The following is a 57,671-nucleotide window of genomic DNA, read 5'->3' as shown; positions in this document are numbered from 1 at the left end:
CGCCGTCGAAACGGTCACCGAGGACGCCCATACGGCGCTCAAGTTCCAGCGCCTTGGGTGGAAATCGGCCTTTCTCGATATTCCGCTGGCGGCTGGCCTCGCCACCGAGCGCCTGGTGGTGCACGTTATCCAGCGTACTCGCTGGGCGCGCGGGATGACGCAGATTTTTCGCGTTGATAACCCGCTGTTTGGCCGCGGGCTGACCTTCCAGCAGCGCTTGTGCTATCTCAGCGCCATGCTCTACTACCAGTTCGCGCTTCCGAGGGTGGTGTTTGTCACCGCCCCGCTGGCTTACCTGCTGTTTAACCTCAATATTATTTACTCATCAGCGAGCCTGATCGTCTCTTATGCGCTGCCGCACCTGTTTCTCGCCATCTACGTCGGTTCGCGAATGAACGGCCGCTACCGCTACAGCTTCTGGGGGGAAATCTACGATATTGTGCTGGCTTTCCACCTGGTGCTGCCGACCCTGGTGACGATGATTTTCCCCAAGCGCGGCAAATTCAACGTCACCGATAAGGGCGGCCTGCTGGACGTCGGCTACTTCGATTTCACCGTGGTGCGCCCGCATCTGGTGGTGGCCTGCCTGCTGGCGCTGGGGGTGATCGTCGGCATCGTCCGGGCGATTGGTCATGACTACTTTGGATCGGACCCCAACGTTATCGCCCTCAACGTCGGATGGGGGATCTACAGTCTGATCTTCCTGCTGGCGGCGATTGCCGTAGCGCGCGAAACGCGGCAGGTGCGGAAAACCATTCGTATCGATGTCGATATTCCGGTGGTGATCCATTACGCCAGCGGCATCGTTTCCCGCAGCCATACCGAGGATCTGTCGATGGGCGGCTGCCGCGTGGTGGCGCCGGATACGCGCCATCTGGAGGATGATATCGAAGAGATTGAGCTGATCCTGCAGTCCGGGGCTATTTCGATCCCGGCGCAGCTGGTCACCTCTGACGAGCGCTTCCTGCGCCTCAAGTTTGATGAAGATATTCCGCTTTCGCGCCGCCGTGAACTGGTGCGCGTGGTGCTGGCCCGCGCGGATGCCTGGATTAATCCGCCGCGCCCGCAGGATAACCCGTTCCGCTCCTTCTTCACCATTTTACGCTGCGTGTTCGAACTGTTCTGGCTGACGTGGAAAACCCGTCGCAGCCAGCGCAATCGGGCAACAGTGGCGAAAACGGCGCAGGAGGATGGCACGTTATGAAGCGATTAACGACGCTGGCACTGCTGGCAGGGATGCTCTCTGCGCCTGCGCTGCACAGTGAAGAACCGGGCGCCGCCGCCCCGCTGAGCTTCCCGCAGCTCAACGGCGCGGCGGACAGCGAGCCAGGCGACGAACCCCCGGCTGCCTCGCCGGAGGAGGGCGCCTCTCCGGCAGCCCCTGCCACCGCCGGCGATGCGGCGGCGACGGCCCCTGCGCCGGATATGCCGGACTTACCCCCGCCGGTGAGCGGTACGGCCGCGCCGGAGGTCATTCCTGTCGCCCCGGTCTGGGGAGGCGACCTGAATCTGGCGCAGATGGGGATGCCGGACGGCATTATCCTCAGCGGCGGTCAGCGGCAGGGGGGCGTCAGCTTTACCCTGCCTTCCGATCAGGTAGTGATCCATTCGCAGCTCAGCCTTGCCGTTCGCGTATCGCCGGAAATGGCGAGCCGCAACGCCACCCTGCAGCTGATGCTCAACGGTCAACCGCTCGGCACCCTGCCGCTGGGCGCCGATGGCGAGGATGTCTCCCATTATCAGCTGGATATCCCGCCCGCGCTGATGGTCTCCAGCAATAACCTGAGCGTGAAGATCAACGATGGCGATACCCTGCAGTGCCAGCGTGACATTCATGATTCGTCGCGGGTCACGGTGCTGCCCACGTCGCATTTCAGCTGGGAAAGCCAGCAGTTGAACATCAGCGACGACCTGAGCCACTTCCCGCGTCCCTTCTTCGACAGCATGCAGATGACGCCGGCGGACATCGCCGTTTCCTATGGAGCGAAGCCGTCGGCCGACGTCTTCAGCGCCGCGGCGCTGGTCTCCTCCTGGCTGGGTATCCAGGCGGACTATCGCGGCATCGCCTTCAGCGCGCTGCGCGACCGCCTGCCGGAACGCCATGGCATCGTGATTGGCCATCCGGGCGAGCAGGTGGGCGGTATGACGCTGCCGGAAACCGATAAGCCGCTGCTGCGCATCATCGCCAATCCCGCCAATCCGGCCTATAAGCTGCTGTTGATCGTCGGCAAAAACGATACCGCGCTGCGCATGGCTGCCTGGCGGTTAACCCGCGGTAACTTTGCGCCGCAAACCGCGACGCTGGATGTCGAGCCGCAGACCATCCCGGTTGGCAAAGCGTATGATGCCCCGCGCTGGATCCCCACCGATCGTCCGGTCAGGCTCAGCGAACTGCTGCGTAAGGATCAAAGCCCGACCGTCAGCGGCGTCTGGCATGAACCTTTACGTATCGCCTTCCGCGCCGCCCCGGACCTCTATCTGTGGGATGGCGAGACGATCCCGCTGCAGGTTGGCTACCGCTTCCCGTCGGAAAACTGGATCAATGAGGATAAGTCCCTGCTGAGCGTCACGCTCAATGGCACCTTCCTCAACAACCTGCCGATGAACAAGCAGGGGCCGCTGGAGAAAGTCTGGCGCCACCTCGGCGGGGATGCGCGCCAGGAGCGCTTTACCATCCCGCTGGCCCCCTACCTGATCTACGGCGATAACCAGCTGTCGATGTACTTCAATGTGGTGCCGAAGGACGATGTTCCGTGCCAGGTGCTGCTGAATAACAATATCAAGAGCCGCATCACTGACGACTCCTGGATTGATTTGAGCAAGACGCGACACTTCTCGCTGCTGCCAAACCTCTCCTATTTCGTCGGCGCCTCGTTCCCCTTCTCGCGGCTGGCGGACTATTCGCAAACGACGCTCCTGCTGCCGGCGGAACCGTCTGAGACCCAGGTGGCGACCCTGCTGAATCTGGCCGCGCGCTCCGGGAATGCGACCGGCACCGCGCTGGCGAATAACCGCGTCGTTCTCGGGATGCCCACCGGCGGCGGGGATTTGCAGTCGCTGCGCGAACGTGACGTGCTGGCGGTCACCGCTCTCGATCAGCAGGCCTTCAACCAGAGCCTGCTGGCCGATTCACCGTACCGCCCGGTGGATAATGTGCTGAGCGTTCGCGAGCCCGATCTGTGGCAAAAAGCGCAGCGCCGGCTCACCGGCGACTGGACCTCCGCCAGCCTCGACGCCGATCGCTACTTCTCGTCCAGCAGCGCCTGGCGCGGGTTTATCAGCTATCGTTCGCCGTGGAACCCCGCCCGGCTGGTGGTGGTGGCGATGGCCAGCAATGATGATCAGCTGGCGCGACTGAAAAACGATCTGGACTCACCGCGCATCAACGCCGGGATCCGTGGCGATACCGCGGTGATCACCAGCGATAACGGGGTGCGCAGTTTCCAGGTGAGTACGCCGTTCCCCAGCGGTCAGATGCCGTGGTACATGATGGCGGTCTGGTATGCCAGCCAGCACTCCGGTTTCCTCGCCCTGCTGGGGCTGATTGCCACCTCGATAATGGGACTGGCGCTGACCGCGATGTTTAAACGTCACGCCCGTAAGCGTCTGGGTTCGGGGGATAACCAATGAAAAGAAAGATAACGATAACGATGAAAAGCTCCCGGCGGCTCACCACATTCTGCCTCACCGGCGCCCTGGCTCTCGGCGCCTCTGGCGGCGCGCTGGCGGCGGGTAACGACGCGGCGCTGCAGGCGCTGTTCGCCCAGGCCAACTATTGGCATGAGAAATCCCATGACGAGCTGGCGATGGAGTCCCTGCAGAAGGTGCTCTCGGTGGATGCCAACAACACCCAGGCGCTGTATCTGATGGCGCTCTGGTCGCAGCAGGGCGGCGATATGCAGGCGGCGGCGCAGTGGCGCGCGCGGCTGGCGAAAGCGGCGCCGGATAGCCCGGGCCTGCAGGATCTGGACAACGCCAAAAAGATGTCGCAGGTGCCGCAGGGCCAGCTCAGCCTGGCCCGCCAGCAGGCGCGCGGCGGCAATATCCCCGGGGCGCTGGCGACCTGGCGCAGCATGTTCAATGGCAATACGCCGCCTGCCGGGCTGGCGGCGGAATATTACCTGACCATGGCCAGCGACAAATCGCTTTATCCGCAGGCCATCAGCGAACTGCGGCAGTACGTGGCGCAGCATCCGCAGGAGAACGCCCCGCGGGTGGCGCTGGGCTAAGCGTTAACCTGGCGGGAAGAGACCCGTCGGGAAGGGATCGCCCTGCTCGAGCCGATGGCCAGCGGCAATAAAGAGGCGGACAGCGGCTTGCGTCAGGCCTTGCTCTGGCTGGGCCCGCAGGCCGGGGATGAGCAGTATTACGATACCTGGATGCAGCGGCATCCGCAGGATAGCGAAGTTCAGGACTACTTTCGTGAACGGCGCAGCGGTCAGGCCCGCGGCCAGGGCTACGCCAATCTCAACAGCGGCAATACCGCTGCCGCGAAACAGCAGTTTGAAGAGGTATTGCAGACCAACCCGCAGGATGCCGATGCGCTGGCGGGCATGGGCTATATCGCCCAGCGCAGCGGCGACTACCAGGCCGCGTCACAATATCTGAGCCGGGCGGCGGATCTCGGCGGCGACGCTTCGGCGACCCGCCGTCAGCAGGCGGCCGATGCCCTGTTCTACGGCCAGCTGGCGCAGGCCCAGCAGGCCTATAAGCAGGGCAATATCAGCCAGGCGCTGGCGCTCTCCGCGCCGCTGGCGCAGCAGAGCGGGGCGCGGGGCGCCTCGGCGAAGCTGTTTCGCGCCGATGTGCTGCGGCATAACAAAGATTTACCCCAGGCCGAGCAAACGCTGCGCTCACTGTTAAACGACGATCCACAGAATGCGGCAGCGCGGGAAAACCTCTACTACGTGCTGCGCGAGCAGAATAAATCCGCCGAGGCGCAGGCGATGCTGCAGACGCTGCCGCAGAGTCTGCAGCAAAAACTGCAGCCGCGAGTGGTGGCCGGCGTCCCGGGCGACGCCCTGCGCCGTCAGGCCCAGGCGCAGGTCAGCAGCGGTAACCCAGCCGGCGCCATTGCCACCCTGCGCCAGGGCGTCGCCCGCTATCCGGACGATCCCTGGCTGCGTCTCGATCTGGCCCGACTGCTGCAAAAATCGGGTAACGCCAGCGAGGCCTCTTCGCTGATGTCGGCGGCCTATCGCCCCGGCGCCAGCAACAGCGCGCTGTATGCCGCCGCGCTGTTCGCCAGCGAAAACGGCGCCTGGCAGCAGGCGCAGACGCTGCTGTCGCGCATTCCCGGCGGCAGCCAGACCAGCGACATGCGCGATTTACGTCAGCGGGTGAACTACAACCTGCAGCTGGTGACGGCCGAAAACTACCTGGCGCAGGGCAATACCATCGCCGCCAGCAATACCCTGCGGGCGATGGCCTCTACGCCGCCGAAAGCCCCGGCGGACGCCGGCAAGCTGGCGCGGCTGCTGGCCGAGAGCGGCGACCTGACCACCGCGGTATCGCTGGTGCGCAACAATATCAGCGGCGGGGTGTCCGGCAACGCCGGCGATTACGCCGATCAGATCGCCGTCCTGAACCAGGCCGGGCTGACCGGCGAGGCGCAGAACCTGATCAGCAATCCGCAGCTGCAGGCCAGCAGTACGCCGACGCAGCTGGCGAGCATTCGCAATGGCTATGTGATCAACGAGGCCGATCGCCTGCGCGAGCAGGGCAATTACGCCGCGGCGTATGACAAGCTGATCCGCGCCATGCAAAGCGATCCGCAAAACACCGATCTGATGTTCGCCATGGCGCGGCTGTACCAGAGCGGCAAAATGAACAAAGAGGCCGGGGTGGTCTATGACTACCTGATGACGCGCGATACGCCGAACCAGGATGCGCGCGCCGGGGCCATCGACGTGGCGCTGTCGGCGGGGAACAACGATCGCGCTGAACAGCTGGCCGGCGGCTTGCGTCAGGATAACTCCCCGGATCGCCTGCTGCTGCTGGCGAGAGTGGCGGAGGCCCAGGGGCATCATCAGCAGGCGATGACCTACCTGCGCAGCGCCCGCGGCAAACTGCTGGGCATGCAAAGCACCAACAGCAGCGAAACGCCGACCGTCGGCGGGGTGCTGGCGGCGGATAACCCCTTTATCGGCGTGTCGCAAACGTCGGCGCCGACGCGGACGGCCTCCGCCTACGGCCAGTATATGCCGTGGCAGGTCGCCCAGTCGGCCGCCGCGCCCGGCTCCTCGCTGCCGGGGATCCAGCGCACCGATCTGCCGGTGGACACCGCCCAGACGCGGATGCTGCGTCAGGTGGACACCATGATGGAGTCGCTGCAGGAGAAAACCGGCAGCTGGCTGCAGGGGGGAATGGACGTGCGCGGACGCGACGGCGAATCGGGCACCAGCAAGCTGACGGAGCTCAGAACGCCGCTGACCTGGTCCTCCTCGCCGTTTGGCGACTCGCGCTTTGACTTTACCGTCACCCCGGTGTCGTTAAACGCCGGGACCGCCAGCGGCGACGCCTGGCGTCGCTACGGCGCCAACCCGCTGGCTAATGCGGTCTCCAATATGGTGAGTACCGCCACCAGCGAGCAGGCGGCGATCGCCGCGATGACCGAGGCGGAGCGGACGGCCTATTTTGCCAGCAATCCGGGCGCGGAGGCGTTAAGCGGCCTCGGCACCCTGAACGCGGCGGATTTCAATCCGACCACCAGCAGCGGGATGGAAAACCTGGCCAAGCTCGGGAGCTATGATTCGGGGCAGGTGGCCAGCTATCTCTCCTCGTCCAGCCGCAAGCCGAACGTTGACCAGACCAGCGGCTCGACCGATTCGCAGAAGGCCAACGGCGTCGAACTGGCGCTGGCGCTAAGCGGTGACGATTACCGGGTCGATATCGGCAGCACGCCGCTGGGCCAGGATCTTAATACCGTTGTCGGCGGGGTGAAATGGTCGCCCAAGCTGACCAACTATCTGTCGCTGATCCTCACCGGCGAACGCCGCTCGCTGACCGACAGCCTGCTTTCTTATGTCGGTCTGAAGGATGCCTATTCCGGGAAAAACTGGGGGCAGGTGACGAAAAACGGCGGCACCCTGCAGCTGAGCTATGACGACGGCGATGCGGGCTTCTACGTTGGCGGCGGCGGATACAGCTATCTCGGACAGAACGTCGCCAGCAACACCAGCATCAACGCCAATGCCGGGGTCTATCTGCGGCCCTATCATGACGAATACCGCCAGCTGCAGGCCGGGTTGAGCATGAGCTATATGGATTACTCCAAAAACCTCAGCTACTTCACCTATGGCCAGGGGGGCTACTTTAGTCCGCAAAACTACGTCAGCGTGTCGCTACCGGTCAGTCTGACGGAGAAATATGATAACTGGACCATGAAGCTCGGCGGCTCGGTGGGCTACCAGTCTTACAGCCAGGATAAGAGCGCCTATTTCCCGACCAATTCGGAGTGGCAGCAAACCCTGGAGACGGCGGTAAGCAACGGGTTTGCCAAGGAAGCCTACTATTCCGCGACCTCGAAGAGCGGCATCGGCTATACCCTGCGCGCCGGGGCGGATTACAAGGTCAACAAACAGATGACGCTGGGGGGCCAGATTGGCTATGACACCTTCGGGGATTATAACGAAAGCACCGCCGGGCTCTATATTCGCTATATGTTAGGAGATCATTGATGATGACGGAGAACAATAACCCGGTGGTGATGACCTGGTTTCAGCAGCAGCAGACGCCTGCCGGATGGTTCGATCTGTTGATTATTATGGTCGAAGGTATGCTCAATAATGCCGGTGAGCTGGAGAGCCAGCCGTTCCTGCGTCAGATGGGCGCTTCGCTGGCGGAGACCCATCCGCTGCCGGCGTCGGAGACCGTCGGGGAGCTGGAGGCGAATATCAACCGGCTGTTGACCCATTTCCACTGGGGGGTGGTGACCATCGACGTCGGCGAGGATGGCCTGCGCCTGCGCCATCAGGCGTTGCCGGTCAGCCGCGACGACGCGGGGCGCGTGCGCTGGTGCAACGCGTTCTGTGCCATACTCGAGGGGTTATATTCTCGCTGGCTGCAGAGTCAGGGAGGCAGTGCTCACGTGATATTGCAGCGTGAGCGGGTGTTCTCCGTCTCTGACGTTCAGTTTCTTTACTACCATCCATAAAGAGTGAATTTATGCCCCTGCGTGCTTTAGTGGCGGTGATAGTGACAACGGCAGTGATGCTGGTGCCCCGGGCGTGGGCGGATACGGCATGGGAGCGCTATAAGGCCCGTTTTATGATGCCGGACGGTCGTATCATTGATACCGCCAATGGCAATGTGTCGCATACGGAAGGCCAGGGTTTCGCCATGCTCCTGGCGGTGGCGAATAACGATCGCCCGGCGTTCGACAAACTGTGGCAGTGGACGGACAGCACCCTGCGCGACAAGTCTAACGGGCTGTTTTACTGGCGCTATAACCCGGTGGCGCCGGACCCGATCGCCGATAAAAACAACGCCACCGATGGCGATACCCTGATCGCCTGGGCGCTGCTGCGCGCGCAAAAGCAGTGGCAGGACAAGCGCTACGCGACGGCCTCCGATGCCATCACCGCCTCCCTGCTGAAATATACGGTGGTGACTTTCGCCGGTCGCCAGGTGATGCTCCCGGGGGTGAAGGGGTTCAACCGCAACGACCACCTGAACCTTAACCCCTCCTATTTCATCTTCCCGGCCTGGCGCGCCTTTGCGGAGCGGACGCACCTGACCGCCTGGCGGACATTGCAGAGTGACGGGCAGGCGCTGCTGGGGCAGATGGGCTGGGGGAAATCGCACCTGCCCAGCGACTGGGTGGCGCTGCGGGCGGATGGCAAAATGCTGCCGGCCAAAGAGTGGCCGCCGCGGATGAGTTTCGATGCGATCCGTATTCCGCTGTATATCTCGTGGGTCGATCCGCATAGCGCCTTGCTCGCGCCATGGAAAGCCTGGATGCAGAGTTACCCGCGTCTGCAAACCCCGGCGTGGATCAACGTTAGCACCAACGAGGTCGCCCCGTGGAATATGGCCGGCGGCCTGCTGGCGGTGCGTGATTTAACGCTTGGCGAACCGCAGGAAGCGCCGCAGATTGACGACAAGGATGATTATTACTCCGCCAGCCTCAAGCTGCTGGTCTGGCTGGCGAAACAGGATCAGCGCTAGCGCGGTGATGGCTTTGCAGGCCTCTCAGCCCGTATGCCTGCGGGCTGAGAGGGAAGAGCAGGAACGTCTCACGATGTCAGGCCGCCAGCATGGGCGGCCTTGTCGCTTATTGCGGATAAGGCACCCAGCTTCCGCCATTCAGCTGGACATACGGCTTGCCCTGATACTGGATAACGATGGCGTTGGCGTTTTCGGACACCGCCGCGCTCTGCGGCAGGTTGGCGACATACTGCTGCCAGTTGACGCTCTCTTCGCTGAACATTTTGCCGTCGAGGGCGCGCACCACCAGCTCCGACACCGCCAGGTAGCTGCTGGGCTGATCGATGATAATCGGCGCGCCTTCATGCGGCGCCTTCATGCCGAAGAATTTCACCGCCGTCGGGACGTTAGTGATCGACGGGCTCGGGATATCCCGCAGGCCAGACACCTGCATCTTATCGCCCTTCAGCGCGCCGCCGTGTTCCGGCACCACCACCACCATCACCTTCCGCCCCGATTTTTCCAGCTCGGTGAAGAAGTTATCCAGGTCGTCAAACAGCTTTTGCGCGCGCACTTTGTAGTCCGCGGTTTTGCTTTGTCCCGGGAAGTGGTTGCCGTCATGCAGCGGCAGGGTGTTATAGAATGTGGCGCTCCACGGATTGCTGCTGGCCTCTTCGGTCTTCAGCCAGCGGTTGAGGACCGCCAGATCCTCGTACACCGGCGAGCCGTCAAACGCCTGCAGGCTGACCGGCAGACCGCTCTGGTCCATCAGCGGGCTCTGCATGCCGCCCAGTGAACGCAGCTCTTTCAGGAAGTCGCCGAACAGGCCGTTGTGGCCGAGCATCAGCTGCTGGTTGAAGCCGAGTTTCGCCAGGTTTTCAAACAGGTAGCAATCGGCGCCGGACGGCTGATACAGGTTGGTATGCGACAGCTGGCCGCAGCTGGCGCGCAGCAGGCGCACCGCCGCCGGTCCGCTGTAGGAGGTCGCGGAGTTAAAGTTTTTGAAGACGATATCGAAATGCTTCCACAGCGGGTGGTCCATCAGCCCGGCGGCTTCAATATCCGACCAGGAGAGCGAGCAGATATTGATCACCAGCAGGTCAAACGGCTGCGCATCCGCCGGCAGCTGGTCCGGGAACGGCGTCTTGCGCTTCTGCTCGGCGGCATAGAAACCGTTCAGCCAGTTGGTGAGGTTGGCCGAGGTCGGCGGCTCGGTCTGCGGCGGAATATCGCTGCTGGCCGGGCTGGCGGGGCTGGACGCGGCGCCAGCGGCGGCGTTGGTCCCGACGTTGGCCGGCGCGGTGGCGGCGGCGGTGGTGGGCTGACCGGCAGGCCAAATGGTAAAGGCCGGCAGCAACGGGCTGACCGCCTGCCAGACGACCATCGCGGAGACAAACACGGTAACGCGCAGCCACTGGCTGATAAACAGCCATAGCACCAGCAAAACAAAGAAGGCGCCGACCATGCTCCAGTTGATAAAGCGGACAATCAGATCCCAGATATAGCTGGCGCTGAAGCCGGCGATTTGCGAGCCCTGGCTAAGCAGCGTCTCCGGCCCGGGCAGCCAGGTATCATGCCAGAACAGCGCGAAGCCGAGCGGAATGGCGATCCAGTGGCGGATGCGGTGCAGCTTTTCACGCGGGATCGGCACCAGCAGAAAGGCGAGAAACACCAGGTTCAGCATCGGGTGGAAATTGAGATACCCGGCCCACAGCAGGGCAAACTTGACCAGAAAGTATAAGTTCCAGCCGCCAAGGCCGCGCCAGTACTGCCAGAGCGGAAGCGGTGCCGCGGTCGTTTTTTTATTTGTCATTTATTCGCTTTGCCTTGCTTAACCGTTGTTCCCCGGCGTAATACCCCTGCCGGTTTCACGTAACGGGGTTTAAAGAACATCAATCTTAACGTCGTGCGGATCCGGCGCTGATAGTGGCGCGTCAGGTAGCCCAGCGGAAAAAACAGCAGGGCGCAGAGCACCACCAGTTGCAGAATATCGGCGATAGACATCATCAGGCTTGCTCCTCACGGGTGGTTAACCGGTGTGGTTCGGGATAGCGTCGCCAGTGGCGTCCATCGTGGGTGGCGTTGATGGTCTCGTTTTTACCGACCGAGAGGGGCAGCGGCGTGTTCCAGCGCGCCGGCTCGACGCCGCGCATGATCACGATTTCCGAGAGGATCTGTTTGTCTTCAAACCACACCATGCGGTTAGAAAAAATATCGCCGGTCGGCAGCGGGAAAATATGATTTAGCGCGGTGTCGAGGTCATTGATTCGGCAAAATGACAAGAACAGCACCAGCCGGTTATTGCCGATGGTCATAATGTCGCCCATCCGGTTGGGTTTGCATAACGTCAGCGCCTGCTCGACGCGCAGCCCCGGCGCCGGGCGCAGGGCCACCATCACGCCTTTGCTGTCGGCCGGCAGCAGGGTATTGGTCATCACGTTGTGCACCGCTTCGCAAAAGGCGTCCCATTTCTGATAGCCCCGCAGCTTTAACGGCTGGCTCCAGGTGAGCAGGGTGGCAAAATCTTCCGGGATACGCCGGGAGAACTTTTGGTTCTGTACGCTTTCAATCAGCGTCAGGCAGCGGGAAAGCGACGCGCTGTTGGGGATCACCAGGCTGGCGCCGCTGCTGAGCAGCAGCCGCTCATCGGTCGCGCGCAGGCTGGGGGTTTGTTCGCGGACAATAATTTTCAGCGCGGTGCCGCGCTGACGACGCAGGGTATGAATATAGCGCCCCAGCTGTTCAATTTGCGTATTCTGGGTAATGGAGAAGAGGATCGTCGCCGCCTGCGCAGTGCGCCCGGCGTTGAAGACCTCGTCATTGGTATCGAACAGGGTCCAGTATTCCGAGAGCGGCGGGGCGCCTTCGAGGACGCGCACATGGCTGAGGATCGCTTTTTCGTCGCTACGCGGCTGCACGCTGGTTTCAGCATCCTGCGCTAATCGCCAGCCGGCGTCGTCGTGTTGCACCATCAGCTGCTGCTGGGCGCTGATGCCTTTATCGCTTCCCCACCAGGCAATATCAAAAAGATGGCGGTCGCCCTGGTAGCGAATACTTGCCAGACCGGAAAGGGATCGGTACGCGCGTAATAATGGGGTGAGTTGCCGATCGATATCCTGGGCGGGATTGATCGCTAAGAACGCGCAGCGATGATATTGCGCCCAGCGACTGGTTTTTTCCACCCAGGCGCATAACTTTTCATTATTTATATTTTGCCAGGCATTTTCAGCGCATAGCAGAATAAACAAATAATTGCCAGGCTCGAGGGAGCAGACTAAATCACGATGTATTTCTTCCAGCGCCTCCGGGCGATTCGGCAGGGTAAACAGCGCGATATTATTCGGGCCATGAATGCTATCTAATGAAATGATATCATCAGGTTTATCACCCATGACCAGCGCGGCAACTTTGCTGTTTTTCGCCTGCGCGGCCAGCGTCCGATTAACCAGACTGACGGCATCGGCATAACGGTCAACGTTGAGCCACCATACCCCGCCGACCGGCATATGGCACACTTCATCCCATAATGATGAAATACCCAAAGTAAATACACTATCCACGGCATCCCTCGTGCGCCCTGATTCACACTGGATAAGTTTACTAGCGAAACTGACAGAGTAAACCTAACATTGAAATTAAAGGTCATCAGTTTTAGCATGTACACCTGCTTTTTAAGGATGCGCTGTATACGTCCTCTGGTTTAATAATAAATTTCGAACGGACAGAGATATGCCAGCAAAAGATCCTGTCGTACCCACGGACGCCACGCTGGGGTACACCTTTCAAAATGATTTTTTGGCGCTAAGCCGGGCATTTTCCCTGCCGGATATTGATTATCATGATATTTCGAGGCGTGAACAGCTGAACGCAGCGCTGAAGCGCTGGCCGCTGCTGGCAGAGTTTGCAGAGAAAAAATAAGGAAGCCGGAGATGGCTATTCTGGGGTTACAGGGCGTGCGCGGGGGAACTGGCGTCACGTCCATTACGGCTGCACTCGCCTGGGCGCTGCAATTGCTCGGTGAAAGCGTGCTGGCGATCGACGCCAGCCCGGATAATATGCTGCGCTTTTTTTTCAACACCGATATCCATCATCAGGACGGCTGGGCCCGGTCGCTGCTTGACGGCCGTGACTGGCGCGACGCGGGTCTGCGCTATACGCAACATATCGATCTGCTGCCGTTTGGCCAGCTCAGCGCGGGCGAAAGAGAAAACGTCGACCAGCTGTTGCCCACCCTGGGAGCGATGACGGAGGCGGTACAGCAGCTGCAGGGCCAGTACCGCTGGCTGCTGCTGGATCTGCCGGCGGGCTATTCGCCGTTGACCCGCGAGCTGCTGACGCTCTGCGACCGCTCGCTGGTGGTGGTCCATCCCGACGCCAACAGCCATATCCGTTTGCACCAGCAGCCCTTTCCGGCCAACAGCGATATTCTGATTAACGATCTGCGGGTCGGCAGCCAGTTGCAGGAAGATCTCTACCAGCTGTGGCTCGAGAGCCAGCCGCGGATCCTGCCGGTGACCATTCACCGCGACGAGGCGATGGCCGAGTGCCTGGCGGCAAAACAGCCCCTTGGGGAGTATCGCCAGGACTCTCTGGCGGCGGAAGAGGTGCTGACCCTGGCGAACTGGTGCCTGATCCACTATGCCGGCGGGAGGCCGGTATGATCCGCCTCAGCACGCTGCTGTTGGCCCCGCCGGTGGGGGAACGGCTGCGCGCGCGCTATGACGACTACCGGCAGCATGGCGCCTCCTGGCTGTCGGCGTCGCTTGGCTGCCTGTGGGCATCGCTGGTCTGGGCGCTCATGCCGCTGGAGACGCCGCGCTGGCAGGCGATTCTGGCGCACCATGACACCTATTTCCCCCATATTAATCCGCACCGGCCACGGCTCCTGGATCCGCTGCGCTATCTGTTGCAATCCCTGTGGCTGCTGGCGACCCGCGTGCCGGAGCCGGAGAAAAAGGTCAACTGGCGTTCGCTGGCGGCGCTGGAAGGGGTGCACGGTCGCTACGCGCAATGGATGGAGAAACTGCCTGAGCAGGTTAACGCCCGCACCCGCCATCTGGATAAACAGAAAGAGCTGGCGCACCTCAATCCTAAACTGCGCCGGGCAATCCTCGGAGTGGTGACCTGCTGCTCGCTGGTGCTGGCGCTGATGTGTATTACGCAGCCCTTTAACCCGCTGTCGCAATTTATCTTCCTGATGCTGCTGTGGGGCGTGGCGCTGCTGGTGCGGCGCATCCCCGGCCGCTTCTCGGCGCTGATGCTGATCGTGCTGTCGCTGACGGTCTCGTGCCGCTATATCTGGTGGCGCTACACCTCGACGCTGAACTGGAACGACCCGGTAAGCCTGGTGTGCGGGATTATTTTGCTGTTCGCCGAAACCTACGCCTGGGTGGTGCTGGTGCTGGGCTACTTCCAGGTGGTCTGGCCGTTGAACCGCCAACCTGTGCCGCTGCCGGAGGACATGGATCTGTGGCCGACGGTGGATATCTTCGTCCCCACCTACAACGAAGATCTCAACGTGGTGAAAAACACCATCTATGCCTCGCAGGGCATCGACTGGCCGAAGGACAAGCTCAACATCTGGATCCTCGACGACGGCGGACGGGAAGCGTTTCGCCAGTTTGCCAAAGATGTCGGGGTGCACTACATCGCCCGTACCAGCCATGAGCACGCCAAGGCCGGTAACATCAACAATGCGCTGAAATACGCCAAAGGGGAGTTTGTCTCGATCTTTGACTGCGACCACGTGCCGACGCGCTCGTTTCTGCAGATGACCATGGGCTGGTTCCTGAAAGAGAAAGAGCTGGCGATGATGCAGACCCCGCACCATTTCTTCTCGCCAGACCCCTTTGAGCGCAACCTTGGCCGTTTTCGCAAAACGCCGAACGAAGGCACCCTGTTCTACGGCCTGGTGCAGGACGGGAACGATATGTGGGACGCCACCTTCTTCTGCGGCTCCTGCGCCGTGATCCGCCGCGGCCCTCTGGACGAGATTGGCGGCATTGCCGTCGAAACGGTGACCGAAGATGCCCACACCTCGCTGCGCCTGCACCGACGCGGCTACACCTCCGCCTATATGCGTATTCCGCAGGCGGCGGGGCTGGCGACGGAGAGTTTGTCGGCGCACATTGGCCAGCGCATCCGCTGGGCGCGCGGCATGGTGCAGATTTTCCGTCTCGATAACCCGCTGTTTGGCAAGGGGCTGAAGCTGGCGCAGCGCGTCTGCTACGCCAACGCCATGCTCCACTTCCTCTCCGGTATTCCGCGCCTCATCTTCCTCACGGCGCCGCTGGCCTTTTTGCTGCTCCATGCCTATATCATTTATGCGCCGGCGCTGATGATCGCGCTGTTCGTGCTGCCGCATATGATCCACGCCAGCCTGACCAACTCGAAGATTCAGGGCAAATACCGCCATTCGTTCTGGAGTGAAATCTACGAGACGGTGCTCGCCTGGTATATCGCGCCGCCCACCTTTGTGGCGTTGATTAACCCGCATAAAGGCAAATTCAACGTCACCGCGAAGGGTGGGCTGGTGGAAGAGGAGTATGTCGACTGGGTGATCTCCCGGCCCTATATCTACCTCGTGCTGCTCAACCTGGTCGGCGTCGCGGTGGGGATCTGGCGCTTTATGTACGGCCCGGAAAACGAAATTCTCACCGTCTGGGTGAGTATTGTCTGGGTGTTCTACAACCTGATTATTCTTGGCGGCGCGGTGGCGGTCTCGGTCGAAAGCAAGCAGGTCCGCCGGTCGCATCGTGTCGAAATGAGCATGCCGGCGGCCATCGCCCGCGATGACGGCCATCTGTTCTCCTGCACCGTTCACGACTATTCCGACGGCGGGCTGGGGATCAAAATTCACAGCGACGCGCAGGTGCTGGAGGGGCAGAACGCCAGGCTGCTGCTCAAACGGGGACAGCAGGAGTATGTCTTCCCGGTGCGGGTCGCGCGGGTAAACGGCAACGAAGTGGGATTGCAGCTGCTGCCGTTGACCAACCAGCAGCATATCGATTTTGTGCAGTGTACGTTTGCCCGCGCCGATACGTGGGCGCTTTGGCAGGATAGCTTCCCGGAAGATAAGCCGATGGAAAGCCTGCTGGATATCCTCAAGCTGGGATTCCGTGGTTACCGTCACCTGGCGGAGTTTTCGCCGCCGTCGGTGAAGGTCATTTTCCGCGCGCTCACCTCGCTGGTGGCATGGATAGTGTCGTTTGTACCCCGACGCCCTGAACGCGCCGCGCCGACGCTCTCCGCAGACCCGGCAATGGCTCAACAATGATGATAATGCGATGAAAAGAAAACTTTCCTGGATGTGTGCAGTAGCGGTGGGCATGTGCAGCTGGTATCCGCTGGCCTCTTACGCGGCGCCGGCCGCCGTGGTGAACCCGGCTCCTGGCGTTCAGCCGCAGGCGGCCACCCCGCCCGCGCCCGCGCCGGTGACGATTGGCGAGCCGACGGCGACCCTCGCCGAACCGACCGCACCGGCGGTGGTCGCCGAGAATATCCCGCAGCGGGAGGTGAAGCTGACCTTTGCCACCATCGCGCCGCCTCCGGGCAGCATTGTGCTGCGCGGCTCACGGCCTGACGCCTCGGTCGAATTCGGCATGCGCAGCGATGAGCTGGTCGCCAACGCGCTGCTCAATCTGGAATATACCCCGTCGCCCTCGCTGCTGCCCGTGCAGTCGCAGCTGAAAGTCTATCTCAACGATGAGCTGATGGGCGTCCTGCCCGTCACCAAAGAGCAGCTGGGGAAAAAGATCCGCGCGCAGCTGCCGATTGACCCGCTGTATATCACCGACTTCAACCGCATACGGCTGGAGTTTGTCGGCCACTATCGCGATGTCTGCGAAAACCCGGCCAGCAGCACGCTATGGCTGGACGTCGGGCGCGAAAGCTATCTGGATCTCACCTACCAGTCGCTGAAGGTGCATAACGATCTGTCGCACTTCCCGGTGCCGTTCTACGATCCGCGCGACAACCGCCCGCTGACGCTGCCGATGATTTTCCCGGGTTCGCCGGCGGTGGCCCAGCAGCAGGCGGCGGCGATTATCGCCTCATGGTTCGGCAGCAAGGCCGGCTGGCGCGGCCAGCAGTTCCCGGTCTATTTCAACGAACTGCCGGATCGTAACGCCATTGTCTTCGCCACCAACGACAAGCGTCCGGATTTCCTGCGCGATCATCCGCCGGTCAACGCGCCGACCATCGAAATGATCGACAACCCGAACGATCCTTACGTCAAGCTGCTGGTGATTTTCGGCCGCGATGATAAAGACCTGCTGCTGGCGGCGAAGGGGATTGCCCAGGGCAATATTCTGTTCCGCGGCAGCAGCGTCACCGTGGACGGCATCAAAACCCTGCAGCCGCGGCAGCCATACGATGCGCCAAACTGGGTGCGCACCGACCGCTCGGTCACCTTTGCTGAGCTGAAAACCTATGAGCAACAGCTGCAGTCCAGCGGGCTGGTGCCGGATGCCATCACCGTGGCGCTTAACCTGCCGCCGGATCTCTATTTGCTGCGGGCCAACGGCATCGATATGGATCTGAAATATCGCTACACCATGCCGCCGGTGAAGGACAGTTCGCGGATGGATATCAGCCTCAACGACCAGTTCCTGCAGTCGTTCAGCCTTAACAGCTCCCAGGACGTGAACAAACTGATCCTGCGCCTGCCGGTGCTGCAGGGGCTGCTGGACGGCAAATCGGAGGTCACCATCCCCGCGCTGCGTCTTGGGGCGGTGAACCAGCTGCGCTTTGACTTCCAGTACATGAACCCGATGCCCGGCGGCTCCATCGACAACTGTATTACCTTCCAGCCGGTGCAGAACCATGTGGTGATCGGCGACGATTCGACCATCGACTTCTCGAAGTATTATCACTTTATTGCGCTGCCGGACCTGCGCGTCTTCGCCAATGCGGGCTTCCCTTACAGCCGAATGGCTGACCTTGCTGACACCCTGGTGGTGGTGCCGAAGGCGCCGACCCAGGGCCAGGTGGCGACGCTGCTGCAGGCGCTGGGCGGCATCGGTTCGCAGACCGGCCTGGCGGCGATTAATCTGCAAATGACCGACGATGGCAACCAGATCAAGAATAAAGACGCGGATCTGCTGCTGATCGGCGCGATCCCCTCGTCTCTCAAGGACGATACCAAAATCAACCTGCTGGTCGAGGCGACCAAAAGCTGGGTGAAAATGCCGATGCGCCACTATGACCTGGCGAGCATTTATCCCGATGACGAGGCCCGCACGCCCAACACCCGCACCGACATCACCTCTTCCGGACCGATGGCGGCGGTGATTGGCTTCCAGTCGCCCTACAACGATCAGCGTAGCGTGGTGGCCCTGCTGGCCGACAGCCCGCGCGGTAATGAATTGCTGACCAACGCCCTCAACGACAGCGGTAAGCGGGCGGCGATGTTTGGCTCGGTGGCGGTGATCCGTGAATCCGGCGTCAACAGCCTGCGGGTGGGCGATGTTTACTATGTTGGCCATCTGCCCTGGTTCGAGCGCATCTGGTTCGCGCTCTCTAATCACCCGATACTGCTGGCGATCTTCGCCGCGGTCAGTATCGTGCTGCTGGCGTGGGTGCTGTGGCGCATGCTGCGCATTATCAGCCGCCGCCGCCTTAGCCTGGATGATGAATAAACGATGATGAAAGTACTTTGCGGCGCGGTGCTCTCCGCGCTGGTACTGGCGGCGGGCCAGGCGAGCGCCGCTTGCCAGTGGCCCGCCTGGGAGCAGTTTAAGAAAGCGTACGTCAGCCCCGAGGGGCGGGTGATCGACCCCAGCGATGCGCGCAAAATTTCCACTTCCGAAGGACAGAGCTATGGCCTGTTCTTTGCCCTGGCGGCCAACGATCGCGCGGGGTTCGACAAGCTGCTGACCTGGACGCAGAACAACCTGGCGGAGGGCGACCTGCGGCAGCATCTGCCGGGCTGGCTGTGGGGGAAAAAGGACGACGAACAGTGGACGCTGCTGGACAGCAATTCGGCATCCGACTCGGATCTGTGGATAGCCTGGGCGCTGCTGGAGGCGGGCCGCCTGTGGCAGCAGCCGCAGTACACCGAGACCGGGAAAGCGCTGCTGGCGCGGATTGTCGACGAAGAGACGGTGGCGGTGCCGGGCCTTGGCACGATGCTGCTGCCGGGAAAAGTCGGTTTTGCCGACGACAGCGGCTGGCGGTTTAACCCCAGCTATCTTCCGCCGCAGCTGGCCACCTATTTTGTGCGTTTTGGCGCGCCGTGGCCCACCCTGCGCGACACGAACCTGCGTCTGCTGCTGGAGACCGCGCCGAAAGGCTTTACCCCGGACTGGGTGCGCTATGAGAAAGGGAAAGGCTGGCAGCTGAAAACGGAGAAGCCGCTGATCGGCAGCTATGACGCGATTCGCGTCTACCTGTGGGTGGGCATGCTTCATGATGGCGATAAGCAAAAAGCGCGTCTGCTGGCCCGCTTTGCGCCGATGGCGGCGCAGACCACGGAACAGGGGGTACCGCCGGAGAAAGTGAATATCGCCACCGGTAAAACCAGCGGCCAGGGGCCGGTGGGCTTCTCCGCGGTGATGCTGCCGTTTTTACAGAGCGACGAGGCCCGGTCGGTGCAACGACAGCGCGTCGCCGATAACTATCCCGGCGCGGATGCCTACTACAGCGCGGTCCTGACGCTGTTCGGTCAGGGTTGGGATCAACACCGTTTTCGTTTCACTGCGGGTGGCGAATTACAACCTGACTGGAACCAGGAATGCGCAAGCTCTCACTAAGTTTACTCACGCTGTCCCTCGGCGTCGCGCTGCTGCCGTTAGCGCAGGCGGCGACGACGCCCGCCCAGGAACATCTGCTGGAGCAGGTGCGCCTCGGCGAGGCCAGCAATCGTGAAGACCTGGTGCGCCAGTCGCTATACCGTCTGGAGCTGATCGACCCCAACAACCCGGACCTGATTGCCGCGCGGATGCGCTATCTGCTGCGCCAGGGGGATACCGCCGGGGCGCAAAAAGAGCTGGAGCGACTGACGAAGCTGGCGCCGGATTCCCCTGAGCTGAAGGCGTCGCGCAATGAGATGAAAAGCAACACCGGCGAGGGCCGTCAGGCGCTGCAGCAGGCGCGCCTGCTGGGCGTGGCCGGGAAGGTCGATGAAGCCATCGCCGCCTATGAAAAATTGTTCGGCGGCGTGCCGGATGATGTTGATGCCGCTATTGAATACTGGACGCTGGTGGCGCGCCTGCCGGCCCGTCATAGCGAAGGCGTCAGCCAGCTGAAAAAACTGAACGCCAGCGCGCCGGGCAACGTCAGCCTGCTGACGGCGCTGGCGAAGCAGATGTTTGCCGATAACAAACCGCAGGAAGGGTTCGCCTATCTGGCGGAAATGGCCCGCTCAGCCTCAGGACGCGGTATCGCCGCCGATATGTGGTTCAGCGAAGTGAAAAGCATGCCGGTGAGCAAAGCCAGCGTGCAGGCGTTGCAGCAATTCCTGCTGCAGTTTCCTACCGGCTCGGTGGCGGCGAACGCCCGCGTCCTGCTTGACCAGCAGCAGGCGCAGCTGCAGGATCCGACGTTCCGCGCCCGCTCGGAAGGGCTGGCGGCGGTCAAATCCGGAAATACCTCGCAGGCGGTGGCGGATCTGCAGAAAGCCGTTCAGGCCGACAGCCGCGACAGCGATGCGGTGGGCGCCCTCGGCCAGGCCTATTCCCAGCGCGGCGACCGCGCGCGGGCGGTGGCCCAGCTCAATAAAGCGATTGCCATGGATCCCGACAGCCCGAATCGCGGCAAATGGGACAGCCTGCTGCAAACCAACCGCTACTGGCTGCTGATCAAGCAGGGGGATAACGCCCTGAAGGCCGGTCAGCTTTCACAGGCGCAGAATTATTATACCCAGGCGCAGCGGGTCGATCGGACCGACAGCTATGCCGTGCTGGGGCTGGGCGACGTCGCGGCGGCGCGCAAAGCGTCGGCGGCGGCGGAGCGCTATTATCAGCAGGCGTTGCGCCTGGATCGCGGGAATAATCTGGCGGTGCGCGGCCTGGCCAACCTCTATCGCGCTGAATCGCCCGAGAAAGCCAGCGCCTGGATCGCTGGTCTTCCTGCCGCCCAGCGGAGCAGCATCGATGATATCGAACGCAGCCTGACCAACGACCGGCTGGAGAAACAGGCGCAGGCTCTGGAGAGTCAGGGCAACTGGGCGCAGGCGGCGGAAGTTCAGCGTCGGCGCCTGGCGCTCGATCCGGACAGCGTGTGGATCACCTATCGTCTGGCGCGGGATCTGGTCAGCGCCGGCGACCGCCAGGAAGCCGATGCGCTGATGCGGACGATGGTCAACCGCCAGCCGCAGGATGCTGAACGGGTCTACGCCTCGGGGCTTTACCTGTCGGGGAACGACCAGGACGATCTGGCGCTGGCGCAAATCGCCGCCCTGCCGCGCAGCGCATGGACGGATAACATTCGTGAACTGGAGGCGCGTCTGCAAAGCGACCGGGTGCTGCGCCAGGCGAACCAGCTGCGCGACAGCGGCGAGGAAGCTCAGGCGATCGCCCTCATCAAACAGCAGCCGGCCTCGGTGCGCTATGACCTGACGCTGGCCGACTGGGCCCAGCAGCGCGGGGACAACCAGACGGCGATTGCCGACTATCAGCGGGTGCTGCGTCAGGAAGCCGACAACGGCGATGCGCGCCTCGGCCTTGCGGAAGTCTATCTGGCCGAGGGCGATAAACAGGCCGCCCGGGCGCAGGTCATGCAGCTGAAAGGCGCAGAGGCCGAATCCATGAATATGCAGCGGCGGGTCGCCCTGGCGCGAGCCGGCCTTGGCGATACCGCTGACGCCCAACATATTTTTAACCAGATTGTGCCGCAGGCGAAGGCGCAGCCGCCCTCGATGGAGAGCGCGCTGGTGCTGCGCGATGCCGCGCGCTTTGCCACCCGGAACGGGGAGCCGCAGCAGGCGCTGACCCACTACCGGGAGGCGATGGTGGCCTCCGGCATCACCCCCGCGCCGCCGCAGGATAACGATACCTTTACCCGGCTGACGCGCAACGACAGCCGGGATGACTGGCTGAAGCGCGGGATCCGCAGCGATGCCGCCGACCTTTATCGCCAGCAGGATCTGAACGTCACCCTGGAACACGACTTCTGGGGATCCAGCGGCACCGGCGGCTATTCCGACCTCAAGGCGCATACCACCATGCTGCAGGTGGATGCCCCGCTGGCGGATGGCCGGATGTTCTTCCGCACCGACCTGGTCAATATGGATGCCGGCAGCTTTTCCACCCACAGTGACGGGAGCTACTCGCCCAGCTGGGGCACCTGCGGGGAGATCGCCTGTACCAGCGGCAGTAAAAATCAGACCGACAGCGGGGCCAGCGTAGCGGTCGGCTGGAAGAATGACACCTGGAGCGGCGATATCGGCACCACGCCGATGGGCTTCAATGTCGTCGATGTGGTCGGCGGCCTGAGCTACAGCAGCGACGTCGGGCCGGTGGGGTACACGGTCAACGTGCACCGGCGTCCCATCTCCAGCTCGCTGCTCTCCTTTGGCGGGCAGAAAGACAGCAACAGCCATACCGGTACCACCTGGGGCGGCGTTCGCGCCGACGGCGGCGGTGTGAGCCTCAGCTATGACCGGGGCGAAGCGCACGGTATCTGGTCCTCGCTGGGGGCCGACTCGCTGACCGGTAAAAACGTGGCGGATAACTGGCGCGTGCGCTGGATGACCGGCTACTACTATAAGGTGATTAACGAGAATAATCGTCGCGTCACCGTCGGCCTCAACAATATGATCTGGCACTACGACAAAGATCTCAGCGGCTACACCCTCGGCCAGGGTGGCTATTACAGCCCGCAGGAGTATCTCTCGTTCGCTGTGCCGGTGACCTGGCGTCAGCGCACGGAGAACTGGTCCTGGGAACTCGGCGGATCGGTCTCATGGTCCCATTCGCGTACCCAGACGCAAGCCCGCTATCCGCTGCTGAACCTGATCCCGTCCGACTACCGGCAGCGCGCCAGCGAACTGACGGAGGAGGGCGGCAGCAGCCAGGGATTCGGTTACACCGCCAGAGCGCTGGTGGAGCGGCGGGTGACCAGCAACTGGTTCGTTGGCGCCGCGGTCGATATTCAGCAGGCGAAGGACTACACCCCGAGCCATGCGCTGCTTTACGTGCGCTATTCGGCGGCCGGCTGGCAGGGGGATCTGGATATGCCGCCCCAGCCGCTGGTGCCTTACGCCGACTGGTAGCAGAATAGGCTGAATTACGTCACAGAGCACCACTCCACGGCGCGCTTCGCGTATACTCGTGAGGCGTTGCCCACCGTCGGCCGCCGGGGAGGTCTCTCCGGCGTCTGCGCCACCGCGCGGAGCTATCCCGTCACTTCATCCCTCGCGGGCGTGGGCGAAGGATTTAAGTATATAATCAGCCTGAAACGACCGGGATTGAAGGATTAATGCCGGGTATGCATTCAGTATCAGTGGAGAACACCGTTGCGCGTCAGCCGTTCACTTACAATCAAACAGATGGCGATGGTCGCGAGCGTGTCCATGGCCTTTGTATTGGTTTTTTGCACTATTTTGCTGTTTCACTTTGTGCAACAGAGTCGCTTTACCACGGCCACGCAGTTAGAAAGTATCGCGCGATCCGTTCGCGAACCGCTGTCTGCGGCTATTCTGAAAGCCGATATTCCGGAAGCGGAAGCCATTTTAAGCCGTATCCAGCCTGCTGGCATCGTCAGCCGGGCGGATGTCGTCTTGCCCAACCAGTTCCAGGCGCTGCGGATGCGGTTTATCCCTGAGCGGTCGGTGCCGGTGACCATCACCCGGCTGTTTGAGCTGCCGGTGCAGATTTCGCTGCCCATTTATTCGCTGGAGCGGCCGGCCAACCCGCAGCCGCTGGCCTATCTGGTGCTGCAGGCTGACTCCTATCGCATGTATAAATTCGTCATGAGCGCCCTTGCTACGTTAGTGACTGCTTACTTACTTCTGGTGCTGATGCTAACGGTGGCGCTCACCTGGTGCATCAACCGGCTGATGGTTCGCCCCCTGCGGCGTATCGCCCGCGAGCTGAACGATCTCTCCCAGCAGGAGCGTCTTGGCCATCAGCTGACCCTCCCGCGCCTGCACCATGACGACGAGATCGGCATGCTGGTGCGCAGCTATAACCGCAACCAGCAGAGCCTGGTGCGCCAGCATGATGAGCTGTCCATCCAGTCGACCCGCTTCCCGGTCTCCGAGCTGCCGAATAAAGCCTTTTTGCTGGCGATGCTGGAGCAGACGGTGGCCCGCCCGCAAAGCGCCGCGCTGATCGTCGTCGCCTGTGAAACCCTGCAGGACGCCGCCGGCGTGCTCAAGGAGAGCCAGCGCGAAATGCTGCTCCTGACGCTGGTGGAGAAGCTGCGCGCCGCGATCCCGCCGCAGATGGTGCTGGCCCAGGTAAGCGGCTATGACTTCGCCATTCTCGCCGATGGCCTCGCCGAATCCTGGCAGGCGGTGACGATAAGTAAGCAAGTGCTCACTATTATTAATGAACGTTTACCGCTGCATGGTCTGCAGCTGCGGCCCTACGCCAGCGTCGGGATCGCCATGTTCCACCCCGGGCTCAGCGCCGAACAGTTTTACCGGCGCGCGGTCTCGGCCGCGGTCACCGCAAGACGCAAAGGTAAAAATCAGATTGAGTTCTTCGATCCCGAGCAGATGGAAAAGGCTCAGCGCCGCCTGATGGAAGAGCACGAAATTATGACCGCCCTCGACAACCAGCAGTTCGCGATCTGGCTGCAGCCGCAGGTGGCCTGCGCCAGCGGCGAGCTCTGCGGCGCCGAGGTGCTGCTGCGCCAGCGGCAGGCGGATGGCAGCTGGTCGCTACCGCCGACGCTGATTGAGCGCATTGAGTCCTGCGGGCTGATTATCCCGGTCGGCTACTGGGTGATGGAAGAGGCCTGCCGCCAGCTGGCCGCCTGGCAAAGCCAGGGCATTATGCTGCCGCTGTCGGTCAATGTTTCCCTGCTCCAGCTGCTGGAGCACGACCGTGGCGAGGAGATGCTGAAGCTGATCGCCCGCTACCGCATTGTGCCGGGCACCCTCATCCTTGAGGTGACGGAGAGCTGCCGGATGGACGATCCGCAGGATGTGATGGCGCGGTTGCGGCCTCTGCGCGAGGCCGGCGTGCGGATTGCGCTGGATGATTTTGGCATGGGTTATGCCGGGTTGCACCAGCTGCAGCAGATGAAGGCTCTGCCGGTGGATATTCTGAAAATTGATAAGGTATTCATCGATATGCTGCCGGAGGATGTCAGCATGGTGCCGGCGATAATCCAGCTCGCGCGCGGCCTGTCGCTGCGCATTGTGGCGGAAGGGGTGGAAACGGAAGACCAGTATCGCTGGTTGCAAGCCGCCGGCGTCGAGGTGCTCCAGGGCCACCTGTTCGGTTGCGCTTTACCGCAGGAGGCGTTCAGCGCCCGCTATTTATCTCCGGTCCGCGAAGATGCAAATTTGTAAATATTTTGTTGACTTGTGCGAGTCAGCTCAAAGATTTTAACAATCGCGTTGCACTTTCGGCGTTAGTTATTTCTGAAATGTTTCCAGGGTGTTATTTTTAAGCCACAGACGTCAAATATCCCTTCTTGCTCTGTGGTTATTCCCAAAGGACACCCTATGAAAACCTCTATCTTTAAAAGCCTCTATGTCCAGGTTCTGACGGCCATAGCGATCGGTATTCTGCTGGGCCATTTTTACCCGGAACTGGGCGCGCAAATGAAACCCTTCGGCGACGCCTTCGTTAAGCTGATTAAAATGGTGATTGCTCCGGTTATCTTCTGTACCGTCGTGACGGGGATCGCCGGAATGGAGAGCATGAAAGCCGTTGGCCGTACCGGGGCGGTGGCGTTGCTCTATTTCGAAGTGGTCAGCACCATCGCGCTGATTATCGGTCTGGTTATTGTCAACGTGGTGCAGCCGGGGGCCGGGATGAACGTTGACCCGTCGACGCTCGATGCGAAAGCGGTGGCGGTGTACGCTGAGCAGGCGAAAGACCAGGGGGTAGTGGCCTTTTTACTGGATGTGATCCCGGGCAGCGTCATTGGCGCCTTCGCCAGCGGCAACATCCTTCAGGTTCTGCTGTTCGCCGTTCTGTTTGGCTTTGCCCTGCATCGTCTGGGCAGCAAGGGCCAGCTGATTTTCAACGTCATTGAAAGTTTCTCGCAGGTCATCTTCGGCATCATCAATATGATCATGCGCCTGGCGCCGATCGGCGCCTTCGGGGCTATGGCCTTCACCATCGGTAAATATGGCGTCGGCACCCTGGTGCAGCTGGGCCAGCTGATCATCTGCTTCTATATCACCTGTATCCTGTTCGTGGTGGTGGTGCTGGGGTCAATCGCCAAAGCCACCGGCTTCAGCATCTTTAAATTTATCCGCTATATCCGCGAAGAGCTGCTGATCGTGCTGGGGACCTCCTCATCCGAATCGGCGCTGCCGCGCATGCTCGACAAGATGGAGAAGCTCGGCTGTCGTAAATCGGTGGTGGGTCTGGTGATCCCAACCGGCTATTCGTTCAACCTCGACGGCACCTCTATCTATCTGACGATGGCGGCGGTCTTTATCGCCCAGGCGACCAACAGCCATATGGATATTTTCCATCAAATCACCCTGCTGGTGGTGCTGCTGCTCTCTTCGAAAGGGGCGGCGGGAGTGACCGGCAGCGGCTTCATCGTGCTGGCGGCGACCATCTCGGCCGTCGGGCATTTGCCGGTGGCTGGCCTGGCGCTGATCCTCGGTATTGACCGCTTTATGTCCGAAGCCCGTGCGCTGACTAACCTGGTAGGTAACGGCGTCGCCACGGTGGTAGTAGCGAAATGGGTTAAAGAACTCGATGCCAAACAGATGGATGATGTGCTGAATAACCGTGTTCCCGCGAACAAAACGCACGAATTATCCTCTTAAATCCTCCTCTTAGGCCCGTACTCCCTTGCTGGAGTACGGGCTCCTGCGCATAATTAGAGGTCATTTCCGCCCGGCGGGAATGACACGAAATGATTATTTTACGTTGTCATGCGACATTTTCGTCTCCGTGTGGTCTAACCGACGTATTTCACTCTCACTTTTTTCGGCAGCCCGTCAGTGGGATGCTGTTGTAACCAGGAATGTTCATCAGGGGTTCACATGCAGGGCACAACAATTAAACTCTTAACGGGCGGTTTGCTGATGGTAGCGGCGGCCGGTTATGTGCAGGCAGAAGCGCTCCAGCCTGATCCGGCCTGGCAACAAGGGACCTTAGCGAATGGGTTGTCGTGGCAGGTGCTGGCCACGCCGCAGCGTCCCAGCGACCGTATCGAAGTCCGTCTGTCCGTGAATATTGGCTCGCTGAGCGAAAGCACTCAGCAGAGCGGTTTCAGCCGTTTTATTCCCCGTCTGGCGTTGACGCAAAGCGGCAGCCTGCCGACGATGCAGGCGCGCTCGCTGTGGCAGCAGAGTATTGACCCGAAGCGTCCTCTGCCGCCGGCCATCGTCTCCTACGATTACACGATGTTTAATCTCAGCCTGCCGAATAACCGCAACGATCTGCTGAAAGAGGCGCTGAGCTGGCTGGCGGACGCCAGCGGTAAACTGACCATTACGCCTGAATCGATCAATCACGCGCTGCAGGGCAACGACATGGTGGCGACCTGGCCGCTGGATACCAAAGAGGGCTGGTGGCGCTATCGCCTCAAGGGCTCCACCATGCTGGGCCACGATCCCGCCGCGCCGCTGAAGCAGCCGATCGACGTGGCGCATCTGAAAGACTTTTATCAAAAATGGTACACCCCCGACGCCATGACGCTGATCGTGGTGGGTAACGTCGACAGCCGCAGCGTCGCTGAGCAAATCAGCAAAACCTTTGGCGATCTGAAGGGCAAGCGGGAAACGCCCGCGGCGGTGCCGACCTTATCGCCGCTGCCCACCGTGCCGGTCAGCATCATGACCAGCGCCGTGCGCCAGGACAAACTGTCCATCATGTGGGACGCCCCCTGGCAGCCGATCCGCGACTCCGCGGCGCTGCAGCGCTACTGGCGCGACGACCTCGCCCGCGAAGCGCTGTTCTGGCACGTGCAGCAGAGCCTGAGTAAAAATAACGTCAAGGATATTGGTCTTGGTTTTGACTGCCGGGTGCTCTATCAGCGCGCGCAGTGCGCCATCAACATCGAATCGCCGGGCGAGCGCCTGAATAACAACCTGAGCGTGGTCTCGCGCGAGCTGGCGAAAGTGCGCGACAACGGCCTGCCGCAGGAGGAGTTTGATGCGCTTATCGCTCAGAAAAGCCTCGAGCTGCAGAAGCTGTTTGCCACCTATGCGCGCACCGATACCGACATTCTGATGAGCCAGCGCATGCGCTCCCTGCAAAATCAGGTGGTGGATATTGCGCCGGAGCAGTACCAGAAGCTGCGTCAGGAGTTCCTCAACTCCCTGACGGTGGACATGCTGAACCAGTACCTGCGTCAGCAACTGTCTCAGGATATGGCGCTGGTGTTGCAGCAGCCGAAAGGCGAACCGGAATACAACATGAAGGAGCTGCAGGCCACGTGGGAAAAACTGATGGCGCCGAGTCCGGCGACCGCAGCGACCAGCGGCAGCGCCGATACGGTTGACGCCCACAGCGAGGCCAGCGACATCCCGTCGGGGCAGTAACCTGATGCCTCTCCGGCGCGCCAGCGGCGGCCGGAGAGCGCTTACAGGTGAGGATTATTGCGGCATTGCTTCCCGGGGGATGATCGCCCCGCGATACTGGATCACCGTGCTGGCGGTCAGATGTCCGCGTCTGGCGGCGGATTCAGCATCGCCGCCGGTCAGGCGCACGGCCAGATAGCCGGCGCTGAAGGAGTCGCCGGCGGCGGTGGTATCCACCACTTTCTCTTTGGCCAGCTTGACGGCCGGCACTTCCTGCAGCGGTTGCCCGCTCACCGAGACCAGGCAGGCATCCGCTCCGCGCTTCACCACCACCTCTTCCACGCCGGCGGCGTGGGTGCGGGCGATCACCTCGGCGACCGGTTTTTCCCCCCACAGCGCGTCTTCATCATCGAGGGTCAGAAACGCGATATCGGTGCAGGCGAGCATCTCCTGATAGACCTGCTGCGTCTCCGCCTGGCTGGCCCACAGGCGCGGGCGATAGTTGTTGTCGAAGATCACCTTGCCGCCGTTGCCGCGGCACTCACGCAGCAGGGTGAACAGCCTGGCACGACTGGCCGGGCTGAGAATGGCGAGGCTGATGCCGCTCAGGTAGAGATAGTCGAACGTGGCCAGCTCTTCGCAAATCGCCGCCGCGCGATCGCTCTCCAGCCAGAATTTTGCCGCCGCCTCGTTGCGCCAGTAGTAGAAGGTGCGCTCGCCGGCGTCATCGGTTTCAATGTAATACAGCCCCGGCAGGCGGTCGGCCATCCGCTGGATCAGGCTGGTGTTGACGTTTTCCTGCTGCCAGCTGTCGAGCATCTGCTGGCTGAACGCATCGGTTCCCAGCGCGGTGACGTAGTGGACGCTCAGCGCGCTGGCATCCGTCTGCCGCGCGATATAGACCGAGGTGTTTAAGGTATCGCCGCCAAAGCCGCGGTTAACGGCCCCGTTCTTCTCTGACAGCTCAATCATGCATTCGCCAATGACGGCAATTTTTTTAGACATAGCCAGAACCTGCAATGGAATCGATATAAGCGCTAGTGTGCGCTGCGCTGTTTTGCTGGTCAATCATATTAAAACATCGTTCCATTATTTTTTTGACCTGACGCGCGTAATGTGACGAAAAGCGCATTTCCAGGAGAAACGCCGCTTTTTGACTATATTCAGGACTGACGTGATGCAAAAGGAGCGGAGTAGGGATGAGCAGAACCCGTAAAACGTTGGTTATCATCACAGGAACGATACTGTTGCTGATCGTTCTCTTCTTTATCGTGTTGGCCACCTTCGACTGGAACCGGCTGAAGCCGACGATTAATCAGAAAGTATCTGCCGAGCTGAACCGCCCGTTCGCCATCCGCGGCGATCTCGGCGTGGTCTGGGAGCGGCAGCCGGAAGAGCGCGGCTGGCGCAGCTGGATCCCGTGGCCCCATGTGCACGCGGAAGATATCGTGCTGGGCAACCCGCCGGCCATTCCCCAGGTGACCATGATCCACCTGCCGCGGGTGGAGGCGACCCTCGCCCCGCTGGCGCTGCTGAGCAAAACGGTGTATCTGCCGTGGATCAAGCTGGAACAGCCCGACGTGCGGCTGATCCGCCTGGCGGAAGACAACAATAACTGGACCTTTCAGCTGGCTGGCGATCAGCGTGCCGCGGGGGACAGCGCCCCCTCCAGCTGGTCTTTCCGCCTCGATAACATTCTCTTCGATCGCGGGACTATCGCCATTGATGACAAGATCACCCGCAGCGATATCACCATTCTCGTCGATCCCCTCGGCAAACCGCTGCCGTTTAGCGAAGTCACTGGCACGAAGGATCGGCATAGCGCGGCGAAACCAGGCGACTACGTCTTTGGCCTGTCGCTGAAGGGCCGCTATAAGGACCAGCCGGTCACCGGCAACGGTAAAATCGGCGGCATGCTGGCTCTGCGCAGCGCAAGCACGCCTTTCCCGCTGCAGGGCGACTTCCGCTCCGGCAATACGCGGGTGGCGTTCAGCGGCACGGTCAGCGATCCGCTCAACGTCGGCGGCATTGACCTGCGGCTGAAATTCGCCGGCGATTCGCTGCGCGATCTCTACGACCTGACCGGCGTGCTGCTGCCGGAGACGCCGTCGTTCTCCACCGACGGCCGTCTGCGCGCCGACTTTAAGCAGAAAAACAGCATGCGCTTTGACTATCAGAATTTTAACGGCCGGATCGGCGATAGCGACATTCATGGTTCCCTGACCTATACCACTGGCAAACCGCGGCCGAAGCTCAGCGGCGACATGGAGTCGAAGCAGCTGCGGCTGGCGGATCTCGGGCCGTTAATCGGCGTCGACTCCGGCAAAGGGACGAAGAAAAGCGCAGTGCGCCAGGCGGGCGATCGGCCGCAGCCGGCGGGTAAAGTGCTGCCGGCGGACCGCTTTGAAACCGATAAATGGCAGGTGATGGATGCCGATGTGCGCTTTAAGGGCCGGAGAATTGAGCACGGCGGTACGCTGCCGATCAGCGATCTGGCGACCCACGTGATCCTGGAGGATGGCGACCTGCGCCTGCAGCCGGTGCGCTTTGGCCTGGCCAACGGGTCGATTGCCGGCAGCGTGCACCTGCAGGGCGATAAAAAGCCGCTGCAGGGTGAGGCCAATCTGCAGGCGCGGCGCCTGAAGCTGAAGGCGCTGATGCCGAACGTCGAAATGATGCAGAAAACCCTCGGCGAGATGAATGGCGACGTTCAGCTGCGCGGCAGCGGCAACTCGGTGGCGGCCCTGCTCGGCAACAGCAACGGCAACCTGAAGCTGCTGATGAACGACGGCCTGATCAGTCGCAACCTGATGGAAATTCTCGGCCTTAACGTCGGCAACTACCTGATCGGCCAGATTTTTGGCGATGAGGAGGTTCGGGTGAACTGCGCGGCGGCCAATATCGACGTGACCAACGGCGTCGCCCGGCCGCAGATTTTTGCCTTCGATACGGAAAACGCGCTGATCAATGTGACCGGGACCGCCAGCTTCGCCTCCGAACAGCTGGACCTGACCATCGATCCGGAAAGCAAGGGCTTCCGGGTGATCACCCTGCGTTCCCCGCTGTATGTTCGCGGCACCTTTAAATCGCCGCAGGCGGGGGTGAAGGCCGGGCCGCTGATTGTCCGCGGCGCGGTAGCGGCGGCGCTGGCAACCCTGGTGACGCCGGCTGCCGCGCTGCTGGCGCTGATATCCCCGGCGGAGGGCGATAGCAACCAGTGCCGGACCATATTGTCGCAGATGAAAAAGTAGGGGAGAGCCCTGACGCCAGCGGCGTCAGGGCGAAGGATCACAACGACTGGTGGCGGGTCTCGTGGGTCAGCAGCAGGGCGATCAGCGTCAGCGCCGCCATCGCCGCCAGATAGGTGCCGACCGCCGCGAGGCCATAGTTGCCCTGCAGCCAGGCGGCAATGTACGGCGCGACCGAGGCGCCGAGGATCGACGACACGTTATAGGAGAACGACGCCCCGGTGTAGCGCACTTCCGTCGGGAACAGCTCCGGCAGCAGCGCGCCCATCGGGCCAAAGGTCAGTCCCATCAGGCTTAAGCCCAGCAGCAGGAAGGCAAAGACCAGCAGCGGGTTACCGGAACCCAGCAGCGGTTTAAAGGCGAACAGGGCGAACAAAATAATCATCGTGGTGATGATAATCATGCTCTTACGACGACCAAAGGCGTCCGCCAGCAGGCCGGCGATCGGCACCATTACGCCAAAGCCAATCACCGCCATCATCAGCATCCACAGCACTTCGTTACGCGGCAGGCCCAGGCCATTCGGCGCCGCGCCGGTGCTGAAGGTCATCGAGTAGACGGTCATGATGTAGAACAGGGTATAGGTTGCCAGCATGATGAAGGTGCCCAGCACCGTCACGCGGACGTGTTTGGTCAACAGGGTACCCAGCGGGATTTTGACCTGTTTTTTCGCCGCCGCCACTTTGGCGAAGACCGGGGTCTCATGCAGCGAAACGCGAACATACAGACCGATGATCACCAGCACCGCGGAGAAGATAAACGGCACGCGCCAGCCCCACTCCATAAACTGCTGATCGGTTAACAGCCAGGAGAGCAGCAGGAAGGTGCCGTTGGCGAAGAAGAAGCCGATCGGCGCGCCCAGCTGCGGGAAGGAGCCATACAGGGCGCGCTTGCGCGCCGGGGCGTTTTCCGTTGCCAGCAGCGCTGCGCCGCCCCACTCCCCTCCGAGGCCAAGTCCCTGACCGAAGCGCGCCAGCGCCAGCAGCATCGGCGCGACAATGCCAATGCTTTCATAGCCGGGCAGCAGGCCGATTACCACAGTGGAGATCCCCATGGTTAACAGCGAGGCCACCAGGGTGACCTTCCGGCCGACGCGATCGCCGAAGTGGCCAAACAGCGCGGAGCCGATTGGCCGGGCGACGAAGGCGATGGCGAAGGTGGCCAGCGACTGCAGGGTGGCCGCGGCGGCATCGCCCTGCGGGAAGAAGATATGCGGGAAGACGATGACCGCGGCAGTGGCATAGATGTAGAAGTCGAAAAACTCAATGGCGGTGCCAATGAGCGAGGCGACAACGACTTTATTGCGTGAGTTGACCGGGGCGGTTTCCTGCGTGTTTTCGAGTGTGGTGGCTGTGGCTTGCATAGATCTTTCTTATTTTTGCGCGAACGAAAAGCCATATAGCCACAGCCACCGGGACATTTCAATCTGTAACAAACGCGGAAAATGAGCAAAAAAGAGGCAAAAAGCGGATAATTTTTACGCCAGAAAAAATAGTTCTATGAAATGCTTCACACAATTAAAAAGATAGAGAATAAAACCAGTTTTTCGTTAAATAAAAGTTACGTCCTGGATTTATCTGCTGAAATCAAGCGCGAGGATGAATTTTGCCTCTTTTATTCATCCTCGCAATACCTCAGCGGTGGGTTTTGCCCGGCATCCGCCGGTCGTCTTTATACTCCGCGGTGGCGATCCACGCGGCGCAGAACAGCGTCAGGCGGGCAAAGAAATAGAAAAAGGCCATCAGCCCCAGCACCGATCCGAACGCCGCCCCGGAAGGGGATTTCACCAGCGCCGGCAGCGTCCAGGTCATGACGATTTTGATGATTTCAAAGCCAATCGCCGCGATAAGCGTGCCGCGAAACAGGGCTTTGCGCCGCGGACGGTGGCGCGGCAGCCGCCAGAAGATCCAGAAAAAGAGCAGGTAGTTGGCAAAAATCGAGATGGCGAGACCGATCAGCCGCCAGGCGGGTTTCAGCCATTCAATATTGTCCAGATACAGCGCGGAGATAATCAACTGCTGGGCGGAACCGGCGACAGAGGTGATCGACAGCGTAATAATCAGCGCCACCAGCAGACCGATCAGCGAGATAAGATCGCGGAAGTATTTTATCCAGATTTTCTCCTCGTCCTGCGGCCGGCGCTCCCAGACGTCGCGCGACTGAGCGCGGATCGCTTCGCGCAGGTTGCCCATCCAGTTAATACCGGAATAGAGCGCCACCAGCAGGCCGACGAGGCCGACGGCGGTGCGCTGCTGCACCGCGGTGTTGATGGTGTTTTTCAGCGTCGCCGCCAGCGTCGGGTCGCTGACGTTTTGCAGAATTTTGTCGAAAATGTCCTGCAGCAGGGTCGGATGCCAGGCCAGCACGAAGCCGGCGGCGGCAAACGAGACCATCAGGATCGGGATCATCGACAGGAACGAGAAGTAGGTGATGGCCGCGCCGAACTGATTGCCCAGCCGGTCGTTGAAGCGCTCTGCGGCGCGTATCAGGTGGGCGATCACCGGGTTGCGCTGCACTTTGGCCGCCGTTCCGGTGACGGTCTTCAGCGCCTGGCTGGCTTTTTGCCCGACGGCCGTGTCATTGAGAGCGTCGAGGGGGCTTTTGTTTTTCTCCGGCTGCGTGTCCGGTTCCTGAGGGGGGCGTCGATCGTCGTTTTCCGGCGTCATACGTGATTTCTTCCTTTTTTACCGCGAGATTCAGCAAAAAGTATACCTTAAATGCCGTATCCTGCAGGAACGCATCTGCCCGCCCCCCGTTCACCCTCCGCGCGGATCAATCGACGTAATCTTTCATCAGCCCGCCCAGCCACTCCATAAACAGATGCACGCGGCGGGAGAGATTGCGCCGGTGCGGGTAGATAAGCGAGACCGGCAGCGGCTCAGCGCGGTACTGGGGCAGGATCTCAATCAGTTCGCCGGCGCGTAACGCCTCGCGCACGCCGGTGCGTGGCACCTGAATAATTCCCAGCCCGGCGATACAGGCCGCCTGATAGGTTTCCGTGCTGTTGACCGTCAATATGCCGCCGCTTTTTACCCAGCGCACGGCGCCGTCGATCACCACCTCGAAGCCGGAAGGACGGACCCCGAGGGTGCTGGCGTAGTGGATCAGGGCATGATCCGCCAGATCCTCCAGGGATTGCGGGTAGCCAAAACGGGTCAGGTAGTCCGGGCTGGCGCAGTTAATTTGCGTCAGCTTGCCCAGCGGGCGGGCGATAAGCCCGGAGTCTTTGAGCGCGCCGACGCGCACCACGCAGTCAAACCCCTCGCGGATCACGTCCACCAGCCGGTCGCTGCTGCTCAGCTCCAGTTCGATGCCCGGATACTGCTGCAAAAAAGCCGGCAGGTGCGGGATCACCAGCTTTTTGGCAAAACCGACCGGCATATCCACCCGCAGCCGGCCGCTGATGCTCGCCGGATCGTGCTGAAACATACCGTCCAGTTCGTCGAGGTTGCTCAGCAGATCCTTCGCCCGCTCGTAGTAGACCATTCCATCCTGGGTGAGCTGAACCCGGCGGGTGGTGCGGTGCAGAAGCCGCACGCCAAGATGGCTTTCCAGGGCCTGAATCTGCCGCGAGACGCTGCCTTTCGGCAGCGCCAGGGTCTCGGCGGCGCGGGAGAAACTCTCCAGATCCGCTACGCGAATGAATAACTGCATTGCATGAATTTTATCCATGCCGATGGCCTATTGTTGTTGTGAATGAAACAGTAAAACGTAATGTAGCGTATTTATTGTTTCACTGGCAGTTAATAAGCTGGAACACAATCACAACGCAACCTGAAAGGGGTCTTCTGATGACACAACGTATCGCTTTAGTGACCGGCGGCAGCCGCGGTCTGGGTAAAAACGCCGCGTTGAAGCTGGCGGCGAAGGGAACCGACATTCTTCTGACCTATCACAGCAACCGCCAGGCGGCGCTCGAGGTGGTGGCGGAGATTGAGCAAAAAGGGGTGAAGGCGGCAGCATTGGCGCTGAACGTCGGCGATCCTTCAACATTCGACGCTTTCGCCAGCGAGGTGGCGCAGGTGCTGGCGCAGAAGTGGGGACGCACCACCTTTGATTATTTACTGAACAACGCCGGGATCGGCCTCAACGTCCCCTTCGCCGAGACCAGCGAAGCGCAGTTTGACGAGCTGATGAACATCCAGTTCAAAGGCCCGTTTTTCCTGACCCAGCGGCTGCTGCCCCTCCTGCAGGACGGGGGGCGCATCCTCAACGTTTCCAGCGGCCTGGCGCGCTTTGCCCTGCCGGGCTATGCGGCCTACGCCGCGATGAAGGGGGCGATGGAGGTTCTGACCCGCTATCAGGCGAAAGAGCTGGGCGGACGGGGGATATCGGTGAACATCATCGCGCCGGGGGCCATTGAGACCGACTTTGGTGGCGGGGTGGTGCGCGATAACGCCGAGGTGAATCGGCATATCGCCGCCCAGACCGCGCTGGGGCGCGTCGGGCTGCCGGATGATATCGGCGACGCCATCGCCGCCCTGCTCAGCGATGAGCTGGCGTGGATGAACGCGCAGCGCGTGGAAGTCTCGGGAGGGATGTTCCTCTGAACCCCGCTGTCGTCAGACCGTGAGCGGCGGTGCGCTAGGGCGCATCGCCCTCCGCGCGCAGCCGACCGAACAGCCAGTCGTTGTGCCAGCGCCCGTTGAGCCAGTAGTTCTCCCGCAGCTCCCCCTCCAGCCGGAAGCCGGCTTTGAGCAGTAACTGCCTGGACGCCTCGTTGCCGGCGGTGACGCTGGCGGTCAGGCGGCGGACGCCGCCGGTGGTGAAGGCGTAGTCGCACAGCGCGCGCAGCGATTCGTTGCCGTAGCCACGACCCTGCGCCGCCGGAGCGAAGAGAAAGCCGACCTCGGCAATGTCGCGCTGATGATGTTGGTAACCGGTGAGGCCGAGCGGGGTATGGGTCAGCCTGTCGCGCACCACCAGGCACAGCCAGTGTTCATCCCCGGGCGTCCACGGCGGCAGCCGCGAATCGAACGCCTCGCGGATGGCCGCCTGCGGCCTGGGGTCGGCCACGTAAAGCATGACCTGCGGATCCTGCTGCAGGGAAAGAAAAAACGACCAGTCGTCCAGCTGCAGCGGTGAGCAGCGCAGGCGCGGCGTCAGAAGTTCAGGCATAAGCGTCATTCCGGGCAGGGCGAATCCTCTGAACATAGCAGGAGAAGGCCGCCGGGAACAGCCCGACTAGGTTGGCTCGCCGTAGAGGCCAATCAGCCGGCGCACGACGCCGTTGGTCCAGCCGAAGCCATCCTGCAGGGGATACTCCCCGCCGCCGCCCTCATGCGGAACGCCGGTGGCGATATGGTATTTCTCAATCAGTTTGTGGTGCTGCTTGTAGAAGTGGTTGACCGTCTGCAGCCAGCTCCAGGCGATCTCATCGCCCAGCGGATCCTGGCCGTAGCGTTTAAATCCCTGCACCGCCATCCACTGCAGCGGCGCCCAGCCGTTGGGTTTATCCCACTGCTCGCCGCTCTCGTATTCGGTGGCCATGATCCCGCCGGGGGTGAGCAGGCGGGCCCGCACCGCATCGGCAAGGCGTTCCGCCTGTTCGTGGGTCGCCAGGCCGACGTAAAGGGTGACAATGCTGGCGGCGGAAAACAGCGCCAGCTGTTCGCGGCGCCAGTCATAATCGCGAAAACAGCCGTTCTCATCGTCCCACAGATAGCGGTTAACCGCCGCCCGCCGATCCTGAGCCTTCTGGCGGAAGGCCGCTTCCGTCTCGCGATCGCCCTTCAGGCCGGAGAGGTTGGCGATGGTCGTCTCCAGCTTGAACAGGAAGGCGTTCAGGTCGATGGGGATAAACTGCGTGGTGCGGATACTGGCCAGTCGCGTGATATCCCGCAGCCAGCGGCTGGAGTAGTCCCAGCCGGACGCGGCGCCCGCCCGCAGGTCGCGGTAGACTTCATTGGCCGGCCGTCCGGAGTGTCGGGCGGTCTCCACGTCCTCGCGCCACGATTCATCCCGCGGCGTGTCCCGGTCGTCCCAGTAGCGATTGAGCAGGGAGCCATCCGGCATGCGCACCACGTGCCGATACGCCTGATGCGGGATCAGCGACTCGGCGCCGTCCATCCAGAAGGCATGCTCCATCTTCAGATGATCCAGATAGCGCTTCGCGCCGCGCACGCCGTCCTCTTCAAAGAGTTCGACCATCAGAGCGAACACCGGGGGCTGCGAGCGGCTGAGATAGTAGGTGCGGTTGCCGTTCGGAATGTGCCCGTAGGTTTCAATCAGCCAGGCGAAGTTATCGGCCATGCATTTCAGCAGATCTTCCCGGCCGCTCTCCGCCAGCCCCAGCATGGTGAAATAAGAGTCCCAGTAATAGGTTTCGCTAAAGCGACCGCCGGGCACGATATAGGCCTGCGGCAGCGCCAGCAGCGATGACCAGGGGATATGATCCTGAGGCTCGCGGGTCAACACCGGCCATAGCTTATCGATATGCTCTTTCAGCGTCAGGCTGGGGTCGGAGGTGTAGACGTCGGTATGGCTCTCCGGCAGCCAGAAATTATCCTCAACGAACTGCCGCAGGTCGAAATCGGGCTGGCGTTTGACCTTCCGGTAATTCCGCAGGATGTCCAGCGGGTCGTGTTTCGGCGCGCAGTCGGGAAAAGTTTTGCTGTCGGCAAAAATGCGTGATTTTTGCACGTTGGTAAACAGCTCAAGATAGCGATCCGCCGGGGTGAGGGCATCGGAGGCCGGAAGCCCCTCGATCACCTCAGGCTCCGGTTCAGCGTCAATCATCTCATCCAGCTTTAATTCGTACGGATCGGCTTCGTAGCAGGGATCGATGTCGATCCTTAACTCGTCGTCTTCAACGTGGCGTAATTTCTGGCTGAACATAGCGATACGGACCTCCGGATAGCGTGAGTTCGCGGCCGGGCGTACCCGGCCTTGTCTTTTAAGCGTAGACAGTCGCTTCGGTGAGTGTGAAGTAAACTGTGCGTTAGATCACGCTTTTCCGCCGGCAGGGGACGCGGTGATTTCTAATTAACACCTTGATAAATAATAATAAGTTCGCGATTAGGTGAAGATAAAATTCGGAGCATTCATTATGCAACAAAATTTTATCCCGGCGCGCTCACTCCCACGCCGCCTCCAGCATCTCCAGCAGCTGTTCGCTGCTCAGGCTGACCGGATTAGCCTTCATCGACGAGGAGGTGCTGGCGGCCAGCGCCGCCGGCTCCAGGGCGTCGCGCGCCACGCCGAGGTCGCGCAGGGTGCCGAGACCGGCGCGATGGCTCCATTCCCGCAGGCTGTCCCAGACCCGATCCGCCGGGACCTCCAGCCCGTCGGCCAACCAGCGGCGAACGTCGTTGAAGCGCTGGCGCAGGGCGGGGTCGTTTATCTGCGACTCATTCAGCGCCAGCCCAAACGGCAGCAGGCTGCCGCATAAGGCGCCGTGCGAGGCGCGGCTCAGGCCGCCCAGCGGGCCGGCGAGGCCGTGGATCACCCCCAGCCCGGCGTTCGCCAGCGCCACTCCGCCGCACAGGCTGACCCAGGCCATCTCGTCGCGGCTGGCCGGGCACTCTTTTTCCATCAGAACCTTCAGCGCGCGGATGCCGCGCGGGATCGCCTGCTGACAGAGGGCGTCGGTGAAAGGGGTGGCCCGGCTGCAGAGCCAGGGCTCGATCACCTGGGTCAGGGCGTCGAGGCCGGAGCCCAGGGTGATGCTGCGCGGCGCGTTGTCGGTTAGCGCCGGGTCGACAATGGCCAGGTCAGGCAGCATCCGGTCGTCGCGCAGGCTCACTTTCCGCTGCTGTTCCACGACGTTGATCACCGCGTTTTTAGTGACTTCCGCGCCTGTGCCCGAGGTGGTGGGGATCGCCACGAACGGCAGCGGGCTGGCTTCCAGCTGACGGCCGGTTCCCACGACTTCCAGATAGTCGACCAGCGGGCCGGTGGCGGGCGCCAGCGCCGCAATCGCCTTACCGGCGTCAATCACCGCGCCGCCGCCGAGGCTGACCACCGCCCTGATCCCTTTCTCGCGCGCCAGCTGGACGCCCTGCTCAATATCGATAAGCCAGGGTTCGCGGCTTATCGCCAGCGTCGTGACCGCCAGCTGCAGCGCCTCCAGCTGATGGCGGAGAAATGCCGCCCGCTCCGGGCTGGCGCCATGCACCAGCAGAACAGGACCGCCCTGCTGCGCCAGCCAGGGGGCGGCGCTCTGGGCCTGACCGCGGCCAAAACGAATATTTGCAGGCATCAAAACGGTAAAAGGGGTCAACATGTCGGGTTCCTTTTCGGCAAACAGGCTGGAATCAACTATACACATTATCCAGCGCTCTGCCTTGTTGCTGGCTGGCAATAGAGTAGAGTGAATGAACTCTCTTTTATGGCTGAGGAATCGCTGACGATGCTAACAATTCTGGGCAAACGCTCTTCAATCAATGTACGGAAAGTGCTGTGGACCTGCGAGGAGATCGGGCTGGCGTACCAGCAGGAGGATTACGGCAGCGGGTTTAAGCCCCTGGACACCCCCGAATTTCAGCGCCTGAATCCTAACAGCCTGGTGCCGGTGCTGCTGGACGATGACTTTGTGCTCTGGGAGTCGAACAGTATTTGCCGCTATCTGGCGCGAAAAGCGGAGCGCTGGGATCTGCTGCCCGCCGGGCCGCAGCCCGCCGCCGAGGTGGAGCACTGGATGGACTGGCAGGCGACCGAGTTCAATAATGCCTGGCGCCATGCTTTTATGGGGCTGGTGCGTAAAGATCCCCGCTTTCAGGATCCGGCGGCGATTAAAGAGAGCATTGCCACCTGGACCCACTGCGTGCGCATTGTCGAAGCGCAGCTGCAGCGGACCGGGGCGTGGGTCGCCGGCGAGCGCTTCACCCTGGCGGATATTGTGCTGGGCCTGTCGGTGCATCGCTGGAAGATGACGCCCTTTGCCCATCCGGAAATGCCGGCCGTGGAGCGCTGGTATATGGCGCTCAATCAGCGCCCGGCGTTTATGCGCCATGGAAATAACGGCGTGGCGTAGCGAACGGGCCAGGGCCTTATCGATTTTTCAGCGTATTCGCTTTGCACTGGCGGGGTAATGCCGCTACGATCCCGCGTCTGTTTTTTTATCCCATCCCAAATAACGTGTGGCAGGCAGGTGCAGTTTGAAAAAACGGTTAGGCCTTGTGCTACTGGCATTACTGTTGATTTCAGGCTGTTCCGGCACGCTGTCGCAAATGAGCCCGCCCAGCAATGAAACCAGTCTGACAGGGCGCAACGGTCAGCGGCTTTCCGTCGATGATTATGTCAGGCATTACATGCGCGAGAAGCAGGTCAGCGGCATGGTGGTGGCAATTATTCATCATAACGGCCCGGCGGAGTTTCACTGCTTCGGCGTGACCGATGACCAACATCGCTACCCGATAACCCCGCATACGCTGTTTGCCCTCGGCTCGCTGAGCAAAGGGGTTACCGCCGAAGTGGTCACGATGCTGGTGAACGAAGGCCGTTTCCACTGGCACGACACGCTGCAGACCCTGCTGCCGCCGGGTACCGCGCTGAGTGAGGATGCCCGTAAGATAACCTTGCTGCAGCTGGTGACGCATACCTCAGGGCTGCCGCGGCAACCGATGAATATGCTGTCGCTTGAGCACCTGCTGGCCTATCTCAACGATGGCGAAAACTTCTACCATGAGCTCGATGCCGATGGCGTTCTGAGTTATCTGCAGCATTTCCAGGCCCCGGCGGAACCGGCGCCGAGTTACTCCAACCTCGGCTACGCGATCCTCGGCTATCTTCTCCAGTACCAGACTGGCGAATCGATTGAGACGCTGGCCTCGCGGATGATCTTCCGCCCGCTGGCGATGGGGAACACCAGCTTCCTGCCGCAAACGCTGCGTGATTATCCGTGGCGGGCGCTGGGCCATGCTGGCGATCAGCCGAAATTTAAACCCCGCGGCGCGCTGACGCCGGACTGGCAGTTCCGTCATAACATGGTCGGTGCGGCGAGTTTGTACAGCGACGCCGGAGATCTGATTCACTATGCCCGCGCCCACTTCGCGCCCACCGGTCAGGCGGCGCTGGACCAGGCGTTCCGCGACGTTAGCGTCGACTATTATCCGCGGCGGATTGAAGCGGCGAATATCGCCTGGGTAACAGACACGTTCGGCGAGCAGCAATTAACCTATCAGGTGGGGTACATCGGCGGCTATTCGAGCTATATCGGTTTTGATAAAGCGAATCAGAATGCGGTGGTGGTGCTGCAAAACAGCTTTAACTGGAGCAACTATATCGGCCACCAGATCCTGCGTCACCTGGCGGCGCAATAAAAAAGCCCCGTCCGGAGACGGGGCTGCGCGCCTTAGCGCATGGTGACAAACTCTTCTGCCGCCGTTGGGTGAATGGCGACGGTGTTGTCGAAGTCTTTTTTGGTGGCGCCCATCTTCAACGCCACCGCAAAGCCCTGCAGCATCTCATCCATCCCGAAGCCGATGCCATGGATACCGACAATCTTCTCTTCCGGGCCGACGCACACCAGCTTCATGCGGCACGGCTGGCGGTGCGAGGTGACGGCGGTGTACATCGCGGTGAAGGAGGATTTGTAGACCTTCACGGCGTCGTCGCCATACTGCTCGCGCGCCTGCGGCTCGGTTAAGCCGACGGTGCCGATAGGCGGGTGGCTGAAGACCACGGTCGGAATGTTGCTGTAGTCCAGATGCTCTTCCGGTTTGTTGTTAAACAGGCGTTCGGAGAGACGACGGCCTGCGGCCACGGCCACCGGGGTCAGCTCAACGGTGCCGGTGTTATCGCCCACGGCGTAGATGCCCGGCACGCTGGTGTTCTGGAACTTATCGACGACGATGTAGCCTTTATCGTCAGTTTTCACGCCGGTAGCCGCCAGGTTGAAGTTATCGGTCGCCGGTTCGCGGCCAATCGCCCAGATCAGGCAGTCAACGGTCTGGCTGCGGCCATCTTCCAGCTCAAGGGTCAGGCTGCCGTCGGCATGCTTCACCACCGCTTTCGGGATGGCGTTGGTATGCAACTGCGGGCCTTCGGCGTTCATCACTTCCACCAGCGTTTCGACGATCAGCGGATCGAAGCTGCGCAGCGGCGCGTGCTTGCGCACGAACAGGTGGGTTTCAGCGCCGAGGCCGTTAATCACCCCCGCCAGCTCAACGGCGATGTAGCCCGCGCCGACCACCGCCACGCGCTTCGGCAGCGCCGGCAGTTCGAAGAAACCGTCGGAATCAATACCGTATTCCACGCCCGGAATGGTCGGGTGGCTCGGACGGCCGCCGGTGGCGATCAGGATATGATCGGCCGTAATGGTCTCGCCGTTCACTTCCACGGTGTGGGCATCGACAAAGCGCGCAAAGCCTTTGATCACGTCGACGTTGTTCTTACCCAGCACGTTGTCGTAGGAGGTATGAATGCGGTCGATATAGGCGCTGCGGCTGGCGACCAGCTTCTCCCAGTCGAAATGGTTGATGGTGGTATCGAAACCGTAGTCCGGGCCGTAAAGATGAATCGCTTCGCGGATCTGCGCCGCATGCCACATCACTTTTTTCGGCACGCAGCCGACGTTGACGCAGGTGCCGCCCAGCGCTTTGGCTTCAATCAGCGCGCACTTCTGGCCGTACATGGCCGCACGGTTAATCGAGGCGATACCGCCGCTACCGCCGCCGATGGCGAGGTAATCATAATGTTTGCTCATGCCCATATGTCCTTAATCGTTGATTGCCGCGATTGTAACGCGAGGCGTAAAAGGTTCCACCGATGGTTGCGATTACTCCGGCACGATCCAGCTGACGGTCGTGTGACCGGTACCGGCCGGCACCAGCTTGCTGTGCAGCCACGGCAGCACATTGTTCATCTGCTGCTCCAGCTTCCACGGCGGGTTGATGACGATCATCCCGGAGGCGGTCATGCCGCGCTGGTCGCTGTCAGGACGTACCGCCAGCTCAATCTGCAGAATCTTGCGAATGCCAGTGGCTTCTAAGTCTTTGATCATGCGTTTGATCTGCGCGCGCAGCACCACCGGGTACCACAGCGCGTAGGTGCCGGTGGCGAAGCGTTTGTAGCCTTCGTTAATTCCGGTCACCACCGCCTGATAGTCGGTTTTAATTTCGTACGGCGGGTCGATCAGAATCAGACCGCGGCGCGAGACCGGCGGCAGTTTGGCTTTCAGCTGCTGGTAGCCATCGGCTTTATCGACGCGCGCGCGGCCGTCTTTCTGAAACTCGGCGCGCAGCAGCGGGAAGTCGCTCGGGTGCAGCTCGGTCATCTGCAGGCTGTCCTGCTCGCGCAGCAGCTGGCGGGCGATCAGCGGAGAACCCGGGTAGTAGCGCAGCTGGCCGTTACGGTTGAAGTGTTCGACCACCGAAATATAGGGCTCAAGCTCTGCCGGCAGGTCGTCTTGCTGCCAGATGCGGGCGATGCCTTCGAGATACTCGCCGGTACGCTCGGCGTGCTCGCCGCTCAGCTGATAGCGGCCCGCGCCGGCGTGGGTGTCCAGGTAGAGAAACGGTTTTTCTTTCTCTTTCAGCGCTTCAATGATCAGGCTCTGAACGGTGTGTTTGAGGACGTCGGCGTGGTTGCCTGCGTGAAAGCTGTGGCGATAACTGAGCATGGATGCAGAGATTCCGGGAAATAAACAAGTTAACCGATAGTTTACCGCAGATCGGCCGAGATTACCGCTGCGCCGCCGCGCTGTTTCATTTCTGCCAAAAGCATTGCAAAACATAACGCTGTCATAAAAGCGTCAAACGGCCGCGCTAGCGTCGGATACAGGCAAGGTAATTGTTTGAATAAAAGGAAAAATAATGAAAAAGCAACTCTCGCTGCTGGCCGTTGCGCTGCTGCTGGCGCAACCGGTTCTGGCTAAAGACATCCCGCTGAACAGGGCGGCGGCCCTCGCCAATAGCGTGACGCCGGCTGCCTCCAGCCAGGCGTATGACGATCTTGAGCAACAGGCGCTGGCGCAGTTGCGCCACGCGCTGCAAGGGGATGCCGCGACGCTGACCCGCGATCGGTTGGCGCACACGAAACAAAACAAAACCCAGGCCGATACCGCCTGGCTGAAGGCCAGCGGCTACGACTTCCAGACCCGGGCAAACCAGCAGGCGGATATTGCGCTATTGTCGGCGTTCAGCAGTCTGCCGGAGACCGTCGTGAAGCAGAATCTGGCGACGGTGACCGCCATCAACCGCGACGCCGTGCAGACCACCCGCCGTCAGGCGCTGGCCGATGCGCAAGGGATTAGCTACCTCTATTTCCTCAGCGACGCGCTGGGGCCTCGTCTGGGCAACGCGTTTCTGACCGCCTATGACCAGGGCGCGCTGGGGAAAGCGGCGGCGCTGATCAAAGCCTCGGAAGTCAGCACCGGCGAGGCGAAAAAGCACTTCCACAATCCGCGGCCGTTCCTGGTCCAGGGCAACACCATTCACCTGGTGCCGGACGACGTGGTGGTGAAGGATAACCAGCCCTATACCGCCGACGGCGGCTCGTTCCCCAGCGGCCACACCAACACTGGCTATACCGATGCGTTGCTGCTGGCGGCGATGATCCCGGAGCGCTACGACGCGCTGGTGGCGCGCGGCGCCCGCTATGGCTACTCGCGCATTGTGCTGGGCGTCCACTATCCGCTGGACGTGATCGGCTCGCGGATGGTGGCCGAGCGCAACGTGGCCCATTATCTTAACGATCCGCGCTACCGGGTATTATTTAACGAAGCCCGCGATCAGCTGCGCGCCGTGCTGGCGAAAGCCTGCGGTACGTCGCTTGCCGAGTGCGCGAAGAGCAGCGTGAAAGACGATCCCTGGCGCGATCCGGCGATGCGTGATTTCACTCGTTTCGCCATGACCTACGACCTGCCGCGGCAGAAGGGGCCGCAGCCGCGCCTGCAGGCGCCGGAGGGGGCGGAAGTGCTGCTGGAGGCTGCCCTGCCGCAGCTGTCTGCGGCCCAGCGCCTGGCGCTGATGGTCAACACCGCGCTGCCGGCGGGCTACCCGCTGTCCGGCGCCACCCCCGAACAGCAGTTCTGGCAGCGGCTGAATCTGTCGGCGGCCTGGGAGATGGCGCAAAAAAGGCATTAATGCGGTTTCCGACACGCTGCGCCGCGTGTCGCGCTTTTCCGGCAACGGGCGGACTTATCGCAGCAATACCCAGGCTGACGCACCGCCCGTCATTGAAATTCCCCCAACTATCCCCCATTCTAGATCTCATGCATAAGCGCCGGACGCGCGCTTCACTCACCCTTTTCAACAGGACAGCGCATATGACCAATCCATTACTGACGCCTTTTTCCCTGCCGCCTTTTTCTGCGATCAAACCAGAGCACGTGGTCCCAGCGGTCACCAAAGCGCTGGAGGATTGCCGGGCCGCGGTGGAAAGCGCAGTGGCGCACGGCGCGCCGTATAGCTGGGAAAATCTTTGCCAGCCGCTGGCGGAAGTGGACGATGTGCTGGGACGCATCTTCTCGCCTGTCAGCCATCTCAATTCGGTAAAAAACAGCCCGGAACTGCGTGAGGCCTACGAACAGACGCTGCCGCTGCTCTCCGAGTACAGCACCTGGGTCGGCCAGCATGAAGGCCTGTATAAAGCCTACCGCGATCTGCGCGATGGCGATAACTACGCCACGCTGAATACCGCGCAGAAAAAAGCGGTGGATAATGCGCTGCGCGATTTCGAATTATCCGGTATTGGCCTGCCGCCGGAGGCGCAGAAACGCTACGGTGAAATCGCCGCGCGCCTCTCTGAGCTGGGCAACCTGTACAGCAACAACGTCCTTGACGCCACCATGGGCTGGAACAAGCTGGTGACCGACGTCGCCGATCTGGCCGGTATGCCGGAAAGCGCGCTGGCCGCCGCTCAGGCGCAGGCCCAGGTCAAAGAGCAGGAAGGGTATCTGCTGACCCTGGATATCCCGAGCTACCTGCCGGTGATGACCTACTGCGACAACCAGGCGCTGCGCGAAGAGATGTACCGCGCCTACTCCACGCGCGCCTCCGACCAGGGGCCAAACGCCGGTAAATGGGATAACAGCCCGGTGATGGCGGAGATCCTCGCCCTGCGCCACGAGCTGGCGCAGCTGCTGGGCTTTGACAGCTACGCCTTTAAATCCCTCGCTACCAAAATGGCGGAGGATCCGCAGCAGGTGCTCGATTTCCTCACCGACCTGGCAAAACGCGCCCGTCCGCAGGGCGAAAAAGAGCTGGCCCAGCTGCGCGCTTTCGCTAAAGCCGAGTTCGGCGTCGAAGAGCTGCAGCCGTGGGACATCGCTTACTACAGCGAAAAACAGAAACAGCATCTCTACAGCATCAGCGATGAGCAGCTGCGCCCCTATTTCCCGGAAAACAAAGCCGTTAACGGTCTGTTCGAAGTGGTGAAGCGCATTTACGGCATTACCGCCAAAGAGCGTACCGATGTCGACGTGTGGCATCCGGAAGTGCGCTTCTTCGAGCTGTATGACGAACACAACGAGCTGCGCGGCAGCTTCTATCTCGACCTGTATGCCCGCGAGCACAAGCGCGGCGGGGCGTGGATGGACGACTGCGTCGGCCAGATGCGTAAGCTGGATGGTTCCCTGCAGAAGCCGGTCGCCTACCTGACCTGTAACTTCAACCGTCCGGTCAACGGCAAACCGGCGCTGTTCACCCACGACGAAGTGATCACTCTGTTCCACGAGTTCGGCCACGGTCTGCACCACATGCTGACCCGCATTGATACCGCCGGGGTTTCCGGCATCAGCGGGGTGCCGTGGGACGCGGTCGAGCTGCCGAGCCAGTTTATGGAAAACTGGTGCTGGGAGCCGGAAGCGCTGGCCTTTATCTCCGGTCATTATGAAACCGGTGAACCGCTGCCGCAGGCGCTGCTGGAGAAAATGCTGGCGGCGAAAAACTACCAGGCGGCGATGTTTATTCTGCGCCAGCTGGAGTTCGGCCTGTTCGATTTCCGCCTGCACGCGGAGTACAAGCCGGAGCAGGGGGCGAAAATCCTTGAGACCCTCGCGGAGATTAAAAAGCAGGTCGCCGTGGTGCCGGGTCCAACCTGGGGCCGCTTCCCGCACGCCTTCAGCCATATCTTCGCCGGCGGTTACGCGGCGGGTTACTACAGCTACCTGTGGGCCGACGTGCTGGCGGCAGACGCCTTCTCACGCTTCGAAGAAGAGGGGATCTTCAACCGTGAAACCGGTCAGTCGTTCCTCGATAACATCCTGAGCCGCGGCGGTTCTGAAGAGCCGATGGTGCTGTTCAAACGCTTCCGCGGGCGCGAGCCGCAGCTGGATGCGATGCTGGAGCATTACGGGATCAAGGGTTAAGTCTGCGGTGAAGATCTGCTTAATTGATGAAACGGGCGCCGGAGACGGCGCCTTATCTGTTTTAGCCGCCCGCTGGGGGCTGGAGCAGGATGACGATAATCTGATGGCGCTGGTGCTGACCGCTGAGCATCTGGAGCTGCGTAAGCGCGATGAGCCCAAACTCGGCGGTATCTTCGTCGATTTCGTCGGCGGGGCGATGGCCCACCGGCGCAAGTTTGGCGGCGGCCGCGGTGAAGCGGTGGCCAAAGCGGTCGGTATTAAAGGCGATTATCTGCCGGATGTCGTCGATGCCACTGCCGGATTGGGGCGTGACGCCTTTGTGCTGGCGTCGGTCGGCTGTCGCGTGCGGATGCTGGAGCGTAATCCGGTGGTCGCCGCGCTGCTCGACGATGGCCTGGCCCGCGGCTATGCCGATGCGGAAATCGGCGGCTGGCTGCAGGAGCGGCTGCAGCTGATCCACGCCTCCAGCCTGACGGCGCTGACCGATATTACCCCGCGTCCGCAGGTGGTCTACCTCGACCCGATGTTCCCGCATAAGCAGAAAAGCGCGCTGGTGAAGAAAGAGATGCGCGTCTTTCAGTCGCTGGTGGGGCCCGATTTAGACGCCGATGGCCTGCTGGCCCCGGCGCGCCAGCTGGCGACCAAACGGGTGGTGGTGAAGCGCCCGGATTACGCGCCGCCGCTGGCGGAAGTCGCCACGCCGAACGCGGTGGTGACCAAAGGGCATCGGTTTGATATTTACGCCGGCACGCCGGCGTAAATTTGCAATCTATCAGGTATCGCGCCGTCATGTTGCCGGGTGGCGGCTGCGCCTTACCCGGCCTACATAATCATTTATATATCAGATGGATACCATTCCACCAGGCCCGGCTGAGTAAGGCGCAAACCGACGATCATCTCTACCGCTCAGCTTCCCCCGGGGTATTAATCATCCGGTTCAGCCACGGCACCATCAGCGCCATCACTACCGTGACCCCCAGGGTCACCAGGCCAATTTTACTGAACACGCTGGTGTAAACGGGCAGCGTCTGCAGCGGGTCGGTGATATTTTCCGGCACCGCGGTGAAGGTCGCCACATAGCCGCCGAGCAGGAACGCGGCGGCCTGGGTCAGGAACCACATCCCCAGAATAAAGCCCATCAGATGCTGCGGCACCAGCGCGGCGACCATCGCTAGCCCCAGGGCGCTGATCAGCAACTCGCCCAGGCTCTGGAACAGATAAACCAGCACAATAAACCACGGCGAGGTTAATCCCTGGGCGTCGGCGAACCACATCCCGGCGGCCGCGGCGGTAAGGAAGCCCAGCGCGCAGAGGAACATCCCGAGGGTAAATTTCACCGGCATGGTCAGGTCTTTACCCTTGTGGCCGAGATGGGTGTAGATCGCCGCCAGCACCGGGCTGGCCACCACCACCCAGAAGGGGTTCAGGGCCTGGAAACTGACCGGGTTGATGGTAAAACCCAGGATCTGATGATGGACGTTATTGATGGCGAAGAAGTTCAGCGAGGTCGGCATCTGGGCGTAGAGAATGTAAAACAGCACCGCCTCGATCATCAGGATAAAGGCGACGAACATTTTGTTGCGCCCGGTTTTATCAAGGCGAAACGCCTCGCGGAAAAAGAACGCAATGACCACAACCGACAGGACAATCAGCACCAGGTTGGCGATCATCACGTTATGCATCAGCCAGGCGCAGAGAAAAATCATTACCACCGTACCGGCCAGCACCAGCGCCAGATTGCGCAGGCTGAGGGGGCGATGATCGGGCTCTGAACCAATCTCTTTCACCATCCCGCGGCAGGCGAGGTAGACCAGCAGCGCGATAATCAGCCCCGCGCCGCACAGGTTATAGGTCACCGCGTAGCCAAACTTTTCCGCGATCACCGGCGCCAGCGACAGCGACAGCAGCGAACCGATGTTTATCGACATATAAAACAGGGTAAACGCCCCGTCGAGACGGGCATCCTTCGGCGGATAGCATTTTGACAGCAGGCTCGCCGGGTTGGCTTTAAACAAACCGTTGCCGACGGCGATGGTGCCGAGGGCGATAAAGATCAGCTGCGGTTTCAGCAGCGACATCCCGGTCATAAAGTAGCCGATGGCCAGCACAATCGCGCCGAGCACCAGCGTGCGTTTGGTCCCCAGCAGATGGTCGCCCACGTAGCCGCCGATGGAGATCAGCCCGTAAACCAGCGCCGCGAAGGCGCCGAAGGTGATAAAGGCCTGTTCCTGAGAGAAGCCCAACTGTTTCACAAAGAAGACCGCCAGGATCCCCTGAACGCCGTAATAGCCAAAACGTTCCCAGAGCTCCACAAAGAAGATCATAAAGAACGGACGAGGTTGCTGCAGCAAGCCCGTAGGTGCAGTTGTATTCATATTCCTTCGCCTTGTATTACTTTCCCAAAAAGTATGAACGCGTATGCCAGAACGCGCCGAAAATGTCTGATAACTCGCCATGCTGCGGTTATTGGCTTATTGAATAGATTATTATATAGATGTTTTAGTGAATAACTGGTTGATCACACTAATTGAATGGCTTTTTTATGGAGTTAAGCTCTATTGTCTGGCGAGGTGGAAGCGAAAATAAAAACGCCCGCAGCGGCGGGCGTCTGGCATGACACAACGGGACGGTTATTCGTCTTCTTCGTCGCGTAGCGGGACAATCAGCATGTCGACATGGACGGTGTTGATCAGCTGACGGGCAGAGGACATCAGCTTGCTCCAGAAGTCCTGATGGTGGCCGCAGACCACCAGGTCCATATCATATTTTTTAATCGCATCGACCAGCACCTGGCCCAGGTCGCCGCTGCCGCTCAGGGTCTCGGTGATCGGGTAGCCGGCGTTGGTCGAGAGCTCGGTCAGCGCGTGATGGGTCTCTTCGGAGATGCGTTTTTGCATGTCGCCGAGGTTCACGTCAATCAGCCCGGTGTAGAGGTCGGAGTAATTCACATCCACGTGGATCAGGGAGACTTTCGCGTTATACGGGCGGGCCATAGAAACGGCTTTTTCAACCAGTACTTTACTCTCCGGGGACAGGTCTACTGCAATCAGAATATGTTTGTAAGCCATAGTGTTACTCCTTCCATAAGTTTGTCGATGACCATTGGACCTGACAGCTGGCGCTGCCGTTTCGCCCGCGTCCTGCGTGCTACATTCGCGGGAGGGTAGCCTTTAAGGACTTCATTGTAGAAGATATTTCTTACCTTATAGCGCCCCCCGCACTCCGTCAATGCACTGGGTTCACCTAAAAGTTAAACAAATTTATCCGTCTTACGTATTGATAACGAATAACCTTGTGGTAAAAAAATTAATGGATCTCCTACACTATTTAATGAGCCGGTCGGAAAAATAAATGTGATCGGAATCGCACTCTTTACGGTATTGTCGTCGGTTATTTGGGGAGCGGTAGCCGCGGAGGGTTTCTCCGTGGGCGGGTCGCCGGGGAGGAGGTATGATCAGCACTATTGCGCTGTTTTGGGCCCTGTGTGTCGTTTGTGTGGTGAATATGGCACGCTACTTCTCATCGTTGCGTGCATTATTGGTTGTGCTACGTGGTTGCGATCCCTTGCTCTATCAGTACGTCGATGGCGGCGGCTTTTTTACCTCGCACGGGCAGCCCAGCAAACAGATGCGCCTGGTGTGGTATATCTATGCCCAGCGCTACCGTGACCATCATGACGATGAATTTATTCGTCGCTGCGAACGTGTTCGTCGCCAGTTTATTCTGACCAGCGCCCTGTGCGGCCTGGTGGTGGTGAGCCTGATTGCGTTGATGATCTGGCACTGACGGCATCTTCGGGATAAAAAAACGGGCCAGCAAGCTGGCCCGTTTTGAACGAATAGCGCTTAAATCAGCTTCAGGGAGAGCCAGTAAAGGACGCCTGAAAGGATAATCGCTGCCGGCAGGGTCAGCACCCAGGCCATCAGAATGCTCGTCACCGTCTTTTTCTGCAGACCACCGCCATCCACCAGCATCGTCCCCGCTACCGAGGAGGAGAGTACGTGGGTGGTGGAGACCGGCATCCCGGTGTAGCTCGCCAGACCGATAGACACCGCCGCGGTCATCTGCGCCGACATCCCCTGGGCGTAGGTCATGCCCTTCTTACCAATCTTCTCACCGATAGTGGTCGCCACGCGGCGCCAGCCGATCATGGTGCCAATACCCAGCGCCAGTGCGACCGCCATGATAATCCAGATTGGCGCGTACTCGATGGTGCTCAGCATATCGGTTTTCAGTTTCTTCAGCAGACGCTGGTCGTCAGCGCTCACGTCCGGCAGTTTCGCCACTTTGTCGGTGGTGTCGGAGATGCAGAGCATGATGCGACGCAGCTGGCCGCGCTGTTCCGGTTTTAGCGACTCGTAGTTCTCAACGCCGGTCAGCATGGTCTTCACGCGGTCAAGGGCGTTGATGGTGTTCGCCGGATGACAATGAAACTCGCCGTTGGCCGCGGTATTGGTGTCCGGAGAGGGAACCAGCTGGTCAACGCCGGTGGCTTTCTTCAGCAGGTCAGGGCGCTGCTGGAAGAAGGTTTCCACGTTGTTGACCGCATCGCGGGTACGGGTGATTTCGTAACCGGAGGCGTTCATATTCACCACGAAGCCCGCCGGGGCGACGCCAATCAGGACCAGCATCACCAGACCAATGCCTTTCTGTCCATCGTTAGCGCCGTGAGAGAACGACACGCCGATAGCGGACAGGATCAGGGCGATACGGGTCCAGAACGGCGGCTTTTTCTTGCCGTCTTTCTTTTCACGCTCCGCTGGGGTCAGGTGGATACGCGCCCGTTTCTTGGTGCCGCTCCAGTAGCGACGCAGCAGGAAAATCAGGCCGCCCGCGATCACCAGGCCGACGATAGGCGAGATAATCAGCGATCCAAAAATGCCGATGACTTTCGGGATATTCAGCGCGTCAACGACCGACGTACCGGTCATTAAGGCATTGGTGAGACCGATCCCGATGATAGCGCCGATCAGCGTATGGGAACTGGATGCCGGCAGACCGAAGTACCAGGTGCCGAGGTTCCAGATGATCGCCGCCAGCAGCATAGAGAACACCATGGCGAGGCCATGTGCGGAACCCATGTTAAGCAGCAGATCGGTCGGCAGCATATGCACGATGGCATAGGCTACGCTGAGACCCCCCAGCAGAACGCCGAAGAAGTTGAAGAGCGCCGCCATCGCCACAGCGAGCTGTGAGCGCATAGCGCGAGTGTAGATAACCGTAGCCACCGCGTTTGCGGTATCATGGAAACCGTTAATCGCTTCGTAAAACAGTACAAAAGCTAAAGCAAGCAATAATAATAGTCCGGTATGTAAATCCAGACCGGCAAATAAATGTAGCATAGGACGTTACGCCATTTTGAGGACATGAACGCGGCGCATTATCAGTGACTTTAGCGGCGCGGGCAAAGTGAAATATAGACTTTTTTTGATTTTCTTCCTGTTTAGGTTTTACCCTGTTGGGAGTAATCCTATATCTTTCAATGATGTATCTAATGCGGGATTTTTCCCGCTGGTGTGACCAGAGTGAAATATTTACAAAACCCGACAATTGGGGAACGAGGAATGCGCTGTGGAAAGGTTTGATGCCATTGTCGTTGGCGCCGGAGCGGCGGGAATGTTTTGCGCAGCGCAGGCGGGGCAGCTCGGCTGTCGCGTTCTGCTGCTCGACAACGGCAAAAAGCCGGGGCGAAAAATTCTGATGTCCGGCGGCGGCCGCTGCAACTTTACCAATATGTATGTTGAGCCGGCGGCCTATTTGAGCCAAAACCCGCATTTTTGCAAATCTGCCCTGGCGCGCTACACCCAGTGGGACTTTATCGAGCTGGTCGGCAAATATGGCATCGCCTGGCATGAGAAAACCCTCGGTCAGCTGTTTTGCGATGATTCGGCGGAACAGATCGTCAATCTGTTGCTGGCGGAATGCGAAAAGGGCGGCGTGCAGATCCGCCTGCGCAGCGAAATCCTCAGCGTCGAGCGCGATGAGCAAGGCTACCGGCTCCAGGTGAACGGCGAAACGCTGGCGACCAAAAAGCTGGTGATCGCCTCCGGCGGCTTGTCGATGCCGGGCCTTGGCGCCTCGCCGTTCGGCTATAAAATCGCCGAACAGTTCGGCCTGAAGGTGCTGCCGACCCGTGCGGGTCTGGTGCCGTTTACCCTGCACAAGCCGCTGCTTGAGCAGCTGCAGGTTCTCTCCGGCGTCTCGGTGCCGTCGACCATCACCGCCGAGAACGGCACCCTGTTCCGCGAAAATCTGCTGTTCACCCATCGCGGCCTTTCCGGACCGGCGGTGCTGCAAATTTCCAGCTACTGGCAGCCCGGCGAGTTCGTCACCGTGAATCTGCTGCCGGACTGCAATCTTGAAGACTTCCTTAACGAGCAGCGCGGCGCGCATCCCAACCAGAGCCTGAAAAACACCCTCGCGATGCAGTTGCCGAAGCGGCTGGTGGAGTGCCTGCAGCAGCTGGGGCAAATTCCTGATGTCACGCTGAAGCAGCTGAACGTTCGCGACCAGCAGGCGCTGGTGGAGACGCTGACCGCCTGGCGCGTGCAGCCGAACGGCACCGAAGGCTACCGGACGGCGGAGGTGACCCTCGGCGGCGTGGACACCAATGAGCTCTCGTCGCGTACTATGGAGGCGCGCAAGGCGCCGGGCCTCTACTTTATCGGCGAAGTGATGGACGTCACCGGCTGGCTCGGCGGGTATAACTTCCAGTGGGCGTGGTCAAGCGCCTGGGCCTGCGCGCAGGCGCTGGTGGAAGGGTAACGGCGGTATCGTTCCGGCGGACAGGTTTCGGCTTATCCGCTGATGTTATGCTGCTTCAGTTTTCGCCACAGCGTGGTAGGGCTGATGCCGAGGATGGCGGAGGCTCTGGTTCTGTCGCCATCCGTTTTTTCAATCACGCTCGCAATCAGCTGTTTCTCCTGTTTTTTTAACAGATCGCTCTCATCCGCGACCAGCGTGTGGTCAGAAACAAGAGACACGCTCTGGTGGCAGACCGGCGAGAGGTGACTGATCTGCTGTAAAACCTCTTTGTTCACCGTGTTTCCGTCCAGCAAGACGATAAGACGATAGATGACCGCCTGCAGTTCACGAATATTGCCCGGCCAGTCATAGTTCTGTAGGCAGTTCACGGCATCCGCAGTAAAGGTGAGGTGCTTGTTTTGTTGCTGCAGAAGATGGTGAATCAGCACCATAATATCTTCGGGTCTTTCGCGTAATGACGGGAGCTGCAGTTCAAGGATATTGATTCGGTAATAAAGATCCTGGCGGAACTCCCCGCTGGCGACGAGCTGACCCAGATCTTTATTGCTGGCGGTGATCAGGCGAAAATCGGCTGAGAGCAGGGTGTCGCCACCAAGACGGGAAAATTGCTTCTCCTGCAATACGCGCAGCAGCTTCACCTGGACCGACAGCGGGGCTTCGCTGATCTCATCGATAAATACCGTTCCGTTAGTGGCCATTTCAAAGACCCCGGGCTTGCCTCCCTTCCGCGCGTTGGTAAACGCGCCTTCGGCATAACCGAACAGTTCGCTTTCCAGCAGGCTCTCCGGTATAGCCGCGCAGTTAAGCGCGACAAAAGGACCATGGCTTCGGGCGCTAACGTGATGAATACTCTGGGCAAACAGCTCTTTCCCCGTGCCGGTGTCGCCCAGGATATGGACCGGAAGCTCATGTTGAGCGCACAGCCTGGCTTTTTGTATCACCTGATGCATGATCGGCGATTGCGCAATAATATTGTCAAAAGAGTAGCTGGTGGCATAGCCGCGTAAGTGACTTTTCTTACTGGTAGTCTGCTGCCAGAGCGTACTTTCCTGGCTTAAGCCGGTGATGACGGCATAGCTGTTGTGGCGATTAGAAAAATGCCGGACGGAGAGACTAACAAGTGTGCCATTAATTTCGATAGCTTGCTCTTTGACGTTGGACTCATTAATCATACTGGCATAGATATCTTTAAAAACCTCTTTTTTAAATAATTTGTCACCCACCTGGCATTGAAATAAGGTCATGCCGATAGCATTAATATGAATAATCTCACCCAGCTGATCAACGCACATAATTCCTTCGCGGGATTGGTTGAGCGCCGCATGGCTCATCACTAACTTTAAATTTTCCCGATTGATATATTTTAGTAAGCCATGAGCTTCATTAATTGCTTGTTCAATAGAATTATTGTCAGCATCGCCTTCAATAACGTTGAGATTGTATTTCTTGGCCATTTCGGCGACCGTTAAACCGCCAATGACCATATGGTAATCATTTTCAGACAGGTTTTTTATAACATTTTCAATATCATGATGGTTATAGACCTGGCAAATCTTAAACTCGTCGTTGGTCATGCTTTGGTAATGCCGCAGCGCCCGGCAAAACTGGGGGAAACCGATGGCGGCGATTTTCTGCGATTTATTCTTGGCTTCCTGCAGGATGCGGTATACGCCATGAAAATCATGGGCGATTTCGATCACCGGAATGGGAATGTTATTGCGAAGCAGGGCGGCGGTACCGCCCCGGCTAATAATGATTCGGGTACCGGATTGGATCATTTCGTTGGCTTTATTGAGGACATCAGAATAACGAAACTCATAGACGGGGATTTCCAGTTTGCGCTCAATAAGGACATGCATAATTCGTTGGGTAATAGTGCTGGAAACTGAGAAGATGACAATTTCATTATTCTTCATACATTATTCACTTATCGGCTCAAGATTGGCTAAAATCATTATAATTTTAAGGTGCAGATAAATAATGACGAAGGTCATGGAAGGTGGGTTTTATCGTACCAGCCTTACGCCTGGAAAGACGCAAGGCTGGTGGCTGGCGAATTAGAATCGCAGACGGCGATAAACGATCTGTCCGTTACAGATAGTGGCGCAGTTATCGAGGTAGCGATCACCCTCCAGGGTTTTTCCCCGGGTATCTTCAAACATAATTTTATCTTTGCGTAATTTCACAATGGAAATATCGGCAAGAGCATTTGGCGCCAGAGTACCAATCTGCCCTTGCATTTTCATCAGGCGAGCCGGAGTGGCGGTGACGGCGCGGATGACGTCAAAGAAGGACATGCCCATATTGAGATATTTCGACATCACATGCAGCAGGCTATAGACCTTGTCGGTACGCAATCTATTACGCAGGGTTAAATCGGTACTGATGATATCAGGGTAGAATCCCTGCTCCATCGCCGATTGCGCCACCTCAAAATCAAAGTGGGCGACACCGTTTGAACAATCGAAGATCACCCCCCGGGACTGCGCTTCTTTGATGGCGGCATAGACCTGCCCCTGTTCATTGAGAATGGAATGACCGGTACCGTGGAAACAGTGCGCGTAGATGTCACCCTCCTCGAAATAGCGGATCAGCTCATCGGCGCATAACAGGGAGTCGGTGACATGCACGCAAATGGAGGTATCCAGTTTTC

Annotated in this window: 39 protein-coding genes and 1 pseudogene (2 of these 40 cut by a window edge); 23 read left to right on the top strand and 17 right to left on the bottom strand. The window is 60.3% G+C overall.

From position 1 onward, the window contains the following. From bcsA (AC6CWS_RS02540) to AC6CWS_RS02520, 5 genes and pseudogenes are all read left to right on the top strand, one after another. Positions 1-1,204, top strand: partial view of a UDP-forming cellulose synthase catalytic subunit gene (gene bcsA / locus AC6CWS_RS02540; RefSeq protein ID WP_023291304.1) — the 3' portion only. 908 nt of this gene lie to the left of the window's left edge; the window shows 1,204 of its 2,112 coding nt (coding positions 909-2,112); the start codon falls outside the window, past its left edge; its stop codon occupies positions 1,202-1,204. Then, positions 1,201-3,630 carry a cellulose biosynthesis cyclic di-GMP-binding regulatory protein BcsB gene (bcsB, locus tag AC6CWS_RS02535; protein WP_065882870.1) on the top strand — a complete coding sequence of 810 codons (2,430 nt, stop codon included), beginning with the start codon at positions 1,201-1,203 and terminating at the stop codon, positions 3,628-3,630. Before bcsA (AC6CWS_RS02540) ends, bcsB (AC6CWS_RS02535) begins: the two co-directional genes overlap by 4 nt. Further along, positions 3,627-7,679: pseudogene (locus tag AC6CWS_RS02530) on the top strand (cellulose biosynthesis protein BcsC). The gene bcsB (AC6CWS_RS02535) and the pseudogene AC6CWS_RS02530 overlap by 4 nt, the downstream one beginning before the upstream one ends. Next, on the top strand, positions 7,679-8,155 hold the full coding sequence (gene bcsD / locus AC6CWS_RS02525) for a cellulose biosynthesis protein BcsD (protein WP_004204979.1): 477 nt from the start codon (positions 7,679-7,681) through the stop codon (positions 8,153-8,155). Before AC6CWS_RS02530 ends, bcsD begins: the two are co-directional and overlap by 1 nt. Positions 8,156-8,166: 11 nt before the next feature. Next, complete coding sequence (locus AC6CWS_RS02520; protein WP_023291300.1) at positions 8,167-9,168, top strand: family 8 glycosyl hydrolase; 1,002 nt, start codon at positions 8,167-8,169, stop codon at positions 9,166-9,168. 106 nt (positions 9,169-9,274) lie between these two features. Here AC6CWS_RS02520 and bcsG read toward each other — a convergent pair whose 3' ends face one another. Genes bcsG through bcsE form a run of 3 tightly spaced genes read right to left on the bottom strand, consistent with a single transcriptional unit; the run spans position 9,275 to position 12,707 of the window. Next, entirely contained in the window at positions 9,275-10,960 is a 1,686-nt protein-coding gene (gene bcsG / locus AC6CWS_RS02515) for a cellulose biosynthesis protein BcsG (protein ID WP_065882869.1), read from the bottom strand. Continuing rightward, positions 10,957-11,154: a cellulose biosynthesis protein BcsF gene (bcsF, locus tag AC6CWS_RS02510; RefSeq protein WP_004204976.1), complete on the bottom strand. Its 198-nt coding sequence runs from the start codon at positions 11,152-11,154 to the stop codon at positions 10,957-10,959. The genes bcsG and bcsF overlap by 4 nt, the downstream gene beginning before the upstream one ends. Next, positions 11,154-12,707 carry a cellulose biosynthesis protein BcsE gene (gene bcsE / locus AC6CWS_RS02505; protein WP_080901424.1) on the bottom strand — a complete coding sequence of 518 codons (1,554 nt, stop codon included), beginning with the start codon at positions 12,705-12,707 and terminating at the stop codon, positions 11,154-11,156. The genes bcsF and bcsE overlap by 1 nt, the downstream gene beginning before the upstream one ends. Positions 12,708-12,876: 169 nt before the next feature. Between bcsE and bcsR the strand changes: the two genes are divergently transcribed. From bcsR to AC6CWS_RS02460, 9 genes are all read left to right on the top strand, one after another. Beyond that, positions 12,877-13,065, top strand: a complete 189-nt coding sequence (gene bcsR / locus AC6CWS_RS02500; protein ID WP_023291297.1) for a cellulose biosynthesis protein BcsR — start codon at positions 12,877-12,879, stop codon at positions 13,063-13,065. Positions 13,066-13,076: 11 nt separating this feature from the next. Further along, entirely contained in the window at positions 13,077-13,808 is a 732-nt protein-coding gene (bcsQ, locus tag AC6CWS_RS02495) for a cellulose biosynthesis protein BcsQ (protein WP_023291296.1), read from the top strand. Beyond that, the gene (bcsA, locus tag AC6CWS_RS02490; protein ID WP_023291295.1) at positions 13,805-16,423 is read left to right on the top strand and encodes a UDP-forming cellulose synthase catalytic subunit; all 2,619 of its coding nucleotides are present in this window, start codon (positions 13,805-13,807) and stop codon (positions 16,421-16,423) included. Before bcsQ ends, bcsA (AC6CWS_RS02490) begins: the two co-directional genes overlap by 4 nt. Positions 16,424-16,433: 10 nt before the next feature. Then, positions 16,434-18,785: a cellulose biosynthesis cyclic di-GMP-binding regulatory protein BcsB gene (gene bcsB, locus AC6CWS_RS02485; RefSeq protein WP_072421084.1), complete on the top strand. Its 2,352-nt coding sequence runs from the start codon at positions 16,434-16,436 to the stop codon at positions 18,783-18,785. Positions 18,786-18,788: 3 nt separating this feature from the next. After that, a complete protein-coding gene (gene bcsZ, locus AC6CWS_RS02480; RefSeq protein ID WP_065882866.1) occupies positions 18,789-19,898 on the top strand; it encodes a cellulose synthase complex periplasmic endoglucanase BcsZ in 1,110 nt (369 codons plus the stop codon). Next, complete coding sequence (bcsC, locus tag AC6CWS_RS02475) at positions 19,880-23,359, top strand: cellulose synthase complex outer membrane protein BcsC (protein WP_065882865.1); 3,480 nt, start codon at positions 19,880-19,882, stop codon at positions 23,357-23,359. Before bcsZ ends, bcsC begins: the two co-directional genes overlap by 19 nt. Positions 23,360-23,602: 243 nt before the next feature. Next, positions 23,603-25,609 carry a biofilm formation regulator HmsP gene (gene hmsP / locus AC6CWS_RS02470; RefSeq protein ID WP_065882864.1) on the top strand — a complete coding sequence of 669 codons (2,007 nt, stop codon included), beginning with the start codon at positions 23,603-23,605 and terminating at the stop codon, positions 25,607-25,609. A gap of 156 nt (positions 25,610-25,765) precedes the next feature. After that, positions 25,766-27,052, top strand: coding sequence for a dicarboxylate/amino acid:cation symporter (locus AC6CWS_RS02465; RefSeq protein ID WP_023291290.1), 1,287 nt, complete (start codon positions 25,766-25,768; stop codon positions 27,050-27,052). Positions 27,053-27,271: 219 nt separating this feature from the next. Further along, positions 27,272-28,774, top strand: coding sequence for a M16 family metallopeptidase (locus AC6CWS_RS02460; protein ID WP_023291289.1), 1,503 nt, complete (start codon positions 27,272-27,274; stop codon positions 28,772-28,774). A gap of 54 nt (positions 28,775-28,828) precedes the next feature. On the opposite strand, the gene kdgK is transcribed toward AC6CWS_RS02460, so the two are convergent. Next, positions 28,829-29,758, bottom strand: coding sequence for a 2-dehydro-3-deoxygluconokinase (kdgK, locus tag AC6CWS_RS02455; protein WP_048335523.1), 930 nt, complete (start codon positions 29,756-29,758; stop codon positions 28,829-28,831). 194 nt (positions 29,759-29,952) lie between these two features. On the opposite strand from kdgK, the gene AC6CWS_RS02450 reads away from it, so the two are divergent. Further along, on the top strand, positions 29,953-32,004 hold the full coding sequence (locus AC6CWS_RS02450; protein ID WP_044525006.1) for an AsmA family protein: 2,052 nt from the start codon (positions 29,953-29,955) through the stop codon (positions 32,002-32,004). A 37-nt stretch (positions 32,005-32,041) separates the two neighbouring features. Here the strand turns inward: AC6CWS_RS02450 and AC6CWS_RS02445 are convergent, their stop codons facing one another. From AC6CWS_RS02445 to AC6CWS_RS02435, 3 genes are all read right to left on the bottom strand, one after another. Beyond that, positions 32,042-33,364, bottom strand: coding sequence for an MFS transporter (locus AC6CWS_RS02445; RefSeq protein WP_017900001.1), 1,323 nt, complete (start codon positions 33,362-33,364; stop codon positions 32,042-32,044). Positions 33,365-33,635: 271 nt separating this feature from the next. Then, the gene (gene yhjD, locus AC6CWS_RS02440; protein ID WP_012967097.1) at positions 33,636-34,667 is read right to left on the bottom strand and encodes an inner membrane protein YhjD; all 1,032 of its coding nucleotides are present in this window, start codon (positions 34,665-34,667) and stop codon (positions 33,636-33,638) included. A 106-nt stretch (positions 34,668-34,773) separates the two neighbouring features. Further along, on the bottom strand, positions 34,774-35,673 hold the full coding sequence (locus AC6CWS_RS02435) for a LysR family transcriptional regulator (protein ID WP_023291285.1): 900 nt from the start codon (positions 35,671-35,673) through the stop codon (positions 34,774-34,776). A gap of 119 nt (positions 35,674-35,792) precedes the next feature. Between AC6CWS_RS02435 and AC6CWS_RS02430 the strand changes: the two genes are divergently transcribed. After that, positions 35,793-36,551: an SDR family NAD(P)-dependent oxidoreductase gene (locus AC6CWS_RS02430; RefSeq protein WP_023291284.1), complete on the top strand. Its 759-nt coding sequence runs from the start codon at positions 35,793-35,795 to the stop codon at positions 36,549-36,551. A 34-nt stretch (positions 36,552-36,585) separates the two neighbouring features. On the opposite strand, the gene AC6CWS_RS02425 is transcribed toward AC6CWS_RS02430, so the two are convergent. The 3 genes from AC6CWS_RS02425 to AC6CWS_RS02415 form a co-directional block, all read right to left on the bottom strand. Beyond that, positions 36,586-37,119, bottom strand: coding sequence for a GNAT family N-acetyltransferase (locus AC6CWS_RS02425; RefSeq protein WP_065882863.1), 534 nt, complete (start codon positions 37,117-37,119; stop codon positions 36,586-36,588). 66 nt (positions 37,120-37,185) lie between these two features. After that, on the bottom strand, positions 37,186-38,838 hold the full coding sequence (locus AC6CWS_RS02420; RefSeq protein ID WP_023291282.1) for an alpha,alpha-trehalase: 1,653 nt from the start codon (positions 38,836-38,838) through the stop codon (positions 37,186-37,188). 238 nt (positions 38,839-39,076) lie between these two features. Beyond that, the gene (locus tag AC6CWS_RS02415; RefSeq protein WP_080901425.1) at positions 39,077-40,225 is read right to left on the bottom strand and encodes an iron-containing alcohol dehydrogenase; all 1,149 of its coding nucleotides are present in this window, start codon (positions 40,223-40,225) and stop codon (positions 39,077-39,079) included. Between the two features lie 126 nt (positions 40,226-40,351). On the opposite strand from AC6CWS_RS02415, the gene AC6CWS_RS02410 reads away from it, so the two are divergent. Both AC6CWS_RS02410 and AC6CWS_RS02405 read left to right on the top strand, forming a co-directional pair. Then, positions 40,352-40,975: a glutathione S-transferase family protein gene (locus AC6CWS_RS02410; protein ID WP_065882909.1), complete on the top strand. Its 624-nt coding sequence runs from the start codon at positions 40,352-40,354 to the stop codon at positions 40,973-40,975. Positions 40,976-41,171: 196 nt separating this feature from the next. Then, complete coding sequence (locus tag AC6CWS_RS02405) at positions 41,172-42,263, top strand: serine hydrolase domain-containing protein (protein ID WP_065882861.1); 1,092 nt, start codon at positions 41,172-41,174, stop codon at positions 42,261-42,263. 32 nt (positions 42,264-42,295) lie between these two features. Here AC6CWS_RS02405 and gorA read toward each other — a convergent pair whose 3' ends face one another. Both gorA and AC6CWS_RS02395 read right to left on the bottom strand, forming a co-directional pair. Further along, entirely contained in the window at positions 42,296-43,648 is a 1,353-nt protein-coding gene (gene gorA, locus AC6CWS_RS02400) for a glutathione-disulfide reductase (protein ID WP_065882860.1), read from the bottom strand. A gap of 72 nt (positions 43,649-43,720) precedes the next feature. Then, positions 43,721-44,563 carry a 23S rRNA (adenine(2030)-N(6))-methyltransferase RlmJ gene (locus AC6CWS_RS02395; RefSeq protein ID WP_044525001.1) on the bottom strand — a complete coding sequence of 281 codons (843 nt, stop codon included), beginning with the start codon at positions 44,561-44,563 and terminating at the stop codon, positions 43,721-43,723. A gap of 193 nt (positions 44,564-44,756) precedes the next feature. Between AC6CWS_RS02395 and AC6CWS_RS02390 the strand changes: the two genes are divergently transcribed. From AC6CWS_RS02390 to rsmJ, 3 genes are all read left to right on the top strand, one after another. Next, positions 44,757-46,028: an acid phosphatase gene (locus tag AC6CWS_RS02390; RefSeq protein ID WP_065882859.1), complete on the top strand. Its 1,272-nt coding sequence runs from the start codon at positions 44,757-44,759 to the stop codon at positions 46,026-46,028. 182 nt (positions 46,029-46,210) lie between these two features. Next, positions 46,211-48,253, top strand: coding sequence for an oligopeptidase A (gene prlC, locus AC6CWS_RS02385; protein WP_065882858.1), 2,043 nt, complete (start codon positions 46,211-46,213; stop codon positions 48,251-48,253). A gap of 7 nt (positions 48,254-48,260) precedes the next feature. Beyond that, positions 48,261-49,013 carry a 16S rRNA (guanine(1516)-N(2))-methyltransferase RsmJ gene (gene rsmJ / locus AC6CWS_RS02380; protein ID WP_032429010.1) on the top strand — a complete coding sequence of 251 codons (753 nt, stop codon included), beginning with the start codon at positions 48,261-48,263 and terminating at the stop codon, positions 49,011-49,013. Between the two features lie 139 nt (positions 49,014-49,152). Here the strand turns inward: rsmJ and dtpB are convergent, their stop codons facing one another. Then, positions 49,153-50,628, bottom strand: coding sequence for a dipeptide/tripeptide permease DtpB (dtpB, locus tag AC6CWS_RS02375; protein WP_032454295.1), 1,476 nt, complete (start codon positions 50,626-50,628; stop codon positions 49,153-49,155). Positions 50,629-50,883: 255 nt separating this feature from the next. Further along, positions 50,884-51,321, bottom strand: coding sequence for a universal stress protein UspA (gene uspA, locus AC6CWS_RS02370; protein ID WP_004145166.1), 438 nt, complete (start codon positions 51,319-51,321; stop codon positions 50,884-50,886). A gap of 382 nt (positions 51,322-51,703) precedes the next feature. On the opposite strand from uspA, the gene uspB reads away from it, so the two are divergent. Next, positions 51,704-52,039 carry a universal stress protein UspB gene (gene uspB, locus AC6CWS_RS02365; RefSeq protein ID WP_002921203.1) on the top strand — a complete coding sequence of 112 codons (336 nt, stop codon included), beginning with the start codon at positions 51,704-51,706 and terminating at the stop codon, positions 52,037-52,039. 59 nt (positions 52,040-52,098) lie between these two features. On the opposite strand, the gene pitA is transcribed toward uspB, so the two are convergent. Beyond that, on the bottom strand, positions 52,099-53,595 hold the full coding sequence (gene pitA, locus AC6CWS_RS02360) for an inorganic phosphate transporter PitA (protein ID WP_004204940.1): 1,497 nt from the start codon (positions 53,593-53,595) through the stop codon (positions 52,099-52,101). A 229-nt stretch (positions 53,596-53,824) separates the two neighbouring features. On the opposite strand from pitA, the gene AC6CWS_RS02355 reads away from it, so the two are divergent. After that, positions 53,825-55,018 (top strand): BaiN/RdsA family NAD(P)/FAD-dependent oxidoreductase, encoded by a 1,194-nt coding sequence (locus AC6CWS_RS02355; RefSeq protein ID WP_065812597.1) that lies wholly within the window; start codon positions 53,825-53,827, stop codon positions 55,016-55,018. 32 nt (positions 55,019-55,050) lie between these two features. Here the strand turns inward: AC6CWS_RS02355 and AC6CWS_RS02350 are convergent, their stop codons facing one another. Further along, positions 55,051-56,934 carry a sigma 54-interacting transcriptional regulator gene (locus tag AC6CWS_RS02350; protein ID WP_065882857.1) on the bottom strand — a complete coding sequence of 628 codons (1,884 nt, stop codon included), beginning with the start codon at positions 56,932-56,934 and terminating at the stop codon, positions 55,051-55,053. A gap of 141 nt (positions 56,935-57,075) precedes the next feature. Beyond that, a protein-coding gene (locus AC6CWS_RS02345; protein ID WP_498256380.1) for a metallo-dependent hydrolase crosses the window boundary here: on the bottom strand, positions 57,076-57,671 show its 3' portion. The gene runs 568 nt beyond the window's last position; only the last 596 of its 1,164 coding nucleotides appear in the window; its start codon lies beyond the right edge, outside the window; the stop codon is at positions 57,076-57,078.

The organism is Klebsiella sp. M041 (assembly GCF_059759695.1).
The sequence above is the reverse complement of the archived record's forward strand: the minus strand, read 5'-3'. Positions and strand labels throughout refer to the sequence as shown.

Bases quoted from the DNA above. Each gene is read 5' to 3' on its own strand.
- AC6CWS_RS02395 (WP_044525001.1), bottom strand. From the start codon at position 44,563: ATGCTCAGTTATCGCCACAGCTTTCACGCAGGCAACCACGCCGACGTC.
- AC6CWS_RS02350 (WP_065882857.1), bottom strand. From the start codon at position 56,934: ATGAAGAATAATGAAATTGTCATCTTCTCAGTTTCCAGCACTATTACC.
- AC6CWS_RS02405 (WP_065882861.1), top strand. From the start codon at position 41,172: ATGAGCCCGCCCAGCAATGAAACCAGTCTGACAGGGCGCAACGGTCAG.
- AC6CWS_RS02415 (WP_080901425.1), bottom strand. From the start codon at position 40,225: ATGTTGACCCCTTTTACCGTTTTGATGCCTGCAAATATTCGTTTTGGC.
- uspB (WP_002921203.1), top strand. From the start codon at position 51,704: ATGATCAGCACTATTGCGCTGTTTTGGGCCCTGTGTGTCGTTTGTGTG.
- AC6CWS_RS02460 (WP_023291289.1), top strand. From the start codon at position 27,272: ATGCAGGGCACAACAATTAAACTCTTAACGGGCGGTTTGCTGATGGTA.
- AC6CWS_RS02450 (WP_044525006.1), top strand. From the start codon at position 29,953: ATGAGCAGAACCCGTAAAACGTTGGTTATCATCACAGGAACGATACTG.
- AC6CWS_RS02425 (WP_065882863.1), bottom strand. From the start codon at position 37,119: ATGCCTGAACTTCTGACGCCGCGCCTGCGCTGCTCACCGCTGCAGCTG.
- gorA (WP_065882860.1), bottom strand. From the start codon at position 43,648: ATGAGCAAACATTATGATTACCTCGCCATCGGCGGCGGTAGCGGCGGT.
- pitA (WP_004204940.1), bottom strand. From the start codon at position 53,595: ATGCTACATTTATTTGCCGGTCTGGATTTACATACCGGACTATTATTA.
- bcsA (WP_023291295.1), top strand. From the start codon at position 13,805: ATGATCCGCCTCAGCACGCTGCTGTTGGCCCCGCCGGTGGGGGAACGG.
- bcsD (WP_004204979.1), top strand. From the start codon at position 7,679: ATGATGACGGAGAACAATAACCCGGTGGTGATGACCTGGTTTCAGCAG.
- bcsG (WP_065882869.1), bottom strand. From the start codon at position 10,960: ATGACAAATAAAAAAACGACCGCGGCACCGCTTCCGCTCTGGCAGTAC.
- bcsR (WP_023291297.1), top strand. From the start codon at position 12,877: ATGCCAGCAAAAGATCCTGTCGTACCCACGGACGCCACGCTGGGGTAC.
- kdgK (WP_048335523.1), bottom strand. From the start codon at position 29,758: ATGTCTAAAAAAATTGCCGTCATTGGCGAATGCATGATTGAGCTGTCA.
- bcsC (WP_065882865.1), top strand. From the start codon at position 19,880: ATGCGCAAGCTCTCACTAAGTTTACTCACGCTGTCCCTCGGCGTCGCG.
- bcsB (WP_072421084.1), top strand. From the start codon at position 16,434: ATGAAAAGAAAACTTTCCTGGATGTGTGCAGTAGCGGTGGGCATGTGC.
- AC6CWS_RS02420 (WP_023291282.1), bottom strand. From the start codon at position 38,838: ATGTTCAGCCAGAAATTACGCCACGTTGAAGACGACGAGTTAAGGATC.
- bcsZ (WP_065882866.1), top strand. From the start codon at position 18,789: ATGATGAAAGTACTTTGCGGCGCGGTGCTCTCCGCGCTGGTACTGGCG.
- dtpB (WP_032454295.1), bottom strand. From the start codon at position 50,628: ATGAATACAACTGCACCTACGGGCTTGCTGCAGCAACCTCGTCCGTTC.
- yhjD (WP_012967097.1), bottom strand. From the start codon at position 34,667: ATGACGCCGGAAAACGACGATCGACGCCCCCCTCAGGAACCGGACACG.
- AC6CWS_RS02435 (WP_023291285.1), bottom strand. From the start codon at position 35,673: ATGGATAAAATTCATGCAATGCAGTTATTCATTCGCGTAGCGGATCTG.
- prlC (WP_065882858.1), top strand. From the start codon at position 46,211: ATGACCAATCCATTACTGACGCCTTTTTCCCTGCCGCCTTTTTCTGCG.
- bcsQ (WP_023291296.1), top strand. From the start codon at position 13,077: ATGGCTATTCTGGGGTTACAGGGCGTGCGCGGGGGAACTGGCGTCACG.
- AC6CWS_RS02410 (WP_065882909.1), top strand. From the start codon at position 40,352: ATGCTAACAATTCTGGGCAAACGCTCTTCAATCAATGTACGGAAAGTG.
- AC6CWS_RS02465 (WP_023291290.1), top strand. From the start codon at position 25,766: ATGAAAACCTCTATCTTTAAAAGCCTCTATGTCCAGGTTCTGACGGCC.
- AC6CWS_RS02520 (WP_023291300.1), top strand. From the start codon at position 8,167: ATGCCCCTGCGTGCTTTAGTGGCGGTGATAGTGACAACGGCAGTGATG.
- uspA (WP_004145166.1), bottom strand. From the start codon at position 51,321: ATGGCTTACAAACATATTCTGATTGCAGTAGACCTGTCCCCGGAGAGT.
- bcsB (WP_065882870.1), top strand. From the start codon at position 1,201: ATGAAGCGATTAACGACGCTGGCACTGCTGGCAGGGATGCTCTCTGCG.
- AC6CWS_RS02390 (WP_065882859.1), top strand. From the start codon at position 44,757: ATGAAAAAGCAACTCTCGCTGCTGGCCGTTGCGCTGCTGCTGGCGCAA.
- AC6CWS_RS02430 (WP_023291284.1), top strand. From the start codon at position 35,793: ATGACACAACGTATCGCTTTAGTGACCGGCGGCAGCCGCGGTCTGGGT.
- AC6CWS_RS02445 (WP_017900001.1), bottom strand. From the start codon at position 33,364: ATGCAAGCCACAGCCACCACACTCGAAAACACGCAGGAAACCGCCCCG.
- bcsF (WP_004204976.1), bottom strand. From the start codon at position 11,154: ATGATGTCTATCGCCGATATTCTGCAACTGGTGGTGCTCTGCGCCCTG.